General features: G+C 72.1%; 37 protein-coding genes (1 of these 37 running past the window's edge). 12 read left to right on the forward strand and 25 right to left on the reverse strand.

All coding sequences use genetic code 11. The features are described 5' to 3' along the window. Nucleotides 1-400, reverse strand: partial view of a pseudouridine synthase gene (locus MKP15_RS09365; protein WP_240212530.1) — the 5' portion only. Its footprint begins 143 nt before the window's first position; only the first 400 of its 543 coding nucleotides appear in the window; its start codon is at nt 398-400; its stop codon lies off the left edge, out of view. Between the two features lie 168 nt (nt 401-568). Further along, the gene (locus MKP15_RS09370) at nt 569-1,339 is read right to left on the reverse strand and encodes a methyltransferase (RefSeq protein ID WP_240212558.1); all 771 of its coding nucleotides are present in this window, start codon (nt 1,337-1,339) and stop codon (nt 569-571) included. 200 nt (nt 1,340-1,539) lie between these two features. Between MKP15_RS09370 and MKP15_RS09375 the strand changes: the two genes are divergently transcribed. Next, nucleotides 1,540-2,496, forward strand: a complete 957-nt coding sequence (locus MKP15_RS09375) for an aldo/keto reductase (protein ID WP_240212531.1) — start codon at nt 1,540-1,542, stop codon at nt 2,494-2,496. Between the two features lie 80 nt (nt 2,497-2,576). Beyond that, nucleotides 2,577-2,930, forward strand: a complete 354-nt coding sequence (locus MKP15_RS09380; protein ID WP_240212532.1) for a hypothetical protein — start codon at nt 2,577-2,579, stop codon at nt 2,928-2,930. Here the strand turns inward: MKP15_RS09380 and MKP15_RS09385 are convergent. The 3 genes from MKP15_RS09385 to mgtE all read right to left on the reverse strand — a co-directional run bounded on the left by MKP15_RS09385 (nt 2,890) and on the right by mgtE (nt 8,033). Next, nucleotides 2,890-3,618 carry an alpha/beta hydrolase gene (locus MKP15_RS09385; protein WP_240212533.1) on the reverse strand — a complete coding sequence of 243 codons (729 nt, stop codon included), beginning with the start codon at nt 3,616-3,618 and terminating at the stop codon, nt 2,890-2,892. The two genes, MKP15_RS09380 and MKP15_RS09385, sit on opposite strands and share 41 nt — an antisense overlap. A gap of 26 nt (nt 3,619-3,644) precedes the next feature. Further along, nucleotides 3,645-6,359 carry a bifunctional acetate--CoA ligase family protein/GNAT family N-acetyltransferase gene (locus MKP15_RS09390; RefSeq protein WP_240212534.1) on the reverse strand — a complete coding sequence of 905 codons (2,715 nt, stop codon included), beginning with the start codon at nt 6,357-6,359 and terminating at the stop codon, nt 3,645-3,647. A 303-nt stretch (nt 6,360-6,662) separates the two neighbouring features. After that, complete coding sequence (gene mgtE / locus MKP15_RS09395) at nt 6,663-8,033, reverse strand: magnesium transporter (protein ID WP_104939913.1); 1,371 nt, start codon at nt 8,031-8,033, stop codon at nt 6,663-6,665. A 331-nt stretch (nt 8,034-8,364) separates the two neighbouring features. Between mgtE and MKP15_RS09400 the strand changes: the two genes are divergently transcribed. Further along, nucleotides 8,365-10,185, forward strand: a complete 1,821-nt coding sequence (locus MKP15_RS09400; protein ID WP_240212559.1) for a monovalent cation:proton antiporter-2 (CPA2) family protein — start codon at nt 8,365-8,367, stop codon at nt 10,183-10,185. Nucleotides 10,186-10,272: 87 nt separating this feature from the next. Here the strand turns inward: MKP15_RS09400 and MKP15_RS09405 are convergent, their stop codons facing one another. Continuing rightward, the gene (locus MKP15_RS09405; RefSeq protein WP_240212535.1) at nt 10,273-13,599 is read right to left on the reverse strand and encodes an ankyrin repeat domain-containing protein; all 3,327 of its coding nucleotides are present in this window, start codon (nt 13,597-13,599) and stop codon (nt 10,273-10,275) included. Further along, complete coding sequence (locus MKP15_RS09410; RefSeq protein WP_240212536.1) at nt 13,592-13,867, reverse strand: YcgL domain-containing protein; 276 nt, start codon at nt 13,865-13,867, stop codon at nt 13,592-13,594. The genes MKP15_RS09405 and MKP15_RS09410 overlap by 8 nt, the downstream gene beginning before the upstream one ends. A gap of 235 nt (nt 13,868-14,102) precedes the next feature. Between MKP15_RS09410 and MKP15_RS09415 the strand changes: the two genes are divergently transcribed. Genes MKP15_RS09415 through MKP15_RS09425 form a run of 3 tightly spaced genes read left to right on the forward strand, consistent with a single transcriptional unit; the run spans nt 14,103 to nt 16,889 of the window. Then, the gene (locus MKP15_RS09415; protein WP_240212560.1) at nt 14,103-15,302 is read left to right on the forward strand and encodes a beta-ketoacyl-[acyl-carrier-protein] synthase family protein; all 1,200 of its coding nucleotides are present in this window, start codon (nt 14,103-14,105) and stop codon (nt 15,300-15,302) included. A gap of 5 nt (nt 15,303-15,307) precedes the next feature. Continuing rightward, nucleotides 15,308-16,096, forward strand: a complete 789-nt coding sequence (locus MKP15_RS09420; RefSeq protein WP_240212537.1) for a beta-ketoacyl synthase chain length factor — start codon at nt 15,308-15,310, stop codon at nt 16,094-16,096. Next, nucleotides 16,089-16,889, forward strand: coding sequence for a glycosyltransferase family 2 protein (locus tag MKP15_RS09425; protein ID WP_240212538.1), 801 nt, complete (start codon nt 16,089-16,091; stop codon nt 16,887-16,889). The genes MKP15_RS09420 and MKP15_RS09425 overlap by 8 nt, the downstream gene beginning before the upstream one ends. A gap of 31 nt (nt 16,890-16,920) precedes the next feature. Here the strand turns inward: MKP15_RS09425 and fabG are convergent, their stop codons facing one another. The 8 genes from fabG to MKP15_RS09465 are packed head-to-tail and all read right to left on the reverse strand — an operon-like array spanning nt 16,921 to nt 23,357. Further along, nucleotides 16,921-17,649 (reverse strand): 3-oxoacyl-ACP reductase FabG, encoded by a 729-nt coding sequence (gene fabG, locus MKP15_RS09430; protein WP_240212539.1) that lies wholly within the window; start codon nt 17,647-17,649, stop codon nt 16,921-16,923. Between the two features lie 28 nt (nt 17,650-17,677). After that, nucleotides 17,678-18,112 carry a phosphotransferase gene (locus tag MKP15_RS09435; protein ID WP_240212540.1) on the reverse strand — a complete coding sequence of 145 codons (435 nt, stop codon included), beginning with the start codon at nt 18,110-18,112 and terminating at the stop codon, nt 17,678-17,680. After that, nucleotides 18,099-20,393, reverse strand: coding sequence for an MMPL family transporter (locus MKP15_RS09440; RefSeq protein WP_240212561.1), 2,295 nt, complete (start codon nt 20,391-20,393; stop codon nt 18,099-18,101). Before MKP15_RS09440 ends, MKP15_RS09435 begins: the two co-directional genes overlap by 14 nt. A gap of 41 nt (nt 20,394-20,434) precedes the next feature. Beyond that, the gene (locus MKP15_RS09445) at nt 20,435-21,094 is read right to left on the reverse strand and encodes a LolA-related protein (RefSeq protein ID WP_275692528.1); all 660 of its coding nucleotides are present in this window, start codon (nt 21,092-21,094) and stop codon (nt 20,435-20,437) included. Further along, nucleotides 21,036-22,016 carry an acyltransferase gene (locus MKP15_RS09450; protein WP_240212542.1) on the reverse strand — a complete coding sequence of 327 codons (981 nt, stop codon included), beginning with the start codon at nt 22,014-22,016 and terminating at the stop codon, nt 21,036-21,038. Before MKP15_RS09450 ends, MKP15_RS09445 begins: the two co-directional genes overlap by 59 nt. Further along, a complete protein-coding gene (locus MKP15_RS09455; RefSeq protein ID WP_104939920.1) occupies nt 22,013-22,309 on the reverse strand; it encodes a beta-hydroxyacyl-ACP dehydratase in 297 nt (98 codons plus the stop codon). Before MKP15_RS09455 ends, MKP15_RS09450 begins: the two co-directional genes overlap by 4 nt. 50 nt (nt 22,310-22,359) lie before the next feature. Beyond that, nucleotides 22,360-23,037, reverse strand: coding sequence for a ketosynthase (locus MKP15_RS09460; protein WP_199776837.1), 678 nt, complete (start codon nt 23,035-23,037; stop codon nt 22,360-22,362). Nucleotides 23,038-23,087: 50 nt separating this feature from the next. Continuing rightward, complete coding sequence (locus MKP15_RS09465; RefSeq protein ID WP_240212543.1) at nt 23,088-23,357, reverse strand: phosphopantetheine-binding protein; 270 nt, start codon at nt 23,355-23,357, stop codon at nt 23,088-23,090. 200 nt (nt 23,358-23,557) lie between these two features. Here MKP15_RS09465 and MKP15_RS09470 point away from each other — a divergent pair, with 200 nt between their 5' ends. Then, nucleotides 23,558-24,568 carry a pteridine-dependent deoxygenase gene (locus MKP15_RS09470; RefSeq protein ID WP_345778727.1) on the forward strand — a complete coding sequence of 337 codons (1,011 nt, stop codon included), beginning with the start codon at nt 23,558-23,560 and terminating at the stop codon, nt 24,566-24,568. A gap of 661 nt (nt 24,569-25,229) precedes the next feature. On the opposite strand, the gene MKP15_RS09475 is transcribed toward MKP15_RS09470, so the two are convergent. Further along, nucleotides 25,230-26,501: an AMP-binding protein gene (locus tag MKP15_RS09475; RefSeq protein WP_240212544.1), complete on the reverse strand. Its 1,272-nt coding sequence runs from the start codon at nt 26,499-26,501 to the stop codon at nt 25,230-25,232. A gap of 283 nt (nt 26,502-26,784) precedes the next feature. On the opposite strand from MKP15_RS09475, the gene MKP15_RS09480 reads away from it, so the two are divergent. From MKP15_RS09480 to hemF, 4 genes are all read left to right on the forward strand, one after another. Next, nucleotides 26,785-29,148 carry a S9 family peptidase gene (locus MKP15_RS09480; protein ID WP_240212545.1) on the forward strand — a complete coding sequence of 788 codons (2,364 nt, stop codon included), beginning with the start codon at nt 26,785-26,787 and terminating at the stop codon, nt 29,146-29,148. A gap of 151 nt (nt 29,149-29,299) precedes the next feature. Further along, nucleotides 29,300-29,719 (forward strand): NUDIX domain-containing protein, encoded by a 420-nt coding sequence (locus MKP15_RS09485; protein WP_240212546.1) that lies wholly within the window; start codon nt 29,300-29,302, stop codon nt 29,717-29,719. A 43-nt stretch (nt 29,720-29,762) separates the two neighbouring features. Further along, a complete protein-coding gene (locus MKP15_RS09490) occupies nt 29,763-30,341 on the forward strand; it encodes a hypothetical protein (RefSeq protein WP_240212547.1) in 579 nt (192 codons plus the stop codon). 22 nt (nt 30,342-30,363) lie between these two features. Next, nucleotides 30,364-31,284, forward strand: coding sequence for an oxygen-dependent coproporphyrinogen oxidase (gene hemF / locus MKP15_RS09495; RefSeq protein ID WP_104939925.1), 921 nt, complete (start codon nt 30,364-30,366; stop codon nt 31,282-31,284). 50 nt (nt 31,285-31,334) lie between these two features. On the opposite strand, the gene MKP15_RS09500 is transcribed toward hemF, so the two are convergent. Further along, nucleotides 31,335-31,814, reverse strand: coding sequence for a YetF domain-containing protein (locus tag MKP15_RS09500; RefSeq protein ID WP_104939926.1), 480 nt, complete (start codon nt 31,812-31,814; stop codon nt 31,335-31,337). A gap of 553 nt (nt 31,815-32,367) precedes the next feature. Further along, nucleotides 32,368-35,136: a DNA polymerase I gene (gene polA / locus MKP15_RS09505; protein ID WP_104939927.1), complete on the reverse strand. Its 2,769-nt coding sequence runs from the start codon at nt 35,134-35,136 to the stop codon at nt 32,368-32,370. Nucleotides 35,137-35,227: 91 nt separating this feature from the next. Between polA and MKP15_RS09510 the strand changes: the two genes are divergently transcribed. Further along, complete coding sequence (locus MKP15_RS09510; RefSeq protein ID WP_161614598.1) at nt 35,228-35,515, forward strand: DUF2782 domain-containing protein; 288 nt, start codon at nt 35,228-35,230, stop codon at nt 35,513-35,515. 219 nt (nt 35,516-35,734) lie between these two features. Here MKP15_RS09510 and MKP15_RS09515 read toward each other — a convergent pair whose 3' ends face one another. The 7 genes from MKP15_RS09515 to MKP15_RS09545 all read right to left on the reverse strand — a co-directional run bounded on the left by MKP15_RS09515 (nt 35,735) and on the right by MKP15_RS09545 (nt 42,155). Beyond that, nucleotides 35,735-36,184: a universal stress protein gene (locus MKP15_RS09515; protein ID WP_161614597.1), complete on the reverse strand. Its 450-nt coding sequence runs from the start codon at nt 36,182-36,184 to the stop codon at nt 35,735-35,737. 102 nt (nt 36,185-36,286) lie between these two features. Then, nucleotides 36,287-38,476 carry a DNA helicase II gene (gene uvrD / locus MKP15_RS09520; protein ID WP_240212548.1) on the reverse strand — a complete coding sequence of 730 codons (2,190 nt, stop codon included), beginning with the start codon at nt 38,474-38,476 and terminating at the stop codon, nt 36,287-36,289. A 113-nt stretch (nt 38,477-38,589) separates the two neighbouring features. Beyond that, the gene (locus MKP15_RS09525; RefSeq protein WP_240212549.1) at nt 38,590-39,978 is read right to left on the reverse strand and encodes an FAD/NAD(P)-binding protein; all 1,389 of its coding nucleotides are present in this window, start codon (nt 39,976-39,978) and stop codon (nt 38,590-38,592) included. 169 nt (nt 39,979-40,147) lie between these two features. Continuing rightward, nucleotides 40,148-40,315: a 50S ribosomal protein L33 gene (gene rpmG / locus MKP15_RS09530; RefSeq protein ID WP_172675037.1), complete on the reverse strand. Its 168-nt coding sequence runs from the start codon at nt 40,313-40,315 to the stop codon at nt 40,148-40,150. A gap of 10 nt (nt 40,316-40,325) precedes the next feature. Continuing rightward, the gene (rpmB, locus tag MKP15_RS09535) at nt 40,326-40,562 is read right to left on the reverse strand and encodes a 50S ribosomal protein L28 (RefSeq protein WP_054668347.1); all 237 of its coding nucleotides are present in this window, start codon (nt 40,560-40,562) and stop codon (nt 40,326-40,328) included. A 215-nt stretch (nt 40,563-40,777) separates the two neighbouring features. After that, a complete protein-coding gene (locus MKP15_RS09540) occupies nt 40,778-41,464 on the reverse strand; it encodes a hypothetical protein (RefSeq protein ID WP_240212550.1) in 687 nt (228 codons plus the stop codon). Nucleotides 41,465-41,522: 58 nt separating this feature from the next. Beyond that, nucleotides 41,523-42,155 (reverse strand): cation transporter, encoded by a 633-nt coding sequence (locus MKP15_RS09545; RefSeq protein WP_240212551.1) that lies wholly within the window; start codon nt 42,153-42,155, stop codon nt 41,523-41,525. Between the last annotated feature and the right edge of the window lie 163 nt (nt 42,156-42,318).

Genomic DNA, 42,318 nt, shown 5'->3' on the forward strand with positions numbered 1-42,318 from the left:
TGATCGCCAGCCACGCGTCGGGCACGGTCTTGCGGAACCGCACCGGCGGGTCGCGCGGCCACAGCGCCGGCGGTGTTTCCAGCAGCTGCACCCGCGCCGGCAGCGTCGGCCCGTCATTGAGCAGCACGCCGTCACGCAATGCCTGCAGCCGCTCCGGGCTCGGCACGCCTTCCACCTGCACCCAGTAGGTCTTGTCCTGCTTGTGCCGCGGATCGGTCAGGCGGTGCGCCAGGCCGCCGTCGTCGGTGAGCAGCAGCAGGCCTTCGCTGTCGTAGTCCAGGCGCCCTGCCGCGTACACGTTCGAGGGCAGGCCGAACCCGGCCAGCGTCGCCCGTGGCGGCTGGCTGCGGTCGGTGAACTGGCACAGCACGTTGAAGGGTTTGTTGAAGGCGATGAGCATGGCAGCCGGGCAAAACGATGACGATGACGATGACGACGGCAGACGGGGATGGCCGCAGCCGCGGCGTCATCCCCGCGCTGTGCAACCGGCCGCAACGGCAGGGCGCGCGGCCGCCGGCAAGGCGTGCCGCGCGGGCGTCCACGCGCCCAGCCCTGCGTTCGGCCCCGGTCAGGGCTTCACGAAGCGCAGCGTCATCCGGTCACTTTCGCCGATCGCCTTGTACCGGGCGGCATCGGCGGCGTCGTGGTTGTTGGACGGCGGCAGCGTCCACACGCCATTGGGGTGATCCTTGGTGTCGCGCGGGTTGGCGTTGATCTCGCTGCTCTGCTGCAGCCTGAAGCCGGCGGCTTCGGCCATGGCGATCACCTGCGCCTGGCCGACGTAACCGCTCTTGTCGTCGGCGGCGACGTCGGCCTTGGCGCGGTGTTCCACCACGCCCAGCGTGCCGCCGGGCTTGAGCACCGCGAAGAACGCACGGAACATGCCCTCGGCCTGGTCGGCCGCGCGCCAGTTGTGCACGTTGCGGAAGGTCAGCACCACGTCGGCCGAACCCGGCTTGCCCAGCACCGGCGCCGCCGGGTCATAGGCGACCACGGTGGCCTTGTCGAACAGCGCCGGCGCGGCGGCGAACTTCTTCTCCAGCCCGTCGCGGGTACGTTGCTGGTAGTCGCGGCCCTTGCCGGCCGGCAGCGCCATCGGGTCGACCACCGCGGCCACGTACTGGCCGTGGGCACGCAGGTAGGGCGCGAGGATCTCGGCGTACCAGCCGCCGCCCGGGGTGATCTCGACCACGGTCTGCTGCGGCTGCACGCCGAAGAACTCCAGAGTCTGCAGCGGGTGCCGGTACGCGTCGCGCGCGGTATTGGCCGGGCTGCGCCAGTCACCGCCGACCGCGGCCTGCAGCTGCGCGGACGCAGACGCGGCCGGCGCAGCATGCATGGCGGCGTGGTCGTGGCCGGCGTGTGCGTGGTCCTGCGCGGCGGCAGGCAGGGCGGCGAACAGCAGACAGGCGGCAACCAGCGGGGCAATGGTCTTCATCGGGAGATTCCACGGTTGGAGTCCGGCGAGCCTAGCATGCGTGCGCGGCGGGCCGCCGGCCGCTGCGTATATGCTGGAGCGCCGACGCCAAGGAGCTGCGCATGACCCGTTTACGCGAACTCGGCCGTTCCGGCCTGCAGGTGGCCCCCGTCGCCTTCGGCGGCAACGTGTTCGGCTGGAGCGTGGACGAAAAGACCGCCTTCGCCCTGCTGGACGCATTCGTCGAGGCCGGCTTCAACCTGGTCGACAGCGCCGACGTGTATCCGGCGTGGGTGCCGGGCAACACCGGCGGCGAGTCGGAAACCATGATCGGCCGCTGGCTCCGGCGCAGCGGCAAGCGCGACCAGGTGGTGCTGGCGACCAAGGTCGGCAAATGGGCCGAGCGCCCCGGGCTGTCGGCCGGCAACATCCATGCTGCGGCGGAGGATTCGCTGCGGCGCCTGCAGACCGACGTGATCGACCTGTACCAGGCGCACGAGGACGACGCGTCGGTGCCGCTGGAGGAGACCCTGGGCGCCTTCGCGCGCCTGGTCGAGGCCGGCAAGGTGCGCGCCATCGGCGCCTCCAATTACAGCGCCACGCGCCTGCGCGACGCGCTGAAGGTATCGGCCGACTACCACCTGCCGCGCTACGAGAGCCTGCAGCCGGAGTACAACCTCTACGACCGTGCCGGCTACGAAGCGGAACTGGAGCCGCTGGCGCGCGAACAGGGGCTGGGGGTGATCGGCTACTACGCGCTGGCCAGCGGCTTCCTCAGCGGCAAGTACCGCAGCGCCGACGACGCCGGCAAGAGCGGCGCGCGCGGTGCCAGGGTGGTCGCGCGCTACCTGGATGCGCGTGGCCTGCGCATCCTCGCCGCGCTCGACGATATCGCCGCCGCGCACCGGGCGACACCGGCGCAGGTCGCGCTGGCGTGGCTGATCGCGCGGCCCGGGATCACCGCGCCGATCGTCAGCGCCACCGGCGTGGAACAGCTGCACGAGGTGCTCGCCGCCGCGCGGCTGGCACTGTCTGCCGCGGACATCGCCCAGCTCGACACGGCCAGCGCGGGGGACTGAATGCGCCGCGGGTTGAACCCGGCGCCGACGCGGTCGTAGCATCCGTGCCACAGGGGGCGGACCGCGAACGGAGACCGCTCATGCAGAACCCGCACGGTGCAGACCACCACGGCCTGGATGTGGACGCGGAGATGGCGTACTGGCGCAGCGTCCATGCCATCGGCCGGCTCGGCCGGCACGCGTTCGAGCAGTACCGGCGACTGCTGCAGATGGGCCTGGAGCTCTACCGGGCATGGCCGCACGCCAGCGAGGAGCAGCTCTACCGCGCGCTGCAGGACAGCTACCATCGCCATGCACCGGCGCTGGCGGTGCCCTGGGACGAGGCCCGCTGGCGGGTGCGCCACGCCTGGCACCACGCCCGCCAGGCGCAATCCCTGGATCAGGCGCGCCGCTTCAGCCCGGTGCCAGCAACCAGTCGCGCAGCGCCGCACTGACCTCATCGGGCTTTTCCATCGGCGCCAGGTGCCCGCAGCCGGGCAGCAGCAACAGCCGCGAGTGCGGCGCCAGCGCGTGCATTTCCTCGCTGACCGCCGGCGGTGTGATGCGGTCGTTGGCCCCGCACACGATCAGCAGCGGGTCGCGGTAGGCGGCCAGCACGTCGTGGCCATCGCGCCGTTCCAGTGCGCTCTGCCGCAGGAACACCGCCGCGCCCAGGCGCGTGGTCATGTCGCGCACGCGCCGCACCAGCGCCTCGTCGTGCAGGCGCGAGGCATCGATGTAGCTGCGCATCAGCCGGTCGCCGAAACCGTGGAAGGTGCCGGGCAGGCGCACGCTGGCCTGCTGCGCGCGGCGCTGCGCGGCGCGCTGCGGCGAATCGGCGTGGATCGAAGTACCGATCAGCGCCAGCCGCCCGACCCGCTGCGGGGCGACGCGCAGGATCTGCTGGGCGACGAAGCCGCCCAGCGAGAACCCGGCCAGCGCGAAGCGCGGCGGCGCCTGCGCCAGCACGTCGGCGGCCACCGCCTGCAGGGTCGTCCCGCGGGTCTGGTCGCCAACGATGCAGTCGGTGATGCCGGACAGGTCGGCGATCTGCGCGCGCCACAGCTCGGCGTCGTTGAGCAGGCCCGGCAGCAACAGCAGCGGGATCTTCCCGGGAGCATTCCCGGCGGCGGTGGTGTGCATGGCGCCTATTGTCGCGCCGCTGGCACTCAGCCGGTACCGTCACCCGTGGAATGCACCGGCAGGGTGACGTTCATGATCGCCGGGTCGTCGGGATCGGGCTTGACCTTGAAACCGAGCGTGCGGCACATCGCCAGCATGGTGCTGTTCTCGCGCAGCACCTGGCCCTCGACCACGTTCAGGCCCTGCCAGCCGGCGTACTCGATCATGATCTGCATCAGCTTCCAGCCGATGCCGTGGCCCTTGAGGTCGGAGCGGATCAGGATGCCGTACTCGCCGCGGTCGTAGTCGGCGTCGGCGTGCAGGCGCACCGCGCCGAGCATGTCGCCGCTCTTCGGGTCGATCGCCACCAGCGCGATCGAGCGGGCATAGTCGAGCTGGGTCAGGCGTGCGATGAACTCGTGGCTGAAATGCTTGACCGACTGGAAGAAGCGCAGGCGCAGGTCGTCGTCGGTGACGCGGGCGAAGAACGCGCGGAACAGCGCGTCGTCCTCCGGCCGCACCGGGCGCACGAAGGCGCGGGCACCGTCGGACAGTTCGATGTTGCGCTCCCATTCGGTCGGATACGGGAAGATCGCGAAGCGCGGATGGCCGCGGCCTTTGTGCAGGCGCCGCACCGGGGCGATGGCGATGCGTGCGTCCAGCGCCATCACCCCGTCGCGGTCGGCCAGCAGCGGGTTGAGGTCCAGGCCGCGGATCTCGGGGATGTCGGCGGCCAGCTGCGCCAGCTTGACCAGCACCAGCGCCACCGCGCGTTCGTCGGCGGCCGGCACGTCGCCGTACGCTTTGAGGATGCGCGAGACCCGGGTGCGGCCGATCACCTCGTGCGCCAGGCGCAGGTCCAGCGGCGGCAGCGCCAGGGTCTTGTCGTCGATCACTTCCACCGCGGTGCCGCCGCGGCCGAACACCAGCACCGGCCCGAACACCGGATCGTCGGCGATGCCGGCGATCAGTTCGCGCGCCTTGGGCCGCACCAGGGTCTGCTGCAGCAGCACGCCCTCGATGCGCGCCTGCGGGCGCAGTTCGCGCGCGCGCTGCAGGATCGAGGTCGCCGCCATGTGCACCGCCTGCAGCGTGCCCAGGTTCAGGCGCACGCCATCGACGTCGGACTTGTGCGGGATGTCCGGCGACAGCACCTTGACCGCCACGGTCGCGCCGCGCTCGAGCAGCGGCTGCGCCAGCTCCATCGCCTCGTGCGCGTCGCGCGCGACCATCACCGCCAGCGACGGGATGCCATAGGCCTGCAGCAGCGCGTGCGTGGCCACCGGGTCCAGCCACTGCTGGCCGCGCGCCAGCGCCGACTCCACCAGCGCGCGCGCGGCCGCCGCGTCCACCACGAAATCGGCCGGCAGGCTGGGCGGCGTCTCCATCAGCGCCGCCTGCGCCTGGCGGTAGCGCACCAGGTGCTGGAACCCGCGCACCGCCTCGGCCTCGCTGGGATAGGTGGGCACCCGCGCGGTATTGAGCGTGGCGGTGGCCTGCTCGTCGTTGCCCAGCCACACCGCGAACACCGGCTTGTCGCGCAGCTGCCGCGAGCGCAGCCCGAGGGTGCGGGTCAATGCCTGCGCCGCATCGGCCGACGAGGTGAACGCGGTGGGCACGTTGACCACCAGCAGCGCGTCGTTGGCCTCGTCGGCCAGCAGCGCCTCCACCGCCGCGGCGTAACGGTCGCCGCCGGCATCGACGATGATGTCCACCGGGTTGTCGCGCGACCAGCCCTGCGGCAGCGCCTGGTCCAGGTGCGCCACGGTCGCCGGCGACAACGCCGCCAGGGTGCCGCCCAGGGCCTGCAGCTGGTCCACCGCCAGCCGGCCGATGCCGCCGCCGTTGCTGAGGATCGCCAGCCGGTTGCCCGGAAACGTGCCGAGCCGGCCCAGGGTCTCGGCGGCGGTGAACAGTTCGTCGAGCGCGTTCACCCGCAGCAGGCCGGCGCGGTTGAACGCCGCCCCGTACACCGCATCGGATGCGGCCAGGGTCTGCGCGTGGGTCTCGGCGCGCGCCCCGGCGCTGCGCGGCTGGCGCCCGGACTTGACCACCACCACCGGCTTGGCGCGCGCCGCCGCGCGCGCGGCGGACATGAATTTGCGGGCGTCGCTGATCTGGTCGACGTAGAGCAGGATCGCGCGGGTACGGTAGTCGGCGGCGAAGTAGTCGAGCAGGTCGCCGAAATCCACGTCCAGCGCGTCGCCCAGCGACACCACCGCCGAGAACCCGATCGAACGTGCCACGCCCCACTCCACCAGCGCGGCGGCGATCGCGCTGGATTCGGAGATCAGCGCCAGGTCGCCGGCCTGCGGGGTGTGCGCGGCGATGGAGGCGTTGAGCCGCGCGTGCGGCGCGATCACCCCCAGGCAGTGCGGGCCGAGGATGCGCATGCCCTTCGGCCGCGCCGCCGCTTCCACCTGCGCGGCCAGCGAGCCGGGGCCGCGGCCGAGCCCGGCGGTGAGGATGATGGCCGCGGCCACCCCCAGCCCGGCGGCGGCGGCCACCACCTGCGGCACCATCGCCGCCGGCGTGGTCACCACCACCAGGTCCGGTATCCACGGCAGGTCCTTGAGCCGCTTGACCGTGCGCATGCCGTCGATCTCGGCGTGGCGCGGGTTGACCCAGCCGATCTGCCCGGCGAAGCCGCCCGCGCGCAGGTTGCGCACCACCGCGCGCCCGGCCGAGCGCTCGCGCGGGCTGCCGCCGACCACGGCCACGGAACGGGGACGGAACACGGTCTGCAGGTGGTAGGTGCTCATCGCGATGCCGGCAACGGGAACGCGGTCAAAGGTACACGCGTCGTGGTACCCGCGGCATGAGCACGATCAAGCGGCACGGTGCCCTGCGCGCCCGTCGCGACGGCAGGCGGCGGGGCACGCCGGGCCGTGCCGGCCGGGCGCACCGCGCCCCACGGGCGGCCATCGGCGGCGCGTGACGCCGGTGGGCAGCGCCTGGCGTCACCCAGGCGACGGCACCGGAGCCCTGCCCCGCGCCTGCCGTGGCAGCGCCGGCGGCGCCGACGCCGGCCACGTGCCGCGTGCGTGCCAACCGGCCCTTGCCCGCTACAGCAGCGTTCCGCCGAGGATCATCGCCGCGATGCTGAAGTAGATGACCAGCCCGGTGACGTCGACCAGGGTGGCCACGAACGGCGCCGACGCACTGGCCGGGTCGAAGCCCAGCCGCTTGAGCACGAACGGCAGCATCGACCCGGACAGCGAGCCGAAGGTGACGATGCCCACCAGCGCCGCGCCGATGGTCAGCGCCAGCAGCTTCCAGTGCGCGCCGTAGTCGTGCAGGCCGGTCAGTTGCCAGATGCTGATGCGGGCGATGGCCAGCAGGCCGAGGATGCCGCCCAGCACCGCGCCGGTCGGCAGTTCGCGCAGCGCCACCTTCCACCAGTCGCGCAGGCGCAGTTCATGCAGCGCCAGCGAGCGGATCAGCAGCGAGGTCGCCTGCGAACCCGAGTTGCCGCCCGAACTCATGATCAGCGGGATGAACAGGGTCAGCACCACCGCGCGCGCCAGTTCGTCCTCGTAGTGCTGCATGGCGCTGGCGGTGAGCATTTCGCCCAGGAACAACACGCTCAGCCAGCCGGCGCGCTTGCGGATCATGTCGAAGAACCCGATCTGCATGTACGGCCGGTCCAGCGCCTCGACGCCACCGAACTTGTGCACGTCCTCGGTGGATTCGTCGATCAGCGCGTCGAGGATGTCGTCCACGGTGACGATGCCCAGCATGCGCCGCTGCGCGTCCACCACCGGGATCGCCAGCAGGTCGTGGCGGCGGATCAGCTGCGCCACTTCCTCCTGGTCCAGCTCCGGGCCGACGCTCACCGGCGGGTTGACCTGGGCCACGTCGAGGATCGAGTCCGACGGCGCGCCGGTGATCAGCCGGCGCATGGTCACCACCTGCAGCAGCTGCGCGGTGCGCGGGTCGAGCACGTAGATCGCGTAGACCGTCTCGCGGCTGCGCTCGACCTCGCGGATGTGCTGCAGCGTGCGCGCCACGGTCCAGTCGGCGGGGACGCTGACGAACTCGGTGGTCATCAGTGCGCCGGCGGTGTTGGGCGGGTAGCTGAGCAGCAGCTGGATCGAGCGGCGCGCGGCCGGGTCGAGCAGCGGGATCAGCCGCGCGCGCTCGTCCTCGTCCAGCTCATGGACGATGTCGGTGGCGCGGTCGTCGGCCATCAGCCCCAGCAGCGCGGCGGCCCGGGCCGGCGGCATCGCCGCGACCAGCTCGCCGGCATGCTGCAGCTCCGGCGCTTCCAGCAGCTTGACCGCGCGCGGCAACGGCAATGCCGCCAGCACCGCGCCGGCTTCGGCCTGTTCGAGCTGGTTGAGATAGACCACCGCGTCGGCGGTGTTGAACCCGGCCAGGGGTGCGCCCAGGGCGCTGGCGTCCGCTGCCGGACGCAGGAGTTGCTTCTGGTTCATCGTGTTTCGCCTTGCCGACCGGGTCGGCTGCTGGGTTGCGGGCGCAACGCCGGCAGCGGCGAAACACCCACTCAGGCGTTGGCCGTCACCGACGTCGGACGAGATCGACTTGTACTGTCGCTGGGCATGGGTGGGACTCCGAAGGGTCGCCGCGACGGCAGGGGCCGGCGGCTGCGCGAGTCTGCGACCGGCGCGCGGCGCGGTCAAGCGGCGTGCCGTGAAATTTTCCAAGGCCGCGGGCGCGCGGTACTCTTTCGTACAGGCATCGGCATGCGCCCGCCCCGGCCGCCGCTCCGCCTTTCCCCTTCTCTATTCTCCGAGCGTGATCCCGATGCATGGCGGCGGTCTGGAACTGGCCCTGGTGCTGCTGTTGGCGGCGGTGATCGCCGTGCCGGTGTTCAAGCGCTTCGGGCTGGGCGCGGTGCTGGGCTATCTGGCCGCCGGCGTGGTGCTGGGCCCGCACGTGCTGGCGTTCGTGCACGACGCCGACCGCATCCTCAACGCCGCCGAGATCGGCGTGGTGATGCTGCTGTTCGTGATCGGGCTGGAGCTTTCGCCGTCGCGGCTGATGGTGATGCGGCGCACGGTGTTCGGCGGCGGCGCGCTGCAGGTGCTGGTCACCGCCGGGGTGCTCGGCGGGCTGTTGCTGCTGTACCACTTCCAGTGGAAGAGCGCGCTGGTGATCGGCACCGCGCTGGCGCTGTCCTCCACCGCGATCGGCCTGCAGCTGCTGTCCGAGCACAAGGCCCTGAACACCGACTACGGGCGGCTGGGCTTCGCCATCCTGCTGTTCCAGGACCTGGTCGCGATCCCGCTGCTGGCGGCGATTCCGCTGCTGGGCGGGATCCGCAACGAGACCCTGACCTGGCAGAACGTGGCCACCGCGGTCGGCGCGCTGGCCGTGGTGATCCTGCTGGGCCGGCCGGTGCTGCGCCACCTGTTCGGCATGGTCGCGCGCACGCGCATGCCCGAGGTGTTCACCGCCAGCGCGCTGCTGGTGGTGCTGGGCACCGCATGGCTGATGCAGAAGGCCGGGCTGAGCCCGAGCCTGGGCGCGTTCCTGGCCGGCGTGCTGCTGGCCGACTCCGAGTTCCGCCACGAGATCGAGTCGCAGATCGAGCCGTTCAAGGGCCTGTTGCTGGGGCTGTTCTTCATCGCCGTGGGCATGAGCATCGACCTGGCGCGGATCGCCGCCGAGCCGACCGTGATCGCGATCGGCGTCGGCGTGCTGCTGGCGGTGAAATTCGGGCTGCTGGTGCTGATCGGCCTGGCCGCGCGGATGCCGCTGCGCAGCGCGCTGATGCTGGGCAGCGTGCTGTGGCTGGGCGGCGAGTTCGCCTTCGTCGTGTTCAACGAGGCCGAGCGCGTCAACCTGCTGGGGCGCATCAACCATGACCGCCTGGTCGCCATCGTCAGCCTGTCGATGGCGCTGACCCCGCTGCTGATGATCGGGCTCAAGCAACTGGTGCGGCCGCGCGCCCCGAACCGGGGCCCGGAACGCGCGCCGGACAACCTGAACGAGGCCCAGGCGCAGCACCCGCAGGTGCTGATCGCGGGCATGGGCCGCTTCGGCCAGATCGTCGCGCGGCTGCTCACCGCGCAGCGCATCCCGTTCGTCGCGCTGGAAGCCGATCCGGGTACGGTGGAAGACCTGCGCCGCTTCGGCAACCATCTGTATTACGGCGATCCCACCCGGCCCGACCTGCTGCGCGCGGCCGGCGGCGACCAGATCCGGGTGTTCGTGATGGCCATGGACGATCCCGACACCAACCTGCGCGCGGTGCGCCTGGTGCGGCGGCTGTACCCGCAGGCCAAGGTGCTGGCGCGCGCGCGCAACCGCCAGCACGCCTGGAAGCTGATGGACATGTCGGCCGAGCCGTTCCGCGAAGTGTTCGGGTCGAGCCTGGAGATCAGCGAACGGGTGCTCACCGCGCTGGGCATCGCCGAGAACACCGCGCGCGAGCACGTGCGCCGTTTCCGCGAGCATGACGAGAAGCTGCTCAAGGCCCAGCACCTGGTCTACGACGACGAGGCGGCGGTGATGCAGACCTCGCGCGATGCGCGCGCCGACCTGATGCAGCTGTTCGAGGCCGATGCCGGCGACGGCGAGGACGACGGGACGGCGGAGCGGCCGGCGACGAACCGCGAATGAGGCCCGCGCGCCGCGGCAGCGGCGACTGAAACCGCGGCGCGGCGGCCTGCGACAGCGGCGGCCGCCAGGGTCGCGGGCGGGCCGCGCTCAGCCGCGGTCGCGCAGGAACCGGGCCATCGACGACACCCCCGGCACCGCCGGCTCGAACTCGCCGGCGACGTCGATGAAGCCGCGCATGACCGCGATCTCGCGCGGGCTGCGGCCCAGCGCGTCGCGCAGGTCGGGGTCGGCGCCGGCGCGCAGCAGGCGCTGCACCAGCAACGGCAGGCCATGCAGCGCGGCCAGGTGCAGCGGGCCGAAGCCGCGCGGATCGCGCACGTCCAGCGCCACTTCTTCATCGAGCAGGCGCTCGACCGCGGCCAGCACCACCTGCTCGTCGCAGGCGGTGCCCGGCTCGGCGCGCGCGCCCAGCAGCAGCAGCAGCGGGGTGACCGTACCGGCCGAAGCCTGGTCCGGCTCGGCGCCGGCCAGCAGCAGGGTGTCGAGCAGCGCCAGCAGCCGGGTGCGGTCGCGCGCGGTGAACCCGTAGAGCGCGGCGCAGTGCAGCGGCGCCAGCTGCTGGTCGTCGCCGGCGTGCACGTCGGCGCCTGCGGTCAGCAGTTTGGCGGCGATGTCGGGCAAGCCGAGCGCGGCAGCCAGCATCAGCACGGTGACGCCGCCCGGCAGGCGGTGGTCGATGCGCGCGCCAGCGTCGAGCAGGGCGGTGACGATGGCCGCCTGGCGCATGCTCACCGCCGCCGACAGCGGCGTGGCGCCGCTGGCGGCCGCATGCTGCGGATCGGCGCCGCGCGCCAGCAGCAGGTCCACGGTGGCGACGTGGCCGCCACCGGCCGCGCGCAGCAGGCCGGTGCAGCCCTGCGCATCGACCGCATCCACCGGCAGGCCCAGTTCGATCAGCCGGCGCACGGCGTCGGCATCGCCGGCCATCGCCGCGGCCGGCACGTCGGCTTCGCGCAGCGGCCGCAGCGGCAGCGGCCAGCCGCGCCAGTCCAGCCAGTCGGCCAGGTCGCGGCGACCGCTGGACAGAGCCACGCCGAGCGGCGTCTGCCCGTCTGCGGCGCGCGCGTCCGGCGAGGCGCCCTGCATCACCAGCTGCTTCAGCGACGCCTCGCGTGCCAGCGCGGTGGCCAGGTGCAACGCGGTCATGCCGTGGCTGTCGCGCGCTTCGCGGTCCGCCCCGTGCACCAGCAGCCAGTGCTGCACCTTCAACCAGCCCAGGCGTACCGCCAGCGCCAGCGGCGGATCGCCGGCAGGCGAGCCGCCGAACGGATCGGCGCCGCGCTCCAGCAGCTCCAGTACGAACTGTTCGGTACCGCGCGAGCCCTGGTCGTGCTGCACGCAGGCGGCCAACAGGCGCCCCAGCCCACCGCGCCCGGCGGGCGAAACGCCGTGCCGCAGCAGCACCTGCAGCGTCGGGATGGCATCCACCCCGCGCGCCAGCAACGCGAACATCGGCGTGTCGCCGCAGGCGTCGAGCACTTCGGCATCGGCACCGTGGGCCAGCAGCCAGTCGACCACGCGCGGCTGCAGCGCCAGTTCCACGGCGTGCAGCAGGGTGCCCAGCTCGCGCGCCGAACACAGCCGCGCCAGCGGCGCCATGCCCTCGGTGTTGCCGAAGGCCAGCGCCTCGCGCAGCAGGGTCAGCGGCGGGCGGTCGTTGAGCGGCGGCGCCGCGGCGGCGCCATCGCCGGCGTCGGTGCCGGCCAGCGCGTCGCTGACCGCGGCGGGCAGCGGATAGGCCGGGTCCAGCAGCGAGACGATGCTCCAGCGCCCGGCCGCGGCCGCGTGGTCGATGGCGCGGCGGCCGTCGGCGGCGACCGCATCGGCGGCGATGCCCAGGTCCAGCAGGCGCCGCACCAGCGCCGCGGTCACGTTCTCCGCGCGGCAGGCCAGCAGCACCGCGTTGCAGCCCTCGCCATCGACCGCGGTGACATCGGGCTTGTGCGCGAGCAGGCGCTCGAGCACGCCGGCATGGCCATGCGCGGCAGCGTCCAGCCACGGCGTGCGGCCGGCGGCATCGCGCGGTTCGACATTGGCGCCGGCCGCGAGCAGCGCATCGACGATGTCGCCATGGCCGGCCGCGGCGGCCTCGTGCAGGGCGCTGCGGCGGCGGCGGTCGCGCGCGTCCAGCCGTGCCTTGTGCTTGAGCAGCAGCTGCACGCCGGCGGCATCGTCGTCTTCGGTGGCCGCGGCGGGAATGAGGACCGGCACGCCGTCGGCGGGCTCCACCTTGGCGCCGCGCTCGAGCAGGAACCGCGCCAGCCGCCAGTTGCCGGCCTGGCAGGCCACCGCCAGCGGACTGTGGCCGTCGTGGTTGAGCGCGTCGATCTCGGCCGCGGCATCGCGCAGCAGTGCGGCCACGCCGGGGTCGGAACTGCGCGCGGCATGGTGCAGCGGAGTGTTGCCGTCGGCGTCGGTGGCGCGCGGATCGGCGCCGTTGGCCAGCAGGGTCATCACCGCCTCGGGACGCCCGTGCCAGCTGTCGCGGGTGGCCGCCAGCAGCGGGGTCATGCCGCGATGGGCCAGGTTCACGTCCACGCCGCGGCCGATCAGCGCGCGCAGCAGGCGCAGGTCGGGCAGCACCGCGGCCAGCACCACCAGGCTGCGCTGGTCGCGCGAATCGGCCGGCGGCGGCGCATGCGGATCGGCGCCGGCGTCGAGCAGCTGCAGGGCGCGGTCCACCCGCCCGGCGCGCGCGGCCTCGTACAGCTGCGGCACCCATTCGTGCTGCGCCATCGGCTCCAGCGGCGCCGGTTCGGCCAGGGCCTCGGCGAACGGATCGAACGCCGGCGTCGCCATCGCCGGCGCGGCCGCTGGCGCCGCGGGCAACGCCTGCAGCGCAGCGTGCAGCAACGGCGAAAGGAGCACGGTGGCGATGGCCAGCGGCCAGCGCAGGCCGTCGCCGAGCAGACCCGGCCAGGCCGGCGCCACCACCGCCGCGCACAGCAGGCACAGCAGCAGCGCCGCGCCGATGCCGTGCCACGAATCCATGGCGCGCGCGGACAACGCCTGGGCCTGCGCGCGCAGGGTGCCGCCTTCGCGCTCCAGCGCCTGCCACAGCGGCCAGGTGCGCCACAGCGCCGCCACCGCGATGCTCAGCGCCACGCACAGTGCCAGCACCGCCTGCAGGCTGCCGCTGTCGTGCAGCGCCGCCAATGGCCAGGACACCAGCAGCGCCAGCAGCCCGGTGCCCGCGGCCCAGACCACAAGCAGCCCCGGCAGGTCGTGCCGCGGCAGCGCGGCCAGCGGCGCGGTGGCGCGCGTGCGCCGCCACCACGACACCGCCAGCGCGAACGCCGGCTGCGCCAGCAGGCCGCACACGGCGGCCGGCAGGCCACCGAACGCGGTGGCGAGCGCGAGCAACCCGCCGAGCGCCAGCGCGCCGAGGGCACGGCTGCGGCGGGCGTCAGTCATCGCGGCCGTCGATGCGGGCGATCTTCACCGGCGCCAGGGGCTGCGGCGGCAACTGCAGGTGGAAGCCGTGCGTGACCAGGTTGGCGCGCACGAGCGCGGCGTCGGCCTGGGCCAGCCGCCGTTCCGGGGTCAGCGCGACTTCCAGCACGAACGCGAACGGTGCCAGGGTGGCGCCGAGCGTGGCCGGGATCGCGTCGAAGTCGTCGCGCTTGGCAAGGTAGACGTAGGTGTCCGGCTTGCGTTGGCTTTTGTAGACGTAGGCTTGCATGCCCGCGGGCGTTGCCCTGCTTGGGAATGCAGGAGATTGTGTCGGAAACCCGACGCCGGTGAAAGGCATTGCCGTACGCAGCCGTCCGCGGCTTTGCCGGAGCTTCATTCATTTTCATCAAGAAATGCGCACGCCATCACCCTGCCGGGACGCCGTACGGTGGACGGGCACCCCGATATACTCGCGCCCCGCCCCATGTCCGGAAGACCGCGTGACCGCCGCAATGCCACCGCGCCTGCTCCCGCTGAACATCCTCGCGCACAGCGCCACCACCGCGCTGGGCGCGGGACTGGATACGCAGCGCCAGGCGCTGGCGCACGGTCGCAGCGGCCTGCGCCGCAACGACTTCGGCAACGACCCGCTGGACTGCTGGATCGGCCGCGTCGACGGCGTGGAGGACGTGACGCTGCCGCCGGCGCTGGCCGGCTTCGACTGCCGCAACAACGCGCTGGCATGGCTGGCGCTGCAGCAGGACGGCCTGCTCGACGCGGTGGCCGCGGTTGTCGCCCGCCACGGCGCGCACCGCGTGGCGGTGGTGATGGGCACCTCCACCTCGGCCATCGGCGCCACCGAAGCGGCATATGCGCGGCTGCACACCGATGAAGCGGGCGTGGCGCATTTCCCGCCGGAGCTGCAGCGCCCGCGCATCCACACCCCGCACGCGCTCGGCGATTTCGTCCGCGCCGCCACCGGGCTCGGCGGCCCGTGCGTGACCGTGGCCACCGCCTGTTCGTCGAGCGCCAAGGTGTTCGCGCAGGCCGCGCGGCTGATCCATGCCGGCTTCGCCGATGCCGCCCTGGTCGGCGGCGTCGATACCCTGTGCGGCAGCGTGCTGTTCGGTTTCCATTCGCTGCAGCTGGTCGCCACGGCGCCCTGCCAGCCGTTCGACGCGCGCCGCAGCGGGCTGTCGCTGGGCGAGGCCGGCGGCTATGCGGTGCTGGAACGCGCCGACGCCGGCCCGGAGACCGCGCTGCAGCTGGGCGGCTACGGCGAATCCAGCGACGCCCACCACATGTCGGCGCCGCATCCGCAGGGGCTGGGCGCGCGCCTGGCGATGCGCCAGGCGCTGCACAGCGCCGGGCTCGAGCCCGCGCAGCTGGGCTACCTCAACCTGCACGGCACCTCGACCCCGGCCAACGACGGCATCGAGGCCGCCGCGGTGGCGGCGCTGTTCCCACCGTCGCTGCATGCCAGCTCGACCAAGGGCTGGACCGGCCACACCCTGGGCGCGGCCGGCATCGTCGAGTCGGTGTTCGCGCTGCTGGCCTTGTCCGACGGGCTGCTGCCGGGCACGCTCAACAGCACGGTTCCCGACCCGGCCTGCGGACCGCAGATCCGGTTCGACAATGCGCGGGCGGATATCCGCCACGCGATGAACAACTCTTTCGGCTTCGGCGGCAACAACTGCTCGCTGGTATTCAGTAAGGTGGGATGAGGGGCATGCGCGAGGCGGTCGTCGAAGGCATCGGATTCTGGGGCAGCGGGCTGCCCGACTGGGACGCGGCGTGCGCCTGGGCGCGGGGCGGCGTGCATCCAGCGCAGGTGCCGGCGCGCCCGGCCCCGCTGCTGCTGGCCGCCAACGAGCGCCGCCGCGCGCCGGCCACGGTGGCGGTGGCGCTGGAAGCCGCGCTCGCCGCCTGCGAGGCGGCCGGGCGCGAGGCAGCGACGCTGCCGTCGGTGTTCGCGTCCACCCATGGCGAAATGTCGATCAGCGACTACATGTGCACCACGCTGGCCAGCGACCCGCGCGCGGTGTCGCCCACCCGCTTCCACAACTCGGTGCACAACGCCGCCGCCGGCTACTGGACGATCGGCACCGGCGCGCATGTACCGGCCACCGCGATCAGCGCCGGCCGCGGCAGTTTCGCGCAGGGCCTGATCGAAGCGATGGCGCAGCTGGCCGCCGGCAGCGAGGCGGTGCTGCTGGTCGCCTACGACGGCCCGGCCTGTGGCCCGCTCGGCGAAATGGCCCCCAGCGAGGGCCTGCTGGGCGTCGCCCTGGTGCTGTCGAACAGCCCCTGCGCCGGGCTGCCGACGCTGCGCGTGGCGATGGCCACCGGCAGCGGCGACGGCAGTGCCGACGCGCCCGGGCCGTTGACCCGGCTGCTGGCCGGCAACGCGATGCAGCCGGCGCTGCCGCTGCTCGAAGCGCTGGCGCTGGAGCGCCCCCAGGTGCTGCTGCCGGCCGGGCCGGAACAATGGCTGCAGGTCGGGATCGGCCATGGCTGAGCAACGCATGCTGGGCCCGGATGACGTGGCGGTGGTGATCCCCGCCCTGAACGAAGCGCTGCGCATCCGCGAGGTCGTGAGCGGCGCGCTTGCGTTCTGCCCGCACGTGATCGTGGTCGACGACGGCTCCGACGACGGGACCGTGGACTGCATCGCCGACCTGCCGGTCACCGTGCTGCGCCATGCGCGGCGCAGCGGCAAGGGCCAGGCGCTGCGCAGCGGCTTCGCCGAAGCCGTGCGGCGCGGCCTGCGCGGGGTGCTGACCATGGACGGCGACGGCCAGCACGCGGCCGCCGACCTGCCGCGGCTGCTGGCCTGCGCCAACCGCCACCCCGGCTGCATCGTCATCGGCGCGCGGCTGCGCAAGCGCGCCTCGCAGCCGCTGCTGCGGCGCCTGGCCAACGAGTTCGGCGACTGGGGCGTGGCCTGGGGTACGCACTACCAGGTGGCCGACAGCCAGAGCGGCCAGCGTTTCTACCCGGCCGCGGTGATCGCCATGCGCGACATTCCCGGCGAGGATTTCGTGTTCGAGGCGCAGGTGCTGATCTCGGCGGCGCGGCAGCTCGGCACGCGCTGCGTGTCGGTGCCGATCGAATCGCGCTACCGCAGCGCCGACCGCGACGAGTGCTTCCGCCCCAGCCACTTCCGCCCGCTGCGCGACCTGACCCGGATCACCGTGCACATCGTGCGGCTGGCGCTGCGCCATGGCGACGTGCGCAGGGTCCACCGCCGCATCCGCGCCAACCCGCCACTGATCGACGACGGCGCGGGCGGGCAAGCGCAGCCGCGGTGAAGCCGGTCCAGCGGCTGCACCTGCGCGCGGCTCAGCCCATGCCGCCGTTGATGCCGATCACCTGGCCGTTGACGTAACCGGCGTCGTCGCTGCACAGGAACGCCACCAGTGCCGCCACTTCCTCCGGGCGGCCCGCGCGCGCGGCCGGTACGGTCTGCCGGATCAGCTCCGGCGGAAACGCATCGCCGGCCATCCGCCCTTCGATCACCCCGGGGGCGACGACGTTGACGCTGATGCCGCGGCTGGCCATTTCCCGCGCCAGCGACTTCGAGGCCCCGTGCAGCGCCGCCTTGGCCGCGGCGTAGTTGGTCTGGCCGCGGTTGCCGAGCACCGCCGCCACCGACGAGACGCTGACGATGCGACCCCAGCGAGTGCGCGCCATCGGCAGCAGCAGCGGCTGGGTGACGTGGAAGAAGCCATGCAGCGACACGTCGATCACCCGCCGCCAGCGCGCCGCGTCCATGCCGGCCATCGGCGCGTCGTCGTGCACCCCGGCGTTGTTGACCACGATCTGGATCGGGCCGTCGGCCAGCAGGCCTTCCAGCGCCGCCGCGGTGGCCTCGCCGTCGGCCACGTCGAATGCCACCGGCTGCGCGCTGCCGCCGGCGGCCGCGATCTCCGCGGCCACCGCCTGCGCGCGCGCCAGGTTGCCGTTGGCATGCACGATCACATGCGCGCCGGCCGCGGCCAGGCGCCGGCAGATCGCCCCGCCCAGGTCGCCGCTGCCACCGGTCACCAGCGCGCGTCGCTTCGTATTCATCACGATTTCTTCCTGCATGTCGTTGCGCTCATTGTCCGGGTTGCAGCATCACCGCCGCGCGTCCTTCGGCCAGCAGCCGCCCGCCGTGGCTGATCCGGAACGCGTACTGCTGGCTGGCCCCGGTCTCGGCCAGGACCTGCGCGGTCGCTTCGATGGCGCCATCGAGATCGTCGATGCGCGCGACATGCAGCCGCACGTCGCGCAGCGCCACCAGCACGCCGGGCAGCACCGCGCCGCCGCCCTGGCGCGCGCGCAGGCCGCCGTGCACCGCCATCGCCTGCGCGCCGTACTCGCACAGGTGGACCGCGCGCAGCCGGCCGTCGCTGCGCAGCGGGTGCGCCGGATTGCGGTGGTTGTGCGCGCGCAGGACGATGTCGCTGGCGCTCCACGCCAGCACTTCGTCCCACAGGCACATGTCGCCCTGGTGCGGCACCAGCGGCAGGATGTCCTCACGCCGCAGCATCGGCGGCCTCCTGCCAGGGGTGGCGCGAGACCAGCAGCGCCAGCACGAAATTGCACACCACGCCCAGCGCCACGGTGCTGCCGATCGCGCGCAGCACCGGGATCGAGGACAGCCCGAGCAGGCTGAACACCAGCAGCGTCATCGCGCTGCACACCAGCAGGCCATGCAGGGTGCGCAGCTGGTCGGCGTGGCTGTCGCCGGCGTGCTCGAAGAACAGGCCGTAGTCCAGGCCCAGGCCGGCGGCGAGGATCAGCCCGATCAGGTGGAACAGGTTCAGCTCGACGCCGCTGGCGCGCAGCAGCGCCAGCACCACCAGCGTGGTCAGCAGCATCGGCAGCAGCACCCGCAGCGCGCGGCGCGGCGAGCGCAGCGCGGCCCACACCGTGGCCGACAACAGCAGTACCGCCACCGCCAGCGCCATCAGCACGCGGCCGCGGTATTCGGCCACCAGCGATTCGGAGGCGTGCTTCAGGTCCAGCAGTTCGGCGCCGTGCAGGCGCGCGCTGGTGGCGACCGCGGCCACGTCGTGCAGTCCGCTCAGCGACACCAGCGCGGTGGCGTGGCCCTGGCCCTGCAGCAGCAGGCCATCGACCGCGCTGGCCAGCGGCGTGCCGTGCAGGTCCTGCGGCTGCAGCGCGGGTGCGCTGCGGGCGCGCTGCACATCGGCGATGAACGGCTCGAACGCGTCGTCGCGGAACGGGGTCCCGGCCACCGCGGTGGCCAGTGCGCCGCGCAGCGTGGCTTCGTCCGGCAACAGCTGTTGGCGCTGGCGCTGCAGCGCGGCGCTGGGCAGGTAGCGCGCGGCCATGTCGTAGCGGTCCAGCGCGCCATCGGCGACCAGCTGCTGCAGCACCGGCCGCAAGCCTTCGCTGGCGGCCAGCGCCGCCTGCGCGTCGGCGCCGCGCACGGTGATCACGTAGCGCACGTCAGGCGCGCCGAGTTCGCCGCGCAGCTGCGCATCGCGCTGCAGGTCGGCCGGATCCACCGGGGTCAGCTTGCCCAGGTCGTTCTGCCAGAATGGCCCCGGCGCCCACACCAGCACCCCCAGCGCCGCCACCGCCAGCAGCGCCAGCGAACGGCGCGGGCGCGGCAGCCGCCGGGTGTGGCGCCACAGCCGCGCCAGGGCTGCCGAATCGGCGAAATCGCGGGTCGCCGGGTCGACCAGCGCCGGCAGCAGGTAACGGGTGGCCAGCGCCGCGGTGGCCAGCGCGGTGATGGTGAACACCGACAACTGCTTCAACCCGTCGACCCCGGAGAACAGGAAGGTGAGATAGGCGATGCAGGTGGCGACCACGCCGGTGCCCAGGGTCGGCCACAGCGCGCGCACGTTGTCCCATGGCGAGCGGCCCGGGCGCTGGTGGCTGAAGAAATGGATCGGGTAGTCCTGCACCACGCCGATCAGGGTGAAGCCGAAGGCGATGGTGATGCCGTGCACGCCATCGAAAGCCAGCGCCACCGCCGACAGCCCGGCCAGGCCGGCGCTGGCCAGCGGCAGGAAGCCCAGAATCGGCATCTTCCAGCTGCGGTAGGCGATCCACAGCAGCAGGATCATGCCGAGCGTGTCGATGGTGCCGATGGTGCCGGCCTCGCGCGCGGTGCGGTTGCCGATCTTCACCGAGAACGCGCCCGGCCCGCTCATCTCCAGGCGGCTGCCGCTGTCGCCGGTGATGCCCGCGAACGCGGCCGTGATGGTGTCCACCGCCTGCTGCTGCGCGCCGGGGTCGAACCCGGCCGCGCGCGTCTGCACCAGCAGCAGCGCCTGGCGGCCGCTGCGGTCGAACCAGACCTCGTCGATGCGCTGCGGTGCGTTGGCCGGCTGCAGCGCCTCGGCCACGCGCAGCACCTGCAACGTGGGATCGGACGGCAGCAGCGGCTCGACCAGCGCCCCCGCCGGCGAGCCCAGGTCCTGCAGCCGCGCCTGCAGTTCCTCGCCCAGGCGATCGGCGCTGAACGCATCGGCGGGCAACGCGTCGATCAGGTAGCGATAGGGCAGCAGCCGCTCGGGGAAGGCCTCCAGCCCGGCCTGGCCGCCATTGGCGACCAGCTCGAACTGCGGGTCTTCCGCCAGCGCCTGCTGCAGTTGCCGCGACTGCCCGGCGAGCTGCTCCGGCGCGGCACCGGACAGCGCCAGCAGCAGCAGCCGCGCGCCCGGGCCTTCGCCCAGTTCGTCGAGCAGCAGCTTCTGCGCCGGGGTGCGCGCATCGGGCATGAACTTGCGCAGGTCGCCGCTGACCTGCATGCGCCCGCTCAGCCAGGCGGTGAGCAGGCCCAGCAGCAGCATCCAGGTGATCGCCAGGCCGATGCGCAGGCGCGGGGTCAGCTTCAACGCCGGCTCCCGTCCAGGCCGGCCGCGGCAGCGCCGTCGTGCGCGCCGTCATGGCACAGCGTGGCCAGCGCATCGGCCCGGCGCACGCGGTCGGCGGCCGTGGCCGCGGCGCCCAGCAGGGTGCGCTGCAGTTCGCCCCGTGCCGGTTGCGTTTCGATGCAGCGCAGCTCGCCCTCGCGCCCACGCAGCGTCACCGCGCGTACCCGCGCCGCCAGCGCCGGTGCCGTGGGCGTGAGCACCAGTTGCCAGCGCTGCGCGGTACCCGATGCCTGCAGGCGATAGGCCTGCTCCAGCGCGGCCAGGTCGCCGGACAGCAGCGCACCGAAGCTGGCCTGCAGGTCCGACAACTCGGGCACCCGCTGCAGCGAAAACACCCGCGGCGGCTTGCCGGCGCGGGCGATGCTGACCTTGCCGTCGGCGATGGTGGTGGTTTCGGCGTAGGGCACGCGCACTTCGCGTACCAGCGTAGCCGGGTCCGGGCGGCGGTACTGGCCTTCCACCCGCAGCGGCTCCTTCAGCAGCGCCGAACCGCGCAGTTCCACGAAGCCGGTCTGGCTGGGCACCGGTTGCGCCAGCCGGCGCAGGATCCAGCCGGCATCAACGTCGGCCGCCAGCGCCGGCGCGCTGCTGCACGCGGCCAGGAGCACCGCCACCATCCAGCGGCGCGGGGAGTGAGGCTTGGGAATGCCAGAAATCATAGAAGTTGAACCAGTTCCAGGGGGCGCCGCGCAGGTGGTGTTCGAGCCTGCCGGCATAACGGTGAACCAGCGCCGACAGCGCCTCGGCCCGCTGCGCGCGGGGTACGTCGACCGCCGTGGCGAACGGCTCGAACAGCAGATCGTAGCGGTTGCCGCCGCGGTACAGGCCGAAGGCCAGCATCACCGGTGCCTTGAGTACGCTGGCGATCAGCCACGGTGCGGTCGGGAACGGTGCCGGCGCGCCCAGCAGCGGCGCGGCCAGCGCGGTTTCGCCCGGCCGCGCGCGGTCCACCAGCAGCGCCACCATGGCCCCTTCCTGCAGTGCCTGCTGGATCGCAAGCACCACCGCGGGCCCGCCCTGCCCGGCATCGATGATGCCCGCGGCCAGGCCGGGGTCGAGCTCGGCCAGCAGTTCGGTGATGGCGGCATTGTGGCCGCGGTCCAGCAGCACGCGCAGTTTCAGGTCCGGCCGCTGCCGGCCCAGCGCGCGCAGCGCGTCGAAGCTGCCCAGGTGCGAGCCGAACAACAGCACGCCGCGGCCTTCGTCCAGTTGCGCAAGCAGCTCGCCGGTGCCTTCGGTGCGGATATCGAACAGGTCCATGCGCCCGCCGAGCAGGAATACCCGGTCGAGAATGGTCGCGGCGAAAGTGTGGATATGGCGCGCCACGTCGCGCAGCCGGGCGCGGCGGCCCAGCACGCGGCCGAGGTAGGCGCGCGAGGCGCGGCGCTCGCTGGCGCGTACCAGCAGGAAGTAGCCGGTGATCGGGTACAGGCAGAGCCGGGCGATGCCACGCCCGCCGTGGCGGGCGATGGCCGCGATCAGGCGGACCGCGGCGCGGCCACCGCCCTCGGGACGGCGCTTCCAGTCGGCATCGCTCATGCCGCCGGCCCGTCGCCGGCCACCAGTTCGCCGCGCGCAAGCAGCGCGTCGCCACGCCACACCCGGAACTTCCAGTGCGGCGCTGCGCCGTCCAGTTCGATCCGCGCGACCTGCCCGGGCAACAGCGGCGCCATGAACTTCACCTGCGGCAGGCGCAGCGCGCCCAGCGGTTCCCCGGCCGCGGCCTCGGCCGCGCGCAGGACCTGTTCCAGCACCACCACGCCCGGCACCAGCGGCCGCCCCGGGAAATGGCCGGGCAGGCAGGGATGGTCGGGATGGATGCTGAACTGCATGGCGGGGCGTGCGGCGGCGGGGGCCACAGGATACCCGCGGCCCCGCCGGTTCAGCGCAGCAGGTCGCGCCAGAACGCCGGGCCCAGCTGCCCCATCTGGCGCACGAACTGGCCGGCGCTGCGGTACGGCCGGTGCGGGAACAACCGGCAGCGCAGCGCGTACTCGGCGACGAAGAAGCCGCCGATCAGGCCCCAATCGGCGACGTTCGCCCACCACGACCATTGCGCGTGGCTCAACGGCCAGCGCGGCTGGTGGCCGAACGCGGCCAGCAGGCCGTCGGGCACCGCGCTCATCGCCAGCGCCAGGTTGATCGCCGCCAGCAGCGCCAGCAGCAGCGCCCAGGCCGCGGTCAGGCGCCGCGCATAGCGTTGCAGCCGTGGCTCCACCGGCACCCCGGCGCGCGCGTGCAGCGCCTGCACGATGCGGGTGATCAACGGCACCCGGCCGGCCCGCAGCGAACGCGCGAAGCCCCAGGCCACCAGCAGCGGGAACACCACCGGTGGCGCCAGCAGCAGCATCCACGCCCACGGCGAGCGCCCCAACCAGGCCAGCAGCAGCGCCGATGCAAGCAGCGCGGCCCATGCCAGCGGCCGGCGACGTCCGAGTGCGTCGAGCAGGCACAGCAGCACCAGCCCGAACAGCGCCAGCGCCGCCCAGCCGCCCTCGCTGCGCAGGCTGGCCACGTGCGACAGCACCGGGTAGGACAGCAGCAACGCGATCCGCAGCAGGTGGGCGGCCGCCCCGGGGCCGGGCGCATGGCCGGCGTGGTTCATGGCGTTCAGGTGGTGCGGTGCGCCTGCACGTGCGCGGACAGCGCGCGCAGCGAGGCGAAGATGCGGCGGTTGTCGTCGTTGTCCGAACGCAGCTGGAAGCCGTAGCGCTTGCCGATGGCCAGCGCCAGCTCCAGCGCGTCGATCGAATCCAGGCCCAGTCCGTCGTTGAACAGCGCCGCCTCCGGGTCGATCGACGCAGAGTCCACGTCTTCCAGGTTCAGGCTCTCGACCAGCAGTTCGGCCAGCTCGCGCTCGGCCTCGGTTTGTTGCGACATTGCCACTTCCATGAAGAGATTGATGCGCAACGATCCGGTATCACCGCCCGCGGCGCAACCATGGCCCTCACCGCGCGCGCGGTATCATGGCGGTTTCTGCAGCACCGATCCGCCCGCACGATGACGTCCCTGCTCCCCTGCCCCGCTTCCGCTCCCCCGCCCGCCCGCGCTGCCGGCCGCCCTGGTCGCCGGAGCGCGCGATGAACGCGGTATCCGGCTTCGCGCCCGCGGCCGGGCTGGAGGTGGACTACGCCGACCCGGCGCGGCTGCCCGCGCTGCTGGCCGACCCCCGGGTGCTGGCGGTGTTCGGCTTCCAGGCCGGCGACGGCGCCCCGGCCAGCGACGACCCGCGCTACCTGCAGGTCGGCCTGCAACCGGAAGGCGAACCACGGCTGGAGGTCTGGCGCAGCGCCGGCACGGTGCACAGCGGCCGCGAGGCCGACGGCCTGGCCTGGGCCAGCGACGGCGCGCTGATGTTCGGCGCGCTGCAGATCGACGAAGTCCGCCACGGCGGCATCCTGGAAGCCGGCGCGCACGCCTATGCCCGGCTGCTGTCGTCATTGCCCCGGCAGGGCTATCCGCACCTGCTGCGGATCTGGAACTACCTGGACGCGATCACCGAGGGCGAGGGCGACGACGAGCGCTACCGCCAGTTCTGCGTGGGCCGCGCACGCGGCATCGGCACCATCGACCCCGGCACCCTGCCGGCGGCCACCGCCATCGGCCGCCTCGACGGCGTGCGCGTGCTGCAGGTCTACTGGCTGGCCGCGCGCGTGCCGGGCACGCCGCTGGAGAACCCGCGCCAGGTCAGCGCCTGGCGCTACCCGCGGCAGTACGGCCCGCAGTCGCCCAGCTTCGCCCGCGGCATGCTGGCCGCGCCGGGCAGCAGCGTGCCGCTGCTGCTGTCGGGCACCGCCAGCGTGGTCGGCCACGCCACCCTGCACGGCGAGGACACGCTGCGGCAGCTGGAGGAGACGTTCGCCAATCTCGACGCGCTGGTGGGCACCGCGCGCGCGCGCCTGCCGTCCCTGCCGGCGCATTTCGGCGCGGGCAGCCGGCTGAAGGTGTACGTGCGCGACGCGGCGGAGATCCCGGCGATACGGCAGGCGCTGGCGCGGCATCTGCCGCCGGAGGTGGCGTACATCGTGCTGCACGCCGAAGTGTGCCGGCGCGACCTGCGGGTGGAGATCGACGGGGTACACGGCGCCTGACCGCGGCTGCGGTAGCCGTTGCCGTTGCTCCCCGCTTTTGACTGCCGGGTCCCCTTCCGAAGCGACGGAGCCGGCGGGAATAACCCAGAGGGCGACGCGCATGGACGCGCGTCGTTTTTCTACGCGACAGGGATGTCGCGTAGAAAAATCCCGCCGGCGGAGTGGACCCGGCGCGCGTAGCGCGGCGGGCGCGTAGGCAGGGGCGTGTTTCTTTTGGCTACCTTTTCTTTGCACGAGCAAAGAAAAGTAGCTCGCGCCCCGAAGGGGAGCGAAAGCCTTTGATCCTGCTCCTGCCCTTGCTGTGCATCCCTTGGAGGTCTGTGTCAAAGCGATAGGCAGAGCCGGAGCCAACCATTAAGCGGAAGCTTGAAAGCAGAGCGTTCGCCCCTGCTTCGCAGGAGCGAGTTACTTCTCTTTGCTCGTGCAAAGAGAAGTAACCAAGAGAAAGCACGCCCTGCCTACGCGCCCACGGCACTGCGTGCCGCGGGTCCACTCCGCCGGCGGGATTTTTCTACGCGACATCCATGTCGCGTAGAAAAACGACGCACATCCATGTGCGTCGCCCTCCGGGTTTTTCCCGCCGGCTCCGTCGCTGCGGAAGGGAACCCGGAAGTCAAATGCGGGGAGCAACGGCAAAATCACGGCAACGGCAACCGCAGAACTATTCCCCGCCGCGCAGCAACGCCAGCACCGCATCTCTGGGCAACTTCCCCGTCTCGTTGCGCGGCAGGCACGCCACCCGGCGCAACGGCCGCGGCAGGAACACCGGGTCCATGCCCGCGCGCAGTTCGCGCAGGATGTCCGCCTCCTCACGCTCCGGTGCCACCACCAGCGCCGCAATGCGCCCCACCGCCTGGCCCGGCTCCGGGTCCAGCTGCACCATCACCGCGTCGCGCACCCCGGGCACCGCCTGCAGGCGCCGCGTCAGGTCGCCCAGCGACGCGCGCTTGCCGGCGATCTCCAGCAGGTCCGCGCGACGGCCGCGCAGCAGGAAGCGGTCGTGCGGCAGCGGCTCGACCAGATCGGCCAGCAGCACCGGCTCGGCCAGGTGCGGTGCATGCACCCGGGTGCCGTCGTCGCGCGGCTCCAGGCGCACGCCCGGCAGCAGCGTCCAGGCCTGTTCACGGGCGGTGCGGCGGCGGGCGAAGATGCAGGTCTCGGTGGACCCGAACACCTCGCGCACTTCCGTGGCGAAACGCGCTTCGGCCGCGGCGGCCAGCGGCTGCGGCAGCGGCGCGGTGGCGGTGACGATGCCGGCCAGCGGCGGCAGCGCCACGCCCGATTCGACCAGTGCCTTCAGGTGCACCGGCGTGGTGACCAGCAGCCGCGGCGCGGGCACTTCGGCCAGCGCCTGCGCCACGTCCTGCGGGAAGAACGGGCGGCCGGCATGCAGCATCGCCGGCGCCAGCAGCGGCAGCAGCACCGACATTTCCATGCCGTACATGTGCTGCGGCGGCACCGTGGCGACCACCGACGGCATGCGCTCGCCCCACAGGTCGCCCAGCGCCTGCAGGTTCTGCGCGGTGCTGGTGACGAACGCGCCCCAGGTCTTGGGGTTGGCCGCCGGCGCGCCGGTGCTGCCCGAGGTGAAGCCGATGGCGACCAGCTGCGCCGCATCCAGCAACGGAACCTCGCCCGGCAGCCGTGGCAGCACCTCCGGCAACGCGAACCAGCCCGCCGGCAGCGGATCCGGAGCGGTGTCGCCCAGGCACCAGGCCTGCTCGTGGCGCCGCTGCACGTCGTCCACCACCGCCGGCGCGCGCGAGGGCGGCAGCAGGTTGACCTGGCCACGCAGGGCGATGGCGCAGAAACCGACCAGGAAACGGTAGCGGTCCTCGCACAGGTTGACCGCGTGGCGCCCCGGCGGCAGCAGTGCCGCCACCCCGCGCACATGCGCGAGGAACGTATCCAGGTCGATCGTCGCGGCGGCCATCGCCAGTGGTCGCGCGCGGGCGCCGGTGGCGAGGGGATGCAGGCAGCGGGAAATCGGATGGGCAGCGGGCACGCGGGACGACCTTCGGGAAAAACCGCCGCGCAACGGAGGTCGCGGCCGGCGCCCAGCATAGCCGCTGGCGGAAGCCGCACAAACGCGGGCGCGGCGGAGCGCGGGCGCGCAGGGCCCGGGCGCGGTCTGCGCGCCCGTCCATGACCTGTGGCCCAGCCCTGCGGCGGGGCGGGCTGCTAGGCTTTGCCGGTTTTCTCCACCGGTGCCCGCGATGTCCAGATTCCTGCCCCTGTCCCTGTTGCTGCTGGCCGCCGCCGGCGGTGTCCACGCCGCGCCCACGCCGATCACCATCGAGCAGGCGATGGCCGACCCGGACTGGATCGGGCCGCCGGTGGAATCGGCCTGGTGGTCGTGGAACGGCCAGCAGGTCGAGTACACGCTCAAGCGCAAGGGCAGCCCGGTACGCGACACCTTCCGCCAGGCGGTCGACGGCGGCGCGGCGCAGCAGGTTGCCGACGACCAGCGCGGCACGCTGGACGCGGCCACCCGCGTGTATGACCGCCAGCGCCAGCGCATGGCCTTCGTGCGCAACGGCGACGTGTTCGTGCGCGACCTGCGCAGCGGCGCGCTGACCCAGCTCACGCGTGGCAACGAGCGCGCCGCGGGCGTGGATTTCGCCACCGACGGCGGCGTGATCTGGAGCGTCGGCAACACCTGGTACCACTGGAACGCGGGCAGCGGCGCCATCGCCGTGGTCGCCCAGCTCAAGGCCGAGAAGAACCCCGCCGATGCGCCCAAGGCCGACGTGCTGCGCGACCAGCAGATGCGCACGCTGGAGACCCTGCGCCGCGACCGCGCCCAGCGCGAAGCGCTGCGCGAGCAGGGCGAGCGCTGGCGCCAGGCCGATCCGACCCGCGCCCCGGGCCCGCTTTACCTGGGCGCGGACGTGGAGATCGTGGACAGCGCGCTGTCGCCCGATGCCACCCACCTGATCGTGGTGACCAAGCCGAAGAACTTCGAAGACGGCCGCGGCGGCAAGATGCCGCTGTACGTCACCGAATCCGGCTACGAGGAGACCGAGGACACCCGCACCCGGGTCGGCCGCAACGGCTTCGCCCCACACGCGCTGTGGCTGGCCGACGCCCGCACCGGCCAGGTACGGCCGCTGGCACTGGACGCGCTGCCCGGCATCGGCAGCGACCCGCTGGCCGCGCTGCGCAAGGCCGCCGGCAAGGAGCCGCTCAAGGGCAACCGCAGCGTGCAGGTGATGGGCGACTTCATGGGCGGCGGCATCCGCTGGAGCGCCGACGGCAGGCAGGCGGCGGTGATGCTGCGCGCCAACGACAACAAGGACCGCTGGATCGTCAGCGTCGGCGACGACGGCCGCCTGCAGAACCGCCACCGGCTCACCGACCCGGGCTGGATCAACTGGGGCTTCAACGATTTCGGCTGGATGGCCGACGGCCGCACGCTGTGGCTGCTGTCCGAGGAGTCTGGCTTCTCGCACCTGTATACCCAGGCCGGCAGCGACAGGCCGCGCGCGCTCACCAGCGGCAAATGGGAGTCCTCGGCGCCGGTGCCCTCGGCCGACGGCAAGGGCTTCTACGTGCTGTGCAACCCGCAGGCACCGCACGACTACGAGGTGTGCGGCGTCGACGTCGCCAGCGGCCAGGTGCGCGAACTGACCGATCTCAACGGCGTGGAGGACTTCTCGCTCTCGCCCGACGGCCAGCAGCTGCTGGTGCGCTACTCCGGCGCCTACCTGCCGCCCCAGCTGGCGGTGGTGCCGGCCGCGGGCGGCAGCGCGCGCGTGCTCACCGACACCCGCAGCGCCGAGTTCAAGGCGCGGCAGTGGATCCAGCCGCAGCTGGTGGCGGTGCCGTCGAAGCACGGCGCCGGCGTGGTCTGGGCCAAGTACTATGGCCCCGCGCAGAAGGAGCCGGGCAGGAAGTACCCGGTGGTGATGTTCGTGCACGGCGCCGGCTACCTGCAGAACGTGCACCAGCGCTACCCCGCCTACTTCCGCGAACAGATGTTCCACAACCTGCTGGTGCAGAAGGGCTACATCGTGCTGGACATGGACTACCGCGGCAGCGAGGGCTACGGCCGCGACTGGCGCACCGCGATCTACCGCAACATGGGCCACCCCGAGCTGGAGGACTACCTGGACGGCCTGGACTGGCTGGTGGAGACCCAGCAGGGCGACCGCGACCGCGCCGGCATCTACGGCGGCTCCTATGGCGGCTTCATGACCTTCATGGCGCTGTACCGCGCGCCGGGCACGTTCAAGGCCGGCGCCGCACTGCGCCCGGTCGGCGACTGGCACCAGTACAACCACGGCTACACCAGCAACATCCTCAACACCCCGGACATCGATCCGGAGGCCTACCGCGTGTCCTCGCCGATCGAGTACGCCGAAGGCCTGCAGGACCACCTGCTGATCGCCCACGGCATGATGGACGACAACGTGTTCTTCCAGGACTCGGTCAACATGACCCAGCGCCTGATCGAGCTGCACAAGGACAACTGGTCGATCGCGCCGTACCCGCTGGAACGCCACGGCTACACCCGCGCCGATTCCTGGCTGGACCAGTACAAGCGCATCCTCAAGTTGTTCGAGGAAACGCTGAAGTGAGCACCCGGCAGGGGCGGCCCGGCGCCGCCCCTGCGCGGTGCGCCGCCTTTCCGGTGGCACCGGCGCGCCGCCGCCTCGTGGCCTGGGCGACGGCGTCCACGACACCGGGTACCGCCGCGGGCAGGCCACGCCGCGCGGCGGATTCCAGCCGATGACCTCCCCCATCCGCATCGTTACCGCGGTGATCCTGGACCGCGCCGGCCGCGTGCTGGTGGTGCGCAAGCGGGGTTCGCGCGCCTTCATCCAGCCCGGCGGCAAGCGCGAGGCCGGCGAACAGGCGCTGCACACGCTGGCGCGCGAACTGCGCGAGGAACTGGGCGTGGCGCTGCGCGCCGGCGGCGCGCACGCGCTGGGCACCTTCGAGGACGACGCGGTCAACGAACCCGGGCGGCGCGTGCAGGGCGAATCGTTCCTGGTGCAGGTGGACGGCACGCCGCGCGCGCGCGCCGAGATCGCCGAGCTGGCCTGGATTCCGCTGCATCCGCCGCATGGCGTGGTGCTGGCGCCGCTGAGCGAACGCCATGTACTGCCGGCGGCGCGGCGCTGGCTGGGGGCTGGGCAAGCCGGCTGAAGCCGGCGATAGTGCCCGCCACCGCAACCGACAGCGCCTCCGCGTGATCCCATCCACTCCCCCGCCGCTCCGCCGCGCGTCGCAGACCGCCGCCGGCTTCGTCGACGTCACCGCCCGGCTGTCGCTGGCGATGGCGGTACTGTCCATCGGCTGGAGCCTGCTGCAGCTGCTGCTGGTGGCCCTGCTCGGCCGGCTCGACCCGTTGGGCTGGCTCGAGCGGCAGGGCCTGCCGGTGCCGGCGGCGCTGCACTGGGCCGCACAGCACGCGCTGTCGCTCAGCGTGCTGATGCTGCTGTTGTCCGTGGCCCTGCTCGCGGTGTCGTGGGCGCTGCTGCGCCACCACGAATGGGGACGGATCGGCTTCATCGTGTTCCTGGTCGTGGTGGCCCTGGCCAACTTCGCCATGCTGCCGCTGGTCGACGGCCTGTTCACGGCGATGCAGGCGGTGCTGCCACCGGGCTTCCACGACTCGGCCGACGGCCGCCATGCGATGGCGCAGATGCAGGCCAGCCGCTGGACCGCGCTGCTCAGCGCCGGCGCCACGGCGCTGGCGTTCGCCGGCCTGCACGCCTGGCTGGTGGTCAAACTGTGCCGCGACGAGGTCCGCGCGCTGTTCCGCTGAACGCCTGCGCTACAGTACGCGCATGGACGATTTCGAACGCGTACGCGACTACCTCACCGGCCTGCAGGACCGCATCTGCCAGGCCATCGAATCCGCCGACGGCCGGGCCCGTTTCGTCGAAGACCGCTGGCAGCGCGCCGACGCCGGCGGCTCCGCGCCGCTGCTGGGCGGCGGTGGCCGCACCCGGGTCCTGCGCGATGGCGCGGTGTTCGAGCAGGCCGGCATCGGCTTCTCCGACGTGTCCGGCACGCGCCTGCCGCCGTCGGCCTCGGCGCACCGCCCGGAACTGGCCGGCGCGTCGTGGCGCGCCTGCGGCGTGTCGCTGGTGTTCCATCCGCTCAATCCCTACCTGCCCACCACCCACGCCAACGTGCGCTACTTCCAGGCCGAGCGCGACGGCAAGGCGGTCGCGGCCTGGTTCGGCGGCGGCTTCGACCTGACCCCGTTCTATCCGTTCGACGAGGACGTGCGCCACTGGCACCAGGTGGCGCATGATCTGTGCGCGCCGTTCGGCGCCGAGCGCTACCACGCGCACAAGCGCTGGTGCGACGAGTACTTCTTCCTCAAGCACCGCAACGAGACCCGTGGCGTCGGCGGCCTGTTCTTCGACGACCTGCAGGGCGATTTCGAGCGCGATTTCGCCTATATGCGCGCCGTGGGCGACGGCTTCCTCGATGCCTACCTGCCGATCGTGGCGCGCCGCAGGGACACCGCGTATGGCGAGCGCGAACGCGAGTTCCAGCTGTACCGCCGCGGCCGCTACGTGGAATTCAACCTGGTCTACGACCGCGGCACGCTGTTCGGCCTGCAGAGCGGCGGCCGCAGCGAGAGCATCCTGATGAGCCTGCCACCGCGCGTGCGCTGGGAGTACGGCTACCAGCCCGAAGCCGGCAGCGACGAGGCGCGGCTGGCCGGCTACCTGGTCCCGCGCGACTGGCTGTAACGGCCGCGGCCCCGCGCCGGCACCGACCGGCGCACGCGGCCATGGCCGGGTCAGTCGCGGCGGCGCGGCACGATGGTGATGTGGCCATTGGTTTCCAGCAGCGCCAGCTCGACCTCATCGACGCCACGGCATCCCTGCTGGCGCATCGCCGCGTCGAAGTCGGCGTGGGTGATCAGTTCGCGGCGCAGCACCGAATCCAGCAGGCGGCCATCGCGCGCGATCAATACCGGTTCGCCTTCCACCAGCCGCTCAACCCGGCGGCTGCGGGTGGTGAGCCAGCCCACCGCGTAGTTGATGGTGATCAGCGTCGCGGCCAGCAACAGGCCACCGGCAAGCGAGGTGTCCTGGCCGAGCAGCGCGTTCTGCACGGCGTTGCCCAGCAGCACGATCAACAGCACGTCGAACGGCGTGATCTGCCCCAGCGCGCGCTTGCCGGTCAGCCGCACCATTCCCAGCACCACGACGTAGACCACCACCGCGCGCAGGATGAACTCCCACCACGGCATCGCCAGCGCGAACATGTCCGACATCGGCCCACCCCCCTTTCTGTCTGTGCGGCCATGATGCCCAGACCACCGCACCGGTGCACGCTGGACATGGCTGCGCGGGGCGCGGCCGGCACAAAAAAAAGCCCCGCCGACCAGGGGGGGGTCGACGGGGCTCGAGGAGCGGCGATTTGGGGAGGAATCCCCGCTCCGAGATCTGCTCCAGGGGATGGGAGAGATCCGCGACAGGCGTTGCACCTGTCACGGGCTATATGACCATCGCGCACATTGATGGTTCGTGAAGAGCGGCTATTTATTTCCGGACGATTAAGGAGGGATTCATCCGCAAAACAAGGTGTGCGCCATTACCCATTACGTGCGTGACGCAACGTTTCAGAAGTGGCATTTCGCACGTCGATCCATCGACAATCCGTGCTGCATTCCGCAATTGCAGCGGCAGGCATCACCAAATCCACTGGATGCCATTGGCAACACGAATACAGGTGAAGCCGCGACGCCAGCGCGGCGTGTGGCCAGCGCCCGGCAGCGGCCCCGCGCGGCGGCGCGACAGGCGTGAGCCGTGGCGCCGCCCGCACGCCTAGTGGGCCTGGTCCCAGTTGTCGCCCACACCGGTATCGACCACCAGCGGCACCCGCAGCTGCGCCGCGGCGGCCATGCGCGATTCCACCTCCGCGCGCAGCGTGTCGATGAAGTCCGCATCGGCCTCGAACACCAGTTCGTCGTGCACCTGCAGGATCATCTGCGCGCGTTCGCGGTGCGCGGCGAGCCAGCCATCCACGCTGACCATCGCGCGCTTGATGATGTCCGCGGCGGTACCCTGCATCGGCGCATTGATCGCCGCGCGCTCGGCGCCGGCGCGCAGGCCCTGGTTGCGCGCGTGGATGTCGTTCAGGTACAGGCGGCGGCCGAACAGGGTCTCCACGTAGCCCTGCTCGCGCGCCTGCACGCGCATGCGCTCCATGAAATCACGCACCGCCGGGTAACGGCTGAAGTACAGCGCCACGTAATCCTGTGCCTGGCCGCGGTCGATGCCCAGGTTCTTGGCCAGGCCGAACGCGCTCATGCCGTACATCAGGCCGAAGTTGATCGCCTTGGCGGCGCGGCGCTCGTTCGCGGTGACATCCTCCAGCGCGCGCCCGAACACTTCGGCGGCGGTGGCGCGGTGCACGTCCACGCCCTGCTCGAAGGCGCGGATCAGGCCCGGGTCTTCGGACAGGTGGGCCATGATGCGCAGCTCGATCTGCGAGTAGTCGCAGGCCATCAGCCGGCGCCCCGGCGGCGCGACGAACGCCCTGCGGATGCGGCGGCCGTCGTCGGTGCGGATCGGGATGTTCTGCAGGTTGGGATCGGACGAGGACAACCGCCCGGTGGCCGCGCCGGACTGGTGGTAGCTGGTGTGCACGCGGCCGGTGTCGGGGTTGACCATCTCCGGCAGCTTGTCGGTGTAGGTGCTGCGCAGCTTGGCCAGGCCGCGGTACTCCAGGATCACCCGCGGCAGCTCGTGCTGCTCGGCGATGGCTTCCAGCGCCTCCTCGTTGGTGCTGGGCTGGCCCTTGGGCGTCTTCACCAGCGCCGGCAGGCCCAGCTCGTCGAACAGCACCGCCTGCAGCTGCTTGGGCGAATCGAGGTTGAAGCTGCGCCCGGCCAGTTCGGTGGCCTTCTGCTGCGCGGCCAGCATGCGCGCCGACAGGTCCGCGCTCTGCCGCCGCAGCTCGGCGGCATCGATGCACACGCCGTTGGCCTCGATGCGCGCCAGCACCGGCACCAGCGGCATCTCGATCTCGCGGTAGACCTTTTCCAGCGCCGGCTCGGCGGCCAGCTGCGGCGCCAGCACGCGGTGCAGGCGCAGGGTGATGTCGGCATCCTCGGCGGCGTACTGGCCAGCCTCTTCGATGCCGACCTGCGAGAACGGGATCTGCCTGGCGCCCTTGCCGGCCACGTCCTCGAACTTGGTGGTGGTGTAGCCCAGGTAGCGATGCGCCAGCGAATCCATGTCGTGGCGGGTGGCGGTGGAGTTGAGCACGAAGCTCTCCAGCATGGTGTCGTCGGCGTAGCCGCGCACCTCCACGCCGTGGCGGCGCAGCACGTGGATGTCGTACTTGCCGTGCTGGCCGAGCTTGCGCCTGGCCGGGTCCTCGAGCAGCGGCCGCAGTGCGTCGAGCACGCGCGCCAGCGGCAGCTGCGCCGGCGCGCCCGGGTAGTCGTGGCCGACCGGGATGTAGGCGCCCGTGCCCGGCTCGACCGCCAGGCTCACGCCGACCAGCCGCGCGCGCATGGCATCCAGCGCATCGGTTTCGGTATCGAAGGCGAATTCGGCGGCGGCCTGCAGGCGTTCGACCCAGGCCCGCAGCTGTTCGTCGGTGAACACGGTTTCGTACTCGCCCTTGCCGGCCAGCGCCGGGTCCGCGGCGACGGCGGGCGCCGCCTCGGCGGACCGGGCGAAGCCGGCGGCGGTACCGCGCAGGCTGACCCTGGCCTCGTCGGCGGCGGCCGGCGCGGCGACGCCGCCCAGCTCGCGCAGCGCCTGGGTGAAGCCGTAGCGGCCATACAGCTCGCGCAGGCTGTCCACATGCTGCTCGCGCAGGCGCAGGTCGCGCGGGCCCTGTTCCAGCGCCACGTCGGTGCGGATGGTGACCAGCTCGCGGTTGAGCGGCAGCCGCGGCAGCGCGGCGCGCAGGTTCTCGCCGATCTTGCCCTTCATGGTGGCCGCGGCGGCCATCACGCCGTCCAGGTCGTTGTACTCGGCCAGCCATTTGGCGGCGGTCTTGGGCCCGCACTTGTCCACGCCGGGCACGTTGTCCACGGCATCGCCCATCAGCGCCAGGTAATCGACGATCTGGTCGGCGCGCACGCCGAACTTGTCCATCACCGCGGCATCGGAATCGGTACGGCTGCCGGTCATGGTGTTGACCAGGATCACCCCCGGGCGCACCAGCTGGGCGAAGTCCTTGTCGCCGGTGGAGATGGTCACCTCCAGGCCGTCGGCGGCGCCGGCCAGGGCCAGGGTGCCGATCACGTCGTCGGCCTCCACCCCGGGCACGCGCAGGATGTCGATGCCCAGCGCGTGCACGATGTCGCACATCGGCTGCACCTGCGCGCGCAGGTCGTCGGGCATCGGCGGGCGGTTGGCCTTGTACTCGGCGTACAGGTCGTCGCGGAAGGTCTTGCCGGGGGCGTCGACCACGAAGGCCACGTAGTCGGGCTTTTCCTTCAGCGTGGCCCGCAGCATGTTGACCACGCCGAACAGCGCGCCGGTGGGTTCGCCGGCGGCATTGGACAGCGGCGGCAACGCGTGGAACGCGCGGTACAGGTAACTGGACCCGTCGATCAGGACTAATCTGCTCATCCGGCGATTCTACGCGGCCGGCCCACGACGACGCGCGCGCCCGCCGCAGGCAGGCATAATCACCCGGACACCGATGCGAGGAGCCGCCGTCATGAAACACCTGCTGCTGATCCCCCTGCTCGCCCTGGCCGGTTGCGCCAGCATGGGTCGGGACGCCGATGCGCCGCCGGTGGACGTGACCGGCGCCGATGTCACCCGCCGCAGCCTCGACAACGGCGACACCATCGAGGAGTACCGCGTCGGCAGCCAGCTGCGCATGGTCAAGGTCACCCCCGCGCGGGGGGCACCGTTCTACCTCTACGACCGCAATGGCGACGGCCGCATGGACAACGACAAGGACGGCGTGTCGCCGGTCTACTGGAAGCTGTACAGCTGGTGATGCCGGGGTGGCTGCCGCGACGGCGGCCAGCCAGCCCCGCCACAGCCTGGGCGCCGCCCGGCGGCGACCCCGCGCTCATCACCCCGGCCATCAAAGAAAAGCCCCCTTCGGCAACGATGGCGATGAAGGGGGTACGCTGAAAAAGGGAAAGCGACGGCCGCAGGCCGCCACCGGGACGCCGCGGGGGACGTCCCGGGCCGGGCAGGCGCAGGGCCTGCCTCAGCGGATCACCAGCACCGGTACCCTGCTGCGCGCCAGCACTTCGGCGGTCTGGCTGCCGAGCAGCACCCGGGTCATGCCGCGGCGGCCATGCGAGGTCATCACCAGCAGGTCGCTGCCGCAGGCATCGGCGGTCTCGATGATGCCGTCGGCGGCATAGCGGTCGAGTACGTGGTGGCCGGTCACCTCGGCCACGCCGGCGGCGCGCGCGGCGTCCAGCGACGGCTGCAGGATCTTCTGCGCCGCGGCCTCGCGGTCCTGCTTGTACTCCGGGCTGGCTTCGTAGCCGGCGCTCCAGCCCATGGCGTCGTACATGCCCACCGCCCACGGCTCGGACACGGTGACGATGTCGACCTTGGCGCCGAGCTGCGCCGCCAGTTCCAGGCCCTTCTGCAGGCCCTTCATGGCCAGCTCGGAACCATCGGTCGCGATCAGGATGCGCTTGTACATGGCGGTATTCCTCGGCAAGGGTGGCAGGCGAGCATTACACACCCGATGCCACCGGCGTGCATTGAGCCTGATCAAACCGCCCCGCCCGGGCCGGGCCGCGGCCTAGAGCACGTTCAGGTTGGCGTAGGCCATCACCAGCCACTTGCTGCCGGCCTCGGCGAACTCCACCTGCACCCGCGCATGCGCGCCGCTGCCCTCGTAGTCGGTGACCACGCCCTCGCCGAACTTGGGGTGGCTGACGCTGGCGCCCAGGCGGATCGCCGGGGCCTCCAGCGCGGCATGGCCGGCCACCCGGCTGCTGCCGAGCGAGGCCGGGCGCGAGACCTGCACCCTGGGCCGTACTTCGTGCAACAGCTCGCGCGGGATCTCGCGCAGGAACCGCGACGGCAGGCTGTAGTTGTCCTGGCCGTGGATGCGGCGCGACTCGGCGTAGCCCAGCACCAGCTTGTGCCGGGCGCGGGTGATGCCGACGTAGGCCAGCCGGCGCTCTTCCTCCAGCCGGCCGCTTTCCTCCAGCGAGCGCGCGCCCGGGAACAGCCCTTCCTCCAGCCCGGCCAGGAACACCAGCGGGAACTCCAGGCCCTTGGCCGAATGCAGGGTCATCAGCTGCACCCCGTCCTCGCCGGCCTGGGCCTGGCCTTCGCCGGCCTCCAGCGAGGCGTAGGACAGGAAGGCCACCAGCTCGCTCATGTCGGCGGCGCCCTCTTCGTCCTGGTCGCGCTGGACGAAGCGCGAGGCCACCGAGACCAGTTCGTCGAGGTTGTCGCTGCGCGATTCGGAGTCGAGCGTGTTGCGGCTCTCCTTGCTCCAGTGTTCGCGCAGCGCCGAACGCACCAGCACGTGGTCGATGCGCTCGGCCAGGGTCATCTGCGCGGTTTCGGCGCCGATCTGCTGGACCAGGTTGAGGAAGCCGGCAAGCGCGTTCTTCGCGCGCGCCGCGAGGTCGTTGCCCTGGGTGGCGAGCATCGCCGCCTCCCACAGCGACAGCGACTGCGCGCGCGCGATGCGCCGCACCTCGTCCAGGGTACGCTCGCCGATGCCACGCGCCGGCGTGTTCACCGCGCGCTCGAACGCGGCGTCGTCGTTGCGGTTGGTCAGCAGCCGCAGGTAGGCCAGCGCGTCCTTGACCTCGGCGCGCTCGAAGAAGCGCATGCCGCCGTACACGCGGTACGGCACCTGCTCGGACAGCAGCGCCTCTTCGAAGGCACGCGACTGCGCGTTGCTGCGGTAGAGCACGGCGATGTCGCCGTAGCTGCCGCCGTCACGCACCCATTGCCGCGCGCGCTCCACCAGGTAGCGCGCCTCGTCCATCTCGTTGTAGGCGGCGTACAGGTCGATCGGCTCGCCGTCGCCGCTGTCGGTCCACAGCTGCTTGCCGATGCGGTCCGGGTTGTGGGCGATGACCGCGTTGGCGGCATTGAGGATGTTGGCGCTGGAGCGGTAGTTCTGCTCCAGGCGGATGGTCTGCGCGCCCGGGAAATCCTTGAGGAAGCGCTGCACGTTCTCGACCTTGGCGCCGCGCCAGCCGTAGATCGCCTGGTCGTCGTCGCCGACCACGAACACGTGGCCCGAATCACCGGCCAGCACCCGCACGAAGGCGTACTGGATGGCATTGGTGTCCTGGAATTCGTCGACCAGGATCTCGCCGAAGCGCGCGCGGTAGTGCGCCAGCAGCGCCGGGTTGTCGCGCAGCAGTTCGTGCGCGCGCAGCAGCAGTTCGGCGAAGTCGACCAGGCCGGCGCGGTCGCAGCGCGCCTGGTATTCGGTGTAGGCCTGGCGCATGGTTTCCAGCCACGCATCGTGCGGCTCGGGCTGGATGTGCTGCGGCCGGCGGCCCTCGTCCTTCTGCTCGTTGATCCACCAGGCAATCTGCTTGGGCGGGTGCTTGCCGTCGTCGATCTCCAGCGCCTGCACCACGCGCTTGACCAGCCGCAACTGGTCGTCCGAATCCATCACCTGGAACGCTTCGGGCAGCCTGGCGTCGGCCCAGTGCAGGCGCAGCAGGCGGTGCGCCAGGCCGTGGAAGGTGCCGATCCACATGCCGCGCGCGCCGTTGCGCAGCTGCAGGTCGATGCGGTGGCGCATCTCGCCGGCGGCCTTGTTGGTGAAGGTCACCGCGAAGATGCCGTGGGTCGGCACGCCGTGCACTTCATTGAGCCAGGCGATGCGGTGGGTAAGCACGCGGGTCTTGCCGGAGCCGGCGCCAGCGAGGATCAGGTAGTGGCCGGGAGCAGCGGAAACGGCCTCGCGCTGGGCCGGGTTCAGCCCGTCGAGCAGGTGGGAAACATCCATCCCAGCATTTTAGGGCGTAGCGTGGCCAAAAGCCGAGAAACCGCAGGCGCCGGCACCCTGCGTGGCCGGGCCGGGGCGAGGAATGCCCGGCCCGGCGGGGTCCACCGCCGCGTTCATGCCTGCGGCGGCAACAGCCTCGCGGCCGCCTGCGCGGCCTGGCCGCGCAGTTCCGGGATGGCCAGGCTCTCCCACAACCGGCCGATACGCAGGCTGCCGACCACCTGTATGCGCGGCTCGGCCACGCCATCGGCGTCGAGCAGGCTGCCATCGTCCGCGCTGTCCAGGCCGATGCCGTGCGGCCCCGGGCGCGCGATGCCGCTGCCCAGCAGCTGCTGCAGCAGCGGATTGCGCATGGCCTGCGCGCGCATCTCCACGCCGGTGGCGTTGACCACGCAGTGCGCGTCGATCTGGAACGGCTGCCGCCGCGGGTCGAGCGCGCCCAGGCGCACGCAGGCGCCTTCGGCGATGGCGGTTTCCAGGCGCCCGCGGTGCAGGTGCAGGCGCCCCTGCCGGCGCAGCTCCAGCAGCTGCGCATGCACCGGCGCGGCGATGCGGTGCCGGTGCACGTCCCAGTAGCGCACCACGTGGCGCAGGAAACGGCGCTGGTCATCGAAGGACAGCGACTGCCACAGCGCCTGCCCCAGCGGGCGGATGCGTTCCATCACGCTCTGCCAGGGGATGCCGCGGCGCGCCGCGTCGGCGGCATGCCGGCGCAGCGCGCGCATGCGCTGGCGCAGGCCCATCGCCAGCAACGGCTCGGGATCGTAGTCGGCGGCCGCGCCGCTGGCGTGCGGCAGCGGCAGCAGCGCGTGGCGCGAGAGCACGTGCACCTGCCCGCGGTGCCCGGACGCCGCGAGCGAGGCCACGCAATCGGCCATGCTCAGCCCGGAGCCGACGATGGCCACGTCGGCGCTGGCGGCGACATCCTGCACCGCGTCGTAGTCCCAGGCCTCGATGCGCTTGCCCGGCGGCACCGCGCCGGCGCCGCGCGCCGGCAGCGGCCGCAGCGCGTTGCCGCTGCACAGCGCCACCGCGGCGGCCCGCAACGGCGGGCCCGCGTCCAGCTGCAGCAGCAGCCCGTCGGCGTGGCGCTGCAGGGCGTGGACCCGCGCGGCGCGCACGTCCAGCCGCGCCGGGCTGGCGTCCACCGCCTCCTGCAGGCGCTGCCGCAGATAGGAGGCGTAGTGGTGGCGGGCGACGAAGGCCTGCGCCAGCGCGTCGCGGCCGGTGCCCGGCAGGGCCTCGTGCGCGACCAGGTAATCGAGGAAATCGTCGGGCCGGTCCGGGAAGCCGCTCATCTTGCCGGCCGGCACGTTGAGCAGGTGTTCGGGACGACGGGTGGCGTAGGCCACGCCGCGGCCGAGCGGGAGCTGCGGTTCGACAAGCACCACGCGCAGCTCGCCGCGCGCGCCACGCAGCACGCCGATCGCGGTGAGCACGCCGGCGGCGCCACCGCCGATGATGGCGATGTCGCAGGTCTGCATCGGGTCGGGAACGGTCATGCGCCGATTGTAGGCGATGCGCCCGGCGCGGCATGATGCCGCCGCCGCATGTGCTGATGGAGCATGCTGATGGCGCCGCGCATGCCCCGGAAACAACGAACCCGCCTTGCGGCGGGTCCGGTGTGGAACGGCGATCCAGGCAATCCGTGCGGATTACTTGCCGTGCGGATTACTTGATCTTGCCTTCCTTGTACATCACGTGCTTACGGACCACCGGGTCATACTTCAGGAATTCCATCTTCCCGGGGGTGTTCTTCTTGTTCTTGTCCGTGGTGTAGAAGTGGCCGGTACCGGCCGAGGAAATCATACGGACCTTGTCGCGCTTGCCTGCCATGATGGTTTACTCCTCAGACCTTTTCGCCGCGCGCACGCAGCTCAGCCAGAACGGAATCGATGCCGTTCTTGTCGATGGTGCGCAGTGCATGCGCGGAAACACGAAGCTTGACCCAGCGGTTCTCGCTGGCGACCCAGAAACGACGCTCGTGCAGGTTCGGCTGGAAACGACGACGGGTCTTGTTGTTGGCATGCGAGACGTTGTTACCCGTCTGCACCTTCTTGCCGGAAACTTGGCAAACTCGGGACATTGCGCACCTCGGTAATGTCGGTTGTCTCTTCCTTGGCCAGGAAGAGGGCGGCCCCGGCGGTTGCCCGCCACGTGTCATGGGAATCAAAGGGTTACGCTGACGAGGGTGGGCGGATGACACGTTCCCGGCCACCGATCCGGAGGTTTCCGGACACAGCGAGCCGGCAATTATGCCGGGCCAAGGCCCCGAGTGCAAACCGCCGGCCGCGGCCGGCCCTACCGGGGCGCGAAATCCAGGCTCCGGCGCCAGCGCAGCGGCGTGGTGGCCCGGCCCGGGTCCGGCGGAAACAGGCTCAGGTAGCCGGCGGCGATGGCACGGCCGCGCAGGCGTTCGCCCACGCCTTCGGCCACTTCGACCTCCACATGGGTGACCTTGCCCTGCGGATCGACGTCCATCGCCCAGACCAGCCGCCCCCCCCATTGTTCCGGGGCGATCGAGGCATCGTAGTTCGGGCGGCCGGCGACATAGGGAACGTCGCGCTGCTGGAACAAGGGCGAGTCCTCCAGCCGTGGATCGACACGGATCGTCGCGGTGTTGCTGCCACCGTCGCCGAGGACCGCATGCGCGGTCCAGTCTCCCGGCCGGCCACCGCTGCCCAGGTCGGCCCGGTAGCAGCGCTTGCTGCCGCGGTAGTCGTCATGACGCTGCAGGGACACCCGCTTGCCGTCGGCATCGCGCAACTCCAGTTGCAGGCCGCCGGCATCGCCGCTCGCGGCAGTGCCGGCCACACAGATCTGGTGCGCGTGATCGCCGGTCATGACGAACTGCCGGGTCTGCTGGCGGGCAAGCGCGTCAGCCGGGGTCCTGGACCACAGGAACTCGATGTAGATGCCGCTGTCCTGCGCGGCGGCCGGGCCGCACAGCGACAACAGCAAGGGCACGACAAGCTGGCGCGATCGCATGGGTCCGCTCCCTGGAGATACCGCCGGACTCTAGCCAACCCGGCAGGTGCGGATCAAATCAGGACGCGCGCGCCCGCGCGCCACGCAGCTCACGCCAGGCCGTGCGCGCCACCTTCCAGGCCGAGCGCAGGAACAGCAGCAGCAAGGCCACCGCGATCAGCAGGTCCGGCCAGCCGGCACCGAACGCCCACACCGCCAGCGCGGCCAGGATCACCGCGCCGCCTTCGTAGGCGTCATTCAACGAGCATGCCCAGGCCGATGCCAGGTTGATGTCGCCCTGGCGATAGGGCCACAACAGGCGCAGGCACAGCAGGTTGGCGGCCAGGTTCAGCAGCGCGGCGATGCCCATGCTCTCGAACAACGGCAGGTGCGGATGGCCCAGCTTCCAGCCGATGCCCACGGCCACCGCGATGGCCGCGCCCAGGATGAAGGTCGCCTTGAGCAGGGCGACCCTCGCCTTGGCGGCGAGGCCGGCACCCACCACCGCCAGGCTCAACGCGTAGGTCAGCGCGTCGCCCAGGTTGTCCAGGCTGCCGGACAGCAGCGACGCCGAACCGCTGTGCCAGGCCGCGGCCATCATCATCACGAAGGTCAGCAGGTTGATCACCAGCACCCACACCAGCACACGCCGCTGGCGTGCCTGCATGCGCCCGACCTCCAGGGTCCGGCCACAGCCGCAACAGTCGCTCATTCCGGTTCCAGACACGATGCCAGGGCCGATTTTCCCACCGGCGGGCACGGCTTGCAGCGCACCCCCCAGCGCAACGTCCCCGGGCCCCCCCCCGGGGGGGGGGCCGGGGGGGGGGGGGGCGCCCCGGCCCGGCCCCCCCCGGGTCAACCCCCGCCACCCCCAC

The sequence above is a fragment of the Stenotrophomonas sp. Y6 genome (genome assembly GCF_022436665.1).
GTDB lineage: Bacteria > Pseudomonadota > Gammaproteobacteria > Xanthomonadales > Xanthomonadaceae > Stenotrophomonas > Stenotrophomonas acidaminiphila_A.

Bases quoted from the DNA above. Each gene is read 5' to 3' on its own strand.
- MKP15_RS09455 (WP_104939920.1), bottom strand. From the start codon at position 22,309: ATGCAGTTCAGCATCCATCCCGACCATCCCTGCCTGCCCGGCCATTTC.
- MKP15_RS09475 (WP_240212544.1), bottom strand. From the start codon at position 26,501: ATGGCCGCCGCGACGATCGACCTGGATACGTTCCTCGCGCATGTGCGC.
- MKP15_RS09525 (WP_240212549.1), bottom strand. From the start codon at position 39,978: ATGACCGTTCCCGACCCGATGCAGACCTGCGACATCGCCATCATCGGC.
- MKP15_RS09400 (WP_240212559.1), top strand. From the start codon at position 8,365: ATGCATGGCGGCGGTCTGGAACTGGCCCTGGTGCTGCTGTTGGCGGCG.
- MKP15_RS09410 (WP_240212536.1), bottom strand. From the start codon at position 13,867: ATGCAAGCCTACGTCTACAAAAGCCAACGCAAGCCGGACACCTACGTC.
- MKP15_RS09375 (WP_240212531.1), top strand. From the start codon at position 1,540: ATGACCCGTTTACGCGAACTCGGCCGTTCCGGCCTGCAGGTGGCCCCC.
- hemF (WP_104939925.1), top strand. From the start codon at position 30,364: ATGGACGATTTCGAACGCGTACGCGACTACCTCACCGGCCTGCAGGAC.
- MKP15_RS09450 (WP_240212542.1), bottom strand. From the start codon at position 22,016: ATGAGCGATGCCGACTGGAAGCGCCGTCCCGAGGGCGGTGGCCGCGCC.
- MKP15_RS09370 (WP_240212558.1), bottom strand. From the start codon at position 1,339: ATGCATGCTGCGCCGGCCGCGTCTGCGTCCGCGCAGCTGCAGGCCGCG.
- MKP15_RS09435 (WP_240212540.1), bottom strand. From the start codon at position 18,112: ATGCTGCGGCGTGAGGACATCCTGCCGCTGGTGCCGCACCAGGGCGAC.
- polA (WP_104939927.1), bottom strand. From the start codon at position 35,136: ATGAGCAGATTAGTCCTGATCGACGGGTCCAGTTACCTGTACCGCGCG.
- MKP15_RS09540 (WP_240212550.1), bottom strand. From the start codon at position 41,464: ATGCGATCGCGCCAGCTTGTCGTGCCCTTGCTGTTGTCGCTGTGCGGC.
- MKP15_RS09500 (WP_104939926.1), bottom strand. From the start codon at position 31,814: ATGTCGGACATGTTCGCGCTGGCGATGCCGTGGTGGGAGTTCATCCTG.
- mgtE (WP_104939913.1), bottom strand. From the start codon at position 8,033: ATGAACCAGAAGCAACTCCTGCGTCCGGCAGCGGACGCCAGCGCCCTG.
- fabG (WP_240212539.1), bottom strand. From the start codon at position 17,649: ATGAATACGAAGCGACGCGCGCTGGTGACCGGTGGCAGCGGCGACCTG.
- uvrD (WP_240212548.1), bottom strand. From the start codon at position 38,476: ATGGATGTTTCCCACCTGCTCGACGGGCTGAACCCGGCCCAGCGCGAG.
- MKP15_RS09465 (WP_240212543.1), bottom strand. From the start codon at position 23,357: ATGTCGCAACAAACCGAGGCCGAGCGCGAGCTGGCCGAACTGCTGGTC.
- MKP15_RS09390 (WP_240212534.1), bottom strand. From the start codon at position 6,359: ATGAGCACCTACCACCTGCAGACCGTGTTCCGTCCCCGTTCCGTGGCC.
- MKP15_RS09385 (WP_240212533.1), bottom strand. From the start codon at position 3,618: ATGCACACCACCGCCGCCGGGAATGCTCCCGGGAAGATCCCGCTGCTG.
- MKP15_RS09470 (WP_345778727.1), top strand. From the start codon at position 23,558: ATGAACGCGGTATCCGGCTTCGCGCCCGCGGCCGGGCTGGAGGTGGAC.
- MKP15_RS09405 (WP_240212535.1), bottom strand. From the start codon at position 13,599: ATGACTGACGCCCGCCGCAGCCGTGCCCTCGGCGCGCTGGCGCTCGGC.
- MKP15_RS09380 (WP_240212532.1), top strand. From the start codon at position 2,577: ATGCAGAACCCGCACGGTGCAGACCACCACGGCCTGGATGTGGACGCG.
- MKP15_RS09445 (WP_275692528.1), bottom strand. From the start codon at position 21,094: ATGGTGGCGGTGCTCCTGGCCGCGTGCAGCAGCGCGCCGGCGCTGGCG.
- rpmB (WP_054668347.1), bottom strand. From the start codon at position 40,562: ATGTCCCGAGTTTGCCAAGTTTCCGGCAAGAAGGTGCAGACGGGTAAC.
- MKP15_RS09510 (WP_161614598.1), top strand. From the start codon at position 35,228: ATGAAACACCTGCTGCTGATCCCCCTGCTCGCCCTGGCCGGTTGCGCC.
- MKP15_RS09480 (WP_240212545.1), top strand. From the start codon at position 26,785: ATGTCCAGATTCCTGCCCCTGTCCCTGTTGCTGCTGGCCGCCGCCGGC.
- MKP15_RS09425 (WP_240212538.1), top strand. From the start codon at position 16,089: ATGGCTGAGCAACGCATGCTGGGCCCGGATGACGTGGCGGTGGTGATC.
- MKP15_RS09545 (WP_240212551.1), bottom strand. From the start codon at position 42,155: ATGAGCGACTGTTGCGGCTGTGGCCGGACCCTGGAGGTCGGGCGCATG.
- MKP15_RS09440 (WP_240212561.1), bottom strand. From the start codon at position 20,393: ATGCTGCTGCTGGGCCTGCTCACCGCCTGGCTGAGCGGGCGCATGCAG.
- MKP15_RS09420 (WP_240212537.1), top strand. From the start codon at position 15,308: ATGCGCGAGGCGGTCGTCGAAGGCATCGGATTCTGGGGCAGCGGGCTG.
- MKP15_RS09515 (WP_161614597.1), bottom strand. From the start codon at position 36,184: ATGTACAAGCGCATCCTGATCGCGACCGATGGTTCCGAGCTGGCCATG.
- MKP15_RS09485 (WP_240212546.1), top strand. From the start codon at position 29,300: ATGACCTCCCCCATCCGCATCGTTACCGCGGTGATCCTGGACCGCGCC.